The organism is Streptomyces sp. NPDC002130 (assembly GCF_040296465.1).
Classification (GTDB): Bacteria; Actinomycetota; Actinomycetes; order Streptomycetales; family Streptomycetaceae; genus Streptomyces.
In genome coordinates this window covers 1-54,227 of the sequence record NZ_JBEOXI010000007.1, presented here as the reverse complement: position 1 = coordinate 54,227, position 54,227 = coordinate 1, and the positions used below count along the sequence as shown (strand labels likewise).

The window sequence follows — 54,227 nt, the reverse complement described above, 5'->3', positions numbered from 1 at the left end:
GGCGCACGATCTCGGCGCGCTCGTCACGGTCGCCGCCGATCTGCTCGCGTTGACGCTGCTGAAGTCGCCCGGTGAGCTCGGGGCGGACATCGCCGTCGGGACGACGCAGCGCTTCGGCGTGCCCATGGGCTTCGGCGGACCGCACGCCGGCTACATGGCGGTCCAGGACAAGATGGCGCGCAGCCTGCCCGGGCGGCTCGTCGGCGTGTCCGTGGACGCCGACGGCAACAAGGCCTACCGGCTGGCGCTGCAGACGCGTGAGCAGCACATCCGCCGCGAGAAGGCGACCAGCAACATCTGCACCGCACAGGTGCTGCTCGCCGTCATGGCCGGCATGTACGCCGTCTACCACGGCCCGGACGGCCTGAAGGGCATCGCGCGGCGCACCCACCGGTACGCCACCGTTCTCGCCGCCGGGCTCGCGAACGGTGGGGTCGAGGTCGTGCACGGGGCCTACTTCGACACCCTGACCGTGCGCGTCCGGGGCCGGGCCGCCGACGTCGTGGCCGCCGCCCGTGACAACGGGGTCAACCTGCGTCTCGTCGACGCCGACCACGTCTCCATCGCCTGTGACGAGACCACGACGCGGGCCCAGCTGCGTGCCGTATGGGCCGCCTTCGGGGTCGAGGGCGTCGTGGAGGCGCTGGACGCGGCCACCGAGGACGGGCTGCCGGGCGCGCTGCTGCGCACCGACGACTACCTGACGCACCCCGTCTTCCACCAGCACCGCTCCGAGACCGCCATGCTGCGCTACCTGCGCAAGCTGGCCGACCGCGACTACGCGCTCGACCGGGGCATGATCCCGCTGGGCTCCTGCACGATGAAGCTCAACGCGACCACCGAGATGGAGCCGGTCACCTGGCCCGAGTTCGGGCAGCTGCACCCCTTCGCGCCCGCCGAGCAGGCTGGTGGCTACCTCTCCCTCATCCACGAGCTGGAGGACCGGCTCGCCGAGGTCACCGGCTACGACAAGGTGTCCCTCCAGCCGAACGCCGGGTCGCAGGGTGAGCTGGCCGGGCTGCTCGCCGTCCGCGGATACCACCGGGCCAACGGGGACGAGCAGCGCACCGTCTGCCTGATCCCGTCGTCTGCGCACGGCACCAACGCCGCCAGTGCGGTGATGGCCGGCATGAAGGTCGTCGTCGTGAAGACCGCCGAGGACGGCGAGATCGACGTCGAGGACCTGCGGGCGAAGATCGAGCAGTACCGCGACGAGCTGGCCGTGCTGATGATCACGTATCCGTCCACCCACGGCGTGTTCGAGGAGCACGTCGCCGACATCTGCGCCCAGGTGCACGAGGCCGGCGGGCAGGTCTACGTCGACGGGGCCAACCTCAACGCGCTCGTCGGGCTCGCCAAGCCGGGGCACTTCGGCGGGGACGTCTCGCACCTGAACCTGCACAAGACCTTCTGCATCCCGCACGGCGGCGGCGGCCCGGGTGTCGGCCCGGTGGCGGTGCGCGAGCACCTCGCGCCCTACCTGCCCAACCACCCGCTGCAGCCCGAGGCGGGCCCGCAGACGGGCGTCGGGCCCATCTCCGCCGCGCCGTGGGGCTCCGCCGGCATCCTGCCCATCTCGTGGGCGTACGTCCGGCTCATGGGCGGCGAGGGGCTGAAGCGGGCCACGCAGGTGGCCGTGCTCAGCGCCAACTACATCGCCAAGCGCCTGGAGCCGCACTACCCGGTGCTCTACACCGGCCCCGGCGGGCTCGTCGCGCACGAGTGCATCATCGACCTGCGGCCCCTGACCAAGGCGACCGGCGTGAGCGTCGACGATGTCGCCAAGCGGCTGATCGACTACGGCTTCCACGCGCCGACCATGTCGTTCCCGGTGGCCGGCACACTGATGATCGAGCCGACCGAGTCGGAGGACCTGGCCGAACTGGACCGGTTCTGCGAGGCGATGATCGCCATCCGAGCGGAGATCGAGAAGGTCGGCTCCGGCGAGTGGCCCGCCGACGACAACCCGCTGCGCGGCGCCCCGCACACCGCCAGTGCGCTCGCCGGGGCGTGGGAGCACGCCTACAGCCGCGAGGAGGCCGTCTTCCCGGCCGGGGTGTCGACCGCCGACAAGTACTGGCCGCCGGTGCGCCGCATCGACCAGGCCTTCGGCGACCGGAACCTGGTGTGCTCCTGCCCGCCGCTGGACGCGTACGAGGACTGATCCGCCGACCGGTCACAGGGAGGGGCTCCGCGGTGCGGGGCCTCTCTCGCCGTTCACCGCCGCGTCATGCGGTGGCCAATGACACCTCGGTCGCCTTGATCAGAGCGACGACCGGGATCCCGGGCGACAGGGCCAGCTCCTCCGCGGCGTCCCTGGTGATCGCGGAGGTCAGTTCGCCGCCCTCGACCGTGAGACGGACCGACACCATCGCCTCGCCGGCGACGAGGTCCGTGACCGTGCCGGGGAGCTGGTTGCGGATCGACAGGCCCTCGATGGGCGCGGTGGCCAAGGAGACCTCCGTGGACTTCAGCAGGGCGCGCACGGCGGTGCCCGGGGCGAGCCGGAGGTCTTCCGCTGCCTCGCGGGTGATCGCCGCGGTGAGGTCCTGGCCACCGGTGAGGCGGACCCTGACCGTCGCCATGGCCTCGCCGGGGGTGATGTCGGTGACGGTGCCGGGGAGCTGGTTGCGGATGCTCAGGCTCATGGGTGCACGGTAGCCGCGGTGAGCGGATCGGGACGGTATGTGCGTGTGTGCGTGCCTTCCCCGGCCCCGACTCAGACGCGGTCGATATGGACGTTCGTCGACTTCACGCGGGCCGTCGCCTCCATGCCGACCTCCAGGCCCAGTTCCTCCACCGCCTCGCGGGTGAGCAGGGAGACGAGCCGATGCGGGCCGGCCTGGATCTCGACCTGGGCGGCGACGTCGCCGAGTTTGATCGCGGTGACGATGCCGGGGAAGGCGTTGCGGGCCGAGGTGTACGGGGTGTCCTCCTCGGCGGTGCCGGAGCGGGCGAGTTCGACCGAGAAGGCGGCCAGGGCCCGCCCGTCGATGAGCCGTCGCCCGGTCTCGTCGCGATGGGTCGTGATGCGGCCCGCGTCGGCCCAGCGGCGGGCGGTGTCCGGGCTGACGCCGAGCAGCCGTGCTGCCTGGCCGATCGTGTAGGACTGCATGCCGGTCACGATAGGCGCGGGGGAAGGCGGCGGGGGACGGGGGGTTGACCCTCGGGTATGACGCGATATAGCGTGAGTCCGTCGGATGGTCGGCGGGTGTCGTGCTCGGGGGATCGGGGTGGAGTGATGGCGGCGGAGATCGTGCGGACCGGTGGATCGCCCGAGGTGCGGGCGTCGTACGCGGATCGGGATCGGACCGTGGACGTGCTGCGTCTCGCCGCGGGCGACGGCCGGCTCACGCTGGAGGAGCTCGACGAGCGGCTGGAGGTCGCGCTGTCGGCCCGTACTGTCGGCGAGCTCGCCGTGCTGACGGCGGATCTGCCCGCGGCGGCCGGTGCGAGGCAGGTCGAGGCCGAGGAGGTCGCCAGGATCCGGCAGGAGGGGGCCTCGACCCGGCGGGCTGACGGCTGGGTGGTGCCCCGGCGGCTGGAGATCCGTTCGGCGTGGGGCGAGGTGACGCTCGACTTCACCGACGCGTTGATCACACACGACACCCTGGACATCGTCCTGGACCTGCACGCCGGTGCGCTGAAGCTGATCACCCGGCCGGGTGTCGTGGTCGACACCGGCGGCCTGGTGATGAACTACTCCGCGATCAAGGAGCGTCGGCCGGCCGAGGCCCCGGTCCTGCTGCGGATACGGGTCATCGGCGAGATCCACTACGGGCAGCTCGTGGTGCGCCCGCGCAGGGGCTTCGGCAGGAGGGGCGCCACGGCCTGACTCACCCCACGTGCACCCTCGGCCGTCGCTTCCGGTCCGGCTCCGCCTCGCGCAGAACCTCGCGGGTCACCGGGGCGACCTCGCCCTGGCCGAACAGGAAGAAGCGCAGGAAGTTGGCGAAGGGCCCGCCCTCGGTCCACTCGAAGTAGATGTGCGGGGTCCGGCCGGTCGCGTCGCGGACGTGCAGCAGCAGCGCGGCCAGGGCGTTGGGGATGGAGGACGACTCCAGGGTCAGGACGCGGTAGCGGCCGTGCAGCACCTCGCCGCGTACGGTCAGCCCCGCCTCGAATTCCGACGGGTCGGTCACCGTCACCTCGACGAAGACGAAGTCCTCCTGGCCGTGCACGTCGTTGTCCTGCCGGATCTGCTCGATCTTGTCGCGGTACTCGGCGATGTCGCGCCGGTCGGGCTCGTTGGCGATGAACCGCATCCGGCGGCTGGCCATGTCCCGGACGAAGCGCTCCGCCATGTCGTCCAGCGTCACGCTGGTCACGCGCAGCTCGAACGCCCGGGCCAGGCGTGACAGCAGGGAGACCAGGATGATGCCGGCGATGAAGCAGGCGCCGATCTTCACACCGTCCGGGCGCTCGATGACGTTGAGCACGGTCGTGTAGAGGAACACCGCGGAGATCACCGCGAAGGCGATCGTCCAGTTCCGCTGGCGGGCCTTGCGGGCGGCGATGGTCACCGCGATCGCCGCCGAGCTGATCAGAACCAGCACACCGGTGGCGTAGGCGCCGCCCTGGGCGTTGACGTCCGCGTCGAAGATCCAGGTGACCAGGAAGGCGATCAGGGTGAAGACGATGACCATGGGCCGTACCGCACGGGCCCAGTGCGGGGCCATGCCGTAGCGGGGGAGGTAGCGCGGCATCAGGTTGAGCAGGCCGGCCATGGCGGACGCGCCGGCGAACCAGAGGATGGCGATCGTCGAGACGTCGTAGACGGTGCCGAAGGTGTTGCCGAGGTAGTCGTGCGCCAGGTAGGCGAGCGCACGGCCGTTGGCCTGGCCACCCGCCTCGAACTCCTTCTCGGGGATGAGAAGGGTGGTGATGAAGCTGGTGGTGATCAGGAAGACGCTCATGATCAGGGCGGCCGTGGTGAGCAGCTTCTTCGTGTCGCGGATGCGCCCGGCCGGCCGTGCCTCCGTGTCGTCCGCATCGCCCTTGACGTGCGGCATCACCGCGACGCCCGTCTCGAACCCGGAGAGGCCGAGGGCCAGTTTCGGGAAGACGAGCAGAGCGACGCCGATCATGGCGAAGACGTTGCTGTGCTGGGCGGTGAGGGCGCTCGACCAGTCGGTGACCACATGACCGGCCGTGATGACGTGGTAGAGGCCGACGACCACCACGACCGCGTTCAGCGCGAGATAGGCACCGACGAGGGCGACCGCGACACCGATGGCCTCCAGGAAGCCCTTGAGGAACACCGCGCCCAGCAGGGCCACCAGGATCAGGGTGATCAGCAGCTGCTTGTCGTGCAGTACACCCGTCAGATGCGGGTTCTCCACGAGGTGGGTGGAGGCGTCGGCGGCCGACAGGGTGATGGTGATGAGGAAGTCGGTGGCGGCGAAGCCCAGGAGGGTCAGGACGAACAGCTTGCCCTGCCAGAAGGAGAGCAGCCGCTCCAGCATCGCGATCGAGCCTTCGCCGTGGGGGCTCTCCTCGGCCACGCGGCGGTAGACGGGTAGGGCGCCCGCCAGCGTGACGACGACCAGGACGATGGTCGCGATCGGCGACAGCAGTCCTGCGGCGAGGGCCGCGATGCCCGGTTGGTATCCGAGGGTCGAGAAGTAGTCGACGCCGGTCAGGCACATCACCCGCCACCAGCGCTGACCCCGGTGCGGAGGCTCCGGTTCGGCATGCGGCCCGGTGTGGCCACCGCCCTTGCCCATGTCCGACAGGCCCTCCAGCATCCAGGCGCGCAGACGGCTGGGTGGGGAAGGCTCCGGACGGCTCGGTGCCGGGTGCTCGGTGGTGGCCATCGACGTGCTCCCGATCGTGCGGCTCAGCGTGGTTCCGGCCGTCACTGGACGGCCCGATCAGCGTAAGCGGAGCGTGACGCCATGGCCCATGAACGAAGGGGCTGAGCGCGTCAAGCTTCCGTTAAGACTGACGACCGGGGCGACAGCGGCTGCGAAAACACGAGCTGAGGGCGCGTCGGACGGTGTTGCCCGCGAAGTGGGCGATGCTCCCTCTCCGGCTCGCGGGTGGACACCCTGTGTGATCACGACGGAGTCGAGTTCGTAAGGTTCGTCCGGGGATTCGAATGTTTCGCCTCCTCTTCAGGTCCTGGTGTTGCCGAGAGATTCACCTTGTACAAGGGGTTGCCACCGTTTACCCGCTGTCTCTAGGGTGCGGCAGCAGCGAAGCTTTCTGGTTCTTAGTCGAAACTTTCGAGACTTTCGAGGAGCGCATGATGGGCGACCCGGCACTGTCCCGCCGCGGCTTCCTGGCGGCCTCCACCGCCGCCGGTGTGGGGATGACGGCACTGACCGCATGCGGCGGGGACTCGGACGGGGCGTCGTCCGGGACGACCACGATCGAATGGTGGAACATCTCCACCACCGAGCCGTCCAAGACCGTCTGGGCCGCTCTCGCGCGGAAGTTCGAGGCGCAGAACCCCAAGGTGAAGATAAAGATCGTCCAGCTGGAGAACGACGCCTACAAGTCGAAGATGACGGCCCTGACCGCCTCCGGGAAGCTGCCCGACATCTTCCACACCTGGGGCGGCGGCGTGCTGAAGCAGCAGGTCGACGCGGGGTTGGTGGAGAACCTCACGGACCGGACCAAGCCGTGGGGCGACGCCCTTCTGCCGGTCGCCCGGGAGCCGTACCTGTTCGACGACCAGGCCTACGGGATCCCGTTCGACATCGGCATGATCGGCTTCTGGTACAACAAGGCGCTCTTCGAGAAGGCCGGCATCGCCGAGCCGCCGACCACCTGGAACGGCTTCCTCGACGCCGTACGCAAGCTGAAGGCCGCCAAGGTCACCCCCCTGGCCCTGGCCGGCAAGGAGAAGTGGCCCGGCATGTACTACTGGGCCTACCTCGCCATGCGGGCCGCCGGGGCCGAGGCGCTGCAGAAGGCCTACGACGACAAGGACTTCACCGGCACCCCCTTCGTCGAGGCGGGCGAGCACCTGAAGGAACTCGTCGCCCTCCAGCCGTTCCAGAAGGGCTTCCTCGGCGCCGCCTACTCGTCGCCCACCGGCCAGGCCGCCGCCGTCGGCAACGGCAAGGCGGCCATGGAGCTCATGGGCCAGTGGGCGCCCACGGTGCAGGCCGACGCGGGCAAGGGTCTCGGCAAGGACCTGGGCTTCTTCCCGTTCCCCGCGGTCGAGGGCGGCAAGGGCGCCATCACCGAGGTGTTCGGCGGAGGCGGCGGGCACGCGCTGCGCAGGGGCGCCCCGCAGGAGGCCGTCGACTTCCTCAAGTTCTTCGCGTCCGAGGCCACCGACCTGGAACTGGTCAAGAAGACCGGTGTCCTGCCCGTGGTCCCGGCGGCCGAGAGCGCCATCGCCGACCCCAACATCAAGGCCGTACAAGCCCAGTTGAAGGCCGCCACCGGATTCCAGCTCTACCTCGACCAGGCCTACGCCCCCGCCGTCGGCCAGGAGGTCAACGACAGCGTGGCCGCGCTCATCGCGGGCTCCAAGTCGCCCGGGCAGGTCGCGCAGTCGATCACGAAGACCGCGAAGGAAGAGCAGTAGCCGGCGATGACCTCGACGTTCCTGCCGGACAAACGGACCGGCCCCGACGCCGGTTCCCCGCCCCCGGCCGCGGCCCGGCCCACGGGGCGGACCCGGCGACGCGCGCTGCACTGGCTCACCGCGGCCGGTTTCCAACTCCCGGCCCTGGTGCTGTTCATGGGGCTCGTGCTGCTGCCGATGCTGTTCGCCCTGTACGCCGCGTTCTTCCGCTGGGGCGGTTTCGGCATGCCCTCCGACTACGTCGGCGGCGAGAACTTCACGCGGCTCTTCCAGGACGACGTCTTCCTCGGCGACCTGTGGCGCTGCCTGGTCCTGGTGGTGCTGTCGCTCGCCCTCCAGCTGCCGTTCGCGCTCGCCATGGCCGTCCTGCTCAACCAGCGGATGCGCGGCCGGGCGGTCTACCGGATGCTGTTCTTCGCCCCGTACGTCCTGTCGGAGGCCATCACCGGAATCCTCTTCGGCATGATCTTCGCCCCGGACGACGGCTTCGCCGACCAGGTCCTCGGCAAGATCGGCCTCGACGGGCTGGGTGGGGAGTGGTTCGCGGATCCGTCCACCGTCATGGCGACCGTCTTCCTGGTCATGACCTGGAAGTACTTCGGCTTCCACATGATGCTGTACCTGGCCGGGCTCCAGGCCGTCCCGAGGGAACTCACCGAGGCGGCGCTCATCGACGGGGCCGGCGCCTGGCAGCGATTCCGCAACGTCACCCTGCCGCTGCTCGCGCCCACCCTGCGCATCAGCGTGTTCCTCGCGGTCATCGGGTCGATCCAGCTCTTCGACCTGGTGTGGGTGACCACCGCGGGCGGCCCCGACCACCACTCCGAAACCATGGCCGTGACCATGTTCCAGTACGGCTTCAAGCGCTACCAGGTCGGCTACGCCAGCGCGATCAGCGTGGTCATGTTCGGCATCAGCCTCGTCTTCGCCCTCGCCTACCAGCGGTTCGTCCTCCGGCGGGACCTGGAAGGGGCCACCACGACCATGCGGGGTGACGGAAAGTGACAACCAGTCAGAAGACCCGTGCGCGCGGGAAGGCCTGGAGCCTGCACCTCGTCCTGGTCGTCGTCGGGGCCGTCATGGCCGTCCCCCTGCTCTACGCGGCGCTCTCCGGCTTCAAGTCCACCGACGAGCTCTCCCGCAACCCGGTCGGACTGCCCGAGTCGTGGGTCACCTCCAACTACACCCAGATCCTCGGCTCGGGAGACTTCTGGCGGCTGATCGGCAACAGCACGCTGATCGCGATCGGCACGACAGTCCTGCTCGTCGCGGTCTCCGCCCTGTCGGCCTTCTCCTTCGCGCGATTCGCCTTCCGGGGCCGGGAGGCGCTGTTCACGCTCTTCACGATGGGTCTGATGTTCCCGTTCGCGGTGGCGGCCCTGCCGCTGTTCCTGCTGCTGCGCTCGCTGGACCTGCTGGACAACCCGCTCGGCGTGATTCTCCCGCAGGCCGCCTTCGGACTGCCGATGACGATCATCATCCTGCGGGGCTTCTTCCGGCAGATCCCCGGCGAGCTGGAGGAGGCCGCCACGCTCGACGGGTGCAGCTCGTTCGGCTTCTTCTGGCGGGTGCTGCTGCCCATGGCGCGGCCCGCGCTCGGCACGGTCTCCGTGCTGGCCGTCGTCACCAGCTGGAACAACTTCTTCCTGCCGCTGCTGGTCTTCACCGACGCGCAGTGGTGGACGCTGCCGATCGGGGTCCAGCAGTTCCAAGGGCAGTACTCCGCGGAGTACGCCAAGGTCTTCGCCTACCTGGTGCTGGCCATGGTCCCCGCCCTCGCCTTCTACTCCGTCGCCGAGCGTCAGCTCGTCGGCGGCCTCACCGCCGGCGCCACCAAGGGCTGACGCGCGCCGCGAACGTACGGCTCTACCCACCCACCCGTTGTGAGGAGTCGCACCATGCGCACCACCCGTCTCAGACTCGTCGGCGCCGTCGCCGCGCTCCTGGTCGCCGCCGGCATCGGTGCCGGCACGCCCGCCCAGGCGGGTCACCAGCAGCCCACCCTCGCCGACCTCGCGCAGCGGCACGGCCGCTACTTCGGCAGCGCCACCGACAACCCCGAGCTCGTGGACGGGCCCTACACGGCCCTGCTCGGCAGCGAGTTCGACCAGATCACGCCCGGCAACGGCATGAAGTGGTACGCGACCGAGCCCCAGCAGGGCGTGTTCGACTTCTCCCAGGGCGACGAGATCGTGAACCTCGCCCGGGCCAACCGGCAGAAGGTGCGCGGCCACACCCTGGTCTGGCACAGCCAGCTGCCCGAATGGCTCACGAGCAGGGAGTGGACGGCCCCCGAGCTGAGGGCCGTACTGAAGAAGCACATCCAGACGGAAGTGCGGCACTACCGGGGCAAGGTCTTCGCCTGGGACGTCGTCAACGAGGCGTTCAACGAGGACGGTACGTACCGGGAGTCGGTCTTCTACAAGACGCTCGGCCCCGGCTACATCGCCGACGCGCTGCGCTGGGCGCACCAGGCCGATCCGCGGGTCAAGCTGTACCTCAACGACTACAACATCGAGGCGACCGGCCCGAAGAGCGACGCCTACTACCGGCTGGCCAAGGAGCTCAAGGCCGCGGGTGTCCCGCTGCACGGCATCGGCCTCCAGGCCCATCTGGCCCTGCAGTACGGCTATCCGGCCACCCTGGAGGACAACCTCCGCCGCTTCTCCCGGCTCGGCCTCGACACCGCGCTCACCGAGGTCGACATACGGATGCAGCTGCCCGCGACCGAGGAGAAGCTGGCCCAGCAGGCCGAGTGGTACGCCGACCTGACCGAGGCGTGCCTGGCGGTCCGTCGCTGCGTGGGCATCACCCTGTGGGACTACACCGACAAGTACTCGTGGATCCCCGCGTTCTTCCCGGGCGAGGGCGCGGCCCTGCCGTGGGACGAGGAACTGCGGCGCAAGCCCGCGTACTTCGCCCTGCGTGAGGCGCTCGGGGGGAGGTAGCGGGGGCCGGGCGGCGCCCCACCGGACAGGGGGTGGTGGGGCGCCGTTCCTCGTACCGGCGGGTCAGGCCGAAGGCGCCGGGCTCTCCCGTACCACCAGGTCGGTTCCCAGCTCCACCGCGGTGAGTCCGGCTGCTCGTCACGGGTCAGACGGAGCAGCGTGCGCACGGCCAGTTTGCCCATGTCGGCCAGGGGCTGGCGTATTCGCGGGAAGGCGTACGGGCCGGGAACGCGACGTTGTGGGGTGTGACGTTCAGTGACGGCCGAAGGACATGCGTCGGGGCCGGTGCGCAGGGGGTCCTGCGGCCGGCCCCTCGTGTCGGGCGGCGGGCCTCAGCCCGCCGACGGCCTCAGGCGGCCGTCATCACCTGGCCGGCCAGCGGACGGTGCGGGGCGATGGCCCGGCCGTCCGGCAGGAGTTCGCCGGTGTCCTCGAAGAGCACCACGCCGTTGCACAGCAGGCTCCATCCCTGCTCCGGGTGGTGCGCCACGAGGCGGGCGGATTCCCGGTCGGCGGATTCTGCTGAGGGGCACTGGGTCTGGTGCTGGCACATGGGTGGGATCTTTCGCTGTGTCGAGACGGACGACGGGATTGACGTGTCCGAGTGGGCTGTCGTGTCTGTTCCGCGGCTAGAAGTGTCGTTCATGGCCGCCCCCCGTTGTGATAAGTCGTCGGAACCCAGTGTTGCCCCACGGGCGTCAATCCGCAGGGATTTCGCGGCACCTCTTCTCACAGGTTCAGGACGCGTCACCCGCGCGGACGGTTCATCCCAACTGGGCTGTCCCTTTGGGTGGTTCGCAGTGGCCGGATAGGGCTAGTCCGCTCGCGCCGACACCCGTCCCGGCTCGGACGAGCTATTCATCGCTCTTACGAGCGATCGTGTGAGCGATAAAGCGATCGTGCGAGCGGTCGGGGGCCGTCGACAGTAAAGGAACGACCCCGCCGCCGGAATTCGGCGACGGGGTGCGGGAGTCGTGTGGTGCTTCAGGCGGGTGATCCGAGAAGTCTGGTGGGAGTCACTCGATGGGTCAGCACCGGGAGGAGTTCGGAGACGCGATGCGGGCGGTGGGCCGCGATGCCGGGCGGCGCCGGCGCCAGCGGGACGAGCAGGTCGGTGGCGGCGGGGTGACCGGCGGCACCGTCCGCGGAGCAGTCCTCGTGCAGCCAGAGCGTCAGCATGTACAGGCCGGGCACCGACAGCAGACGGGGCTGGTACGGCTGCGGCATCGTCTCGGCCTGGCGCAGGGCGCGCTCGGTGGAGGTGATGTACGGGCCCTCGAAGAAGTGGGAGAAGGCCCAGCCGTCGGCCGTCAGCATGGTCTCCGCCGCGGCCACGGCGCGGTCGCCGCAGCGGATCAGGAAGCGCCACCCGGCCAGCCGGGTCGCGGAGGCGCCCTCGGCCGTGACGTGGTCGAGGACGTGCACCGGCAGGGGCAGCTCGGGTGTGGCGGGTCCCTGGGTGCCGAGCAGGGAGGGAGTTCGGGCTTCGCGGACCGCGGTGGGGGAGGAGAGGGCGGTGAGGACGGAGCGGAGTGCGGGCGCGGGAGCCGGAGGGACATGCAGCGGCATGGTGGGTCGCCTCTCATTCAAAGGCACGGTGGCACGAGGGCGGGGGCGGACGGCGCTGTCTGCTCACGGGGGTCAGAGCGGCAGGGGCCGGGGTCATGAGAACGAGAGGGGGGTGGGGTCCGCGTCGCCTCGACGGCAGGACCCATCGACCGTGGGCGCCAACCTTCTGCCTTGTTCGCGGAGTTTATACGACACGGGTTCAGACTGTGTTTCGTCTAGCCGTTTCCGGTGAGTAGAACAAGGGTACATTCGGTCGGCGATACGCGAGAATTATCCCGATTCCATGCGGGGGTGCACAACGGTGACCTCGGTGAATGTCCGCGAACCGGTCGGCCCATTCTCGTCGGCGTTTTTCACGAGTCCCCGAGGCCCGAAACCTGTCCTGTGCGTCATGCCGAGTGAATGTGCCACCGGTCACACCCGACCAGCGTAGCGGTCGCCGGGTCCGCCCGGGACGTTATCGATCGCTTTCGCTGGGCATCCTCCACCTGACCGGGACCCCGGCGGCCCTGGATCCTGGCCCGCAACACCGAGGAAGGACGTTCGATGGGGGAGAAGGTCGCGGCAGGCCGGTTCGACCTGGCCGATCGCCAGCGCTATCGCGACAAGCTGCGTCAGTGCCTGACGGGCTTGGAGCGACTCCTGGCGGAGAAGCGGTTCGATCGCCCCAGGAACCTCATGGGGCTGGAGATCGAATTGAATCTCGCGGGCGCCGACGGCATGCCGAAAATGTTGAACGGGCAAGTCTTGGAACGCATCGCGAGTCGCGATTTCCAAACAGAACTCGCCATGTTCAATCTGGAAGTGAACATTCCTCCACACCGTCTGGGGGGCCGGGTATTCGACCGCCTCGCGGAGGAACTCCGTACGTCGCTGGCATATGCCGACCGGAAAGCCGGCGAGGTCGACGCGGGGATCGTGATGATCGGTATTCTGCCGACTCTCGACCGTGACGACCTGGTGTCCTCGAACCTCTCCGACGTCGACCGGTACACCCTCCTCAACGACCAGATCGTGGCCGCCCGCGGCGAGGAGTTCACCCTCGACATCGACGGCGTGGAGCACCTGAGCTGCACCTCGAAGTCCATCGCGCCGGAAGCCGCCTGCACCTCCGTGCAGCTGCATCTCCAGGTCACCCCGGCCCGCTTCGCCGACGTGTGGAACGCGGCCCAGGCGGTCGCCGCCGCGCAGATCGCCGTCGGCGCCAACTCGCCCTTCCTCTTCGGCCGGGAGCTGTGGCGCGAGTCGCGGCCCCCGCTGTTCCAGCAGTCCACCGACACCCGCCCGCCCGAGCTCCAGGCCCAGGGCGTCCGGCCGCGCACGTGGTTCGGGGAGCGCTGGGTCACCTCGGCGTACGACCTCTTCGAGGAGAACCTGCGCTACTACCCGGCCCTGCTGCCGATCTGCGACGACGAGGACCCGCTGAAGGTGCTCGACCAGGGCGGCACGCCGTCGCTCGCGGAACTCGTGCTGCACAACGGCACGATCTACCGCTGGAACCGCCCGGTGTACGGCATCGCCGACGGTGTCCCGCACCTGCGCGTGGAGAACCGCGTCCTGCCGGCCGGGCCCACGGTCATCGACGTCGTCGCCAACGCGGCCTTCTTCTACGGGGTCGTCCGGGCCCTCGCCGAGGAGTCCCGGCCGGTCTGGACGCGGCTGCCGTTCGAGGCGGCCGCCGCCAACTTCGACGCCGCGTGCAAGGACGGCATCGACGCCCGCTTCACCTGGCCCCGGCGCGGCCGCTACAGCGGCACCACCCAGGTCGACGCGGTGAGCCTGATCCGCGACGAACTGCTGCCGCTCGCCGAGGCCGGCCTGGACGCCTGGGGTGTCGAGCCGGCCGACCGCGATCTGTACCTGGGCGTGATCGAGGAACGGTGCCGGCGTCGGGTGAACGGGGCGAGCTGGCAGGCGGCCACCTTCCACAAGGCGTTGGACGCGGGCCTCTCCCGGGAGGACGCGCTGGCCGCCACGACCCTGCGGTACCGCGAGCTGATGCACAAGGGCGAGCCGGTGCACAGCTGGCCGGTGGGGCTGCCGGAGCCGGTGTCGCTGGGCTGAAGCGGGCACCGGGTCGGAGGCCGCGAGGCGGTGCATAGCTGGCCGGTGGGGCTGCCGGAGCCGGTGTCGCTGGGCTGAAGCGGACACCGGGTCGGAGGCCGTGAGCCGGTGCACAGCTTGCCGGTGGGGCTGCCGGAGCCGGTGTCGCTGGGCTGAAGCGGGCACCGGGTCGGAGGCCGCGAGGCGGTGCTGCTGGGGCGGCGCCGCAAGCCGGGGGCTCACGTCGCGAGGCGGGAATTGCCTGGGTGGTGACGCAAGCCGGGGGCGGCGCCGCAAGCCCCGGGGTGGTGACGCAAGCCCGGGCCGACGCCGCGAGCCGGTGTCTTCGGGTGGACGCCGCGCGCCCCGCCACTGGGTGGACGCCGCGAGCCCCGCGTCACCGGGCCGATGCCGCCGCAGGTGTGGCACATCGCTGCAGCCATACTGATCCGACAGGTCGGTGAAGTGGAGGCGGGTGTGCAGGCGGAGGCGAGCCCGGTGGGCGATTCCATTCCCCAGCAGGGGCTCTCACGGCGGATGCTCCGCGACGAGACGCTGCTGGTCCTCGCGCTGTCGCTGGGCGCGAGCGGACTCTCGGCGCTGATCAGCTTCATCGGGTCGGTCACCAAGCCGGGCGGCCTCAAGGACCAGGCGGCCACGATGAACGCCTCTGCCGCGCCCGGCCGGCCCTGGCTCGACCTCGCCTGGCAGCTCTTCGGGATCACCACGGCGCTCGTGCCCGTCGCGCTCGTCGCGCACTTCCTGCTCCGCGAGGGAGCGAGCCTGCGCACGATCGGCTTCGACCGCACCCGCCCGTGGCCCGACCTCGGCCGCGGGGCGGCGATCGCGGCGGTCATCGGCAGCACCGGCATCGCCTTCTACCTGGCGGCCCGCGGCCTCGGCTTCAACCTCACCGTGGTGCCCGAAGCGCTGCCGGCGGTGTGGTGGAAGTACCCGGTGCTGATCCTCTCGGCGATCCAGAACGCCGTTCTGGAGGAAGTGATCGTGGTCGGCTACCTGCTGCGCCGCATGGGCCGGCTGGGCTGGACGCCGACGGCCGCGCTGGCCGGCAGCGCCGTTCTGCGCGGGTCGTACCACCTCTACCAGGGCATCGGCGGCTTCATCGGGAACATGGTGATGGGCGTCGTCTTCGTGTACCTCTACCGCCGCTGGGGGCGGGTCGGCCCGCTCGTGGTGGCCCACTCCCTGCTCGACATCGGGGCGTTCGTCGGGTACGCGCTGCTGGCGGGCAAGGTGGGCTGGCTGCCGACGGCGTGAAGCCGTGAGTAAGGGGCGTACGACACCGTCGTACGCCCCTTCGCTCGTCTCAGGCCAGCAGCTCGCCCTCGATGACGGTGACCGCCGTGCCCGTCAGCAGGGTGCGGTCGCCGCGCAGCTCGGTACGGACCCGGCCCGAGCGGGGCGAGGCCTGGAGACCGGTGAGGCGGGGGCGGCCCAGGCGCTCGGACCAGAACGGGGCGAGCGCCGTGTGGGCGCTGCCGGTCACCGGGTCCTCGTCGATGCCCACGTTCGGGAAGAAGCAGCGCGAGACGAAGTCGTAGCCTCCGGCGGGGTCCTCGGCGCAGGCCGTGGCGATGACACCGCGCTCGGAGTGGGCGGCGAGGGCCGTCAGGTCCGGGGCCAGGGTGTGCACCGTCTTCTCGTCGGCGACCTCGACGAGCAGATCGCCGACGTTCGGACCGGTGTCGAGGACCGTGAGCACCTCCGTGCCCAGCGCCTCGGCGAGACCCCCGGGCGGGTCGGTCCGGGTGAGCGGGGCCGTCGGGAAGTCCAGGGTGACGGAGCCGTCCGCTGCGGGTGTGGCGACGAGGACGCCGCTGCGGGTGGCGAACCGCACCGGCCCCACGTGGGCGCCGGTCGTGTGCAGGACGTGGGCGGTGGCGAGGGTGGCGTGGCCGCACATCGCGACCTCGGTGGCCGGAGTGAACCAGCGCAGCGCCCAGTCCGCCTCGGAGCCCTCGGGGAGCGGGTGGGCGAAGGCCGTCTCGGCGTGGTTGACCTCCAGGGCGACGTTCTGCAGCCAGGTGTCGTCCGGGAAGGCGTCCGCGCCGGGCAGGAGCAGGACCCCGGCCGGGTTGCCGGAGAAGGGGTGATCGGTGAAGGCGTCGACGATTCGGATCCGCATGCCCCGACGCTAGGGCGCCCACGAAGCAGCAGACCAAGGCCAATTCGCACCCGCTGGCCCGATTCCACCGGCGGGGAACCTCGGTGAGGGCCTTGTCGGGCGAGCGATACCGATATATCGTTGAAGCATCGCGACAGATCAACGATGGAATGGAGAGTGGTTGCGATGCGTACCCACGGATTCGAGCGTGGACATGGACACGGCGGCCCGCAGCACGGTCGGGGCGGCTTCGAAGGGCTGCGTGCGGCCTTCGGTCCCTTCGGGCCGGGTGGCCCGGGCGGCCCCGGCTGGGGCGGGCCCGGTGGGCCGGGCTTCGGTCCGGGCCCCTGGGGCGGTCGAGGGCGCGGAGGGCCCAGGGGAAGGGCGCGGCGCGGTGACGTACGCGCCTCGATCCTGGCCCTGCTGAAGGACCGGCCGATGCACGGCTACGAGATGATCCAGGAGATCGCCGAGCGCAGCGGCGGGGCGTGGAAGCCCAGCCCCGGCTCGGTGTACCCCACCCTTCAGTTGCTGGAGGACGAGGGGCTGATCGCCAGTGCCTCCGAGGGCGGCAAGAAGCTGTTCTCGCTCACCGAGGCGGGCCGCGAGGCCGCCGAGGAGGGGCCCGAGGCGCCCTGGGAGGAAGCTTCCCGCGGGGTCGACTGGGAGGCTCTCGGTGAGATCCGCCAGGCCGGCTTCGGTCTGATGGAGGCCTTCGGCCAGGTCTGGAAGACCGGTAGCAAGGAGCAGCGGGAGAAGGCCCTCGGTGTCATCAACGAGGCCCGTAAGAAGCTGTATCTCATCCTCGCCGACGAGGACGGAACCACGTAGGGCGAGAGGCGCCCCCGGAGTGGTCCGGGGGCGCTTCGGCGTGCCGGGGTGTCAGGCCACCAGCCCGTCCAGCTTGCGCAGTGACTCGTGCAGGGCGGCCGTCGCCGAATCCTTGAGCTTGCCCGCCATCAGGGACACCGTCGCGCCCGTGAACTCGCCGTCGATGCGGACCGTCGTGGCGTCGCCGTCGGGTGTGAGGGTGTAGCGCGTCGCGACGGTCACCGCCATCGGGCCCTTGCCGCGGATGGCGAGCACCCGCGCCGGTTCCAGCTCCTCCACGGTCCACGCCACCTCGGCCGGGAAGTTCATCAGCCGCATGTTCTCCTGGAACGTCGCGCCCACTTCGAGGGGCTCCGGACCGCCCGCCGGGAAGCTCGTGTGGGTCGCGTTCCACTCGCCGTACGCGGACCAGTCGGTGAGCTTCGCCCACACCGTGCCGGCCGGCGCCCCGATGCGGGCCTCCGCGCTGACTTCGGCCATGCGACCACCTCTTCGTATCGGGCTGGGTGTCGCGGACCGTAGCCGCGACAGTCGCAATGTTCAATACTGACGAACTGTCAGGCCGGTTGAGGTCTCCACCCGAAGCTGCCTGATCTCCTCCGCAAGGAGGAGATTCCGGTCGGCGGAGTCCACTTCCCGTGGGACGCGAACATGCTTCCCACCGAGGATGACGCGGGCCCGCGAGACTGGTGGGCTAGGGGATGTGCAACCCCTTACCCCCCGGCAGTCGGCCCATGAGCACGGCATTCAGCGCGTGGACAACGATGCCAGGCTCAGTGACGAGCTGGCGTCGGTGGTCGGTGGTGCCCGGCGCCGGGCCGTCCGGGACGGGGACCGGCAGATCGACACCGCCCATCTGCTCCACTCGCTGCTGGAGTCCGACCCCGAGGCGCGTGCCGCCTTCGTCGAGGGGCCGCAGATCGCGCGCCTGCTCGGCTATCTCGTCCAGCGCAGCATCGGGTACGGCTTGCGCTGGCAGAGCGGAGTGGAGGACTCCGGCGCCGTCCCCGTGGTGACGGAGACGGCTGGTTTCTCGCCGCTGGCCGCCGCCTGCATGGAGTACGCCTGCGAGCGGGCCGCCGAGCGCGGCGGACCGGCTCGTGGCACCGACCTGCTCGCGGCGATCGTCCTCGACCCGCAGGCGCGTGCGGTCGAGGTGCTCGGACGGGCCGGCATCGACCCGCGCGAGGTGCTCACCCGGCTCGACGGCCGGGTCGGCATGGCAGAGGAGTGCGGCGAAGCCGCCCACTGAGCGGCGCGGCGTGGGGCCGGTCGTCCCGTCCAGGCTGTGAGACAGGTGTCATAAGGGGTGACGCTCCTGTCGGGGCCTGTCATCATGTGCCGGTGCGTACCACTGACAGCAGCGTGAGCGGGCGCGGCAGGGGCATGGGGCTCGGACTTGCCCTCCTGTCCGCGGTGGCCTTCGGCGGATCCGGTGTCGCGGCCAAGCCGCTGATCGAGGCGGGTCTGGACCCGCTGCACGTGGTGTGGCTGCGGGTCGCCGGAGCTGCCCTGGTCATGCTGCCGCTCGCCGTGCGTCACCGTGCGCTGGTGCGCAGGCGCCCCAAACTGCTCGCCGGGTTCGGGCTGCTGGCCGTCGCCGGCGTCCAGGCCTGCTACTTCGCTGCGCTCTCCCGGATCCCCGTCGGGGTGGCGCTGCTCATCGAGTACCTGGCGCCCGCGCTGGTGCTGGGCTGGGTGCGGTTCGTGCAGAAGCGGCCCGTCACGCGCGCCGCGGCCGTCGGTGTCGTGCTCGCGGTCGGCGGACTCGCCTGCGTCGTGGAGGTGTGGTCGGGCCTCGGGTTCGACGTGCTGGGGCTGCTGCTCGCGCTCGGCGCGGCCTGCTGCCAGGTCGGCTACTTCGTCCTGTCCGACCAGGGCAGCGACGCCGGGGACGAGGCACCCGACCCGCTCGGCGTCATCGCCTACGGGCTGCTCGTCGGCGCGGCCGTGCTGACCGTCGTCGCCCGGCCCTGGAGCATGGACTGGTCGGTGCTCGGGGGCACCGCGAGCATGGACGGCAGGGCCGTACCCGCCGTCGTACTGCTGGTGTGGATCGTCCTGGTCGCCACGGTCGTCGCCTACGTCACCGGCGTGGTCTCCGTGCGCCGGCTCTCCCCGCAGGTCGCCGGGGTGGTGGCCTGCCTCGAGGCGGTCATCGCCACGGTCCTGGCCTGGGTCCTGCTCGGCGAGCACCTCTCGGCGCCGCAGATCGCCGGTGGGGCGATCGTGCTGGTGGGCGCGTTCATCGCGCAGTCCTCGACGCCCTCGAAGGGGTCCGGGCAGCCGGTGGCGAGCGGCGGCCCGGAAAAGGCATTGTCCAGGCGCGGGACCAGCGCCTAAGGTGTCGATCATGCCTTCGAACGCACTCGTTCTTCCGCCTCCGGCCGCCTGAGGCGGGCCCTCCGGAAACCGCGCCCGGCCATGCGCCGCCGCGCAGAACGGTGCTGCCCGCAGACGAAGTCCGCGGACCCCGCTGATCACGACTGATCCGGGGCCCTTCCCGAACTTCCGCGCACCCGGCCGCCGCCCGACACGGGCGCGGCATGCCGTGCGCGTCTGCGGAGAGAACACGTGTCGAACACCGCCTCCGGCCTGCCCATCGGGCGAGGCCTCCTCTATCTGATCGTCGCCGGTGTCTCCTGGGGCACCGCGGGCGCGGCCGCCTCCCTGGTCTACCGGGCCAGTGACATGGGGCCCGTCGCCCTCTCCTTCTGGCGCTGCGCCGCCGGCCTCGTGCTGCTGCTCGCCGTGCGCCTGTTTCGGCCGAGCACCCAGGGCCGAGTGCGGCAGCCGCTCGGCCGCCGGGTGTCGCGGGCCGGGGTCACCGGGCTCGGGCTCGCCGTCTTCCAGACCGCGTACTTCGCGGCCGTCTCCGCCACCGGCCTGGCCGTGGCCACCGTCGTCACGCTGGGCGCGGGGCCCGTCCTCATCGCGCTCGGCGCCCGGCTGACCCTGGCCGAGCGACTTGGCCGGGGCGGCGCCACAGCCGTCCTGGGCGCCCTCGCCGGGCTCGCGGTCCTCGTTCTCGGGGGCGGCGGCACGACCGTACGCCCGGCGGGTGTGCTGCTCGCCCTGCTGTCCGCGGCCGGATACTGCGCGATGACGCTGCTCACCCGCCGGTGGGGCCGCGACGGCGAAGGTGACGCCACCCGGACCACCGCCGGGGCCTTCGCCGTCACGAGCCTGTGCTTGTTGCCGTTCGCCCTGGCGGAGGGCCTGCTGCCGCACACCGAGGAGCCCGGCCGGCTCGTGCTCCTGCTGCTCTACGTCGCCGCCGTCCCCACGGCGCTCGCCTACGGCCTCTACTTCGCGGGCGCGGCCGTCGTACGGTCCGCCACCGTCTCGGTGATCATGCTGCTCGAACCGGTGAGCGCGGCGGTGCTCGCCGTCGTCCTGCTCGGCGAGCACCTCACGGCGCCGACGCTGGCCGGAATCCTGCTGATGCTGGGCTCGGTGGCGGGCCTGGCGGTGGGGGAGGCGCGGGACGCGCGGAGCAGGGAGGAGCCGGTGATGGCCGTGTGAGGCGGGGACCCGCGGCCTACGCCTCCTGTCTGCGCAGCAGGTGGTCGCGTGCCCTGGAGTCGCCCGGACCGCCGCGGGCCGCGAGACCCGCGGCGATCCGGTCCCGGACCTCGGTCGGCCTGTGGTTCGCGTACTTGAACTTCGCTCGTACGTCCGTCACTTCCAGGCGCAGGCCGCGGATGCCGGCGAGCATCCTGCCGTAGGGGGCCTCGCCCACCGCCGCCCGCGCCGAGCCGCCCCGCGGCTGGAAGTGGTCGACCTGGCGATTGAGCAGCGCGGCCTTCTGTGCCGGGTCGTCCACGACATGGGCGCGGCAGCGGAGCTGGACGGCCGCGTAGAAGCTCGTCGGGGTGCCGTGCTCGGGCGGGACCTCCGGGGCGGCCTGCCAGGGGCCGGGTACGAACACGTAGTCGTCGACCACGCTCAGCAGAACGTCAGGGGCGGCCTCCAGCGCGGTCCAGAGCGGGTTCGGGCGGGCGAGGTGGGTGACGACCTCGCGGCGCCCGGCGTCGTAGGCGAAGTGCAGTGGCTGGACGTGGGGCGGTTCGCCCGGCAGGCCGTTGACCGCGAGCTGGCCGAAGTCGTGGTCGGCCAGCCACCCTTGCCACTCGGTGTCGTCACGGGGCGCGTCCCAGGGGTGGATCAGCATCACAGGGCCGTGAGGTAGCCGGGCAGCTCGGTGCCGGGGGCCAGGCCGGGGTCGGAGAGCGGGGTGCCGTAGGTGCGCCGCACCGGGACGACGCCGGCCCAGTGGGGGAGGGCGAGGTCCTCCGGTTCGTCGTTCACACCGCCGGTGCGCAGCTTCGCGGACACCTCGTCCAGGTCCAGGCGGATCACGGCGGTGGCGGCCAGTTCCTTCTTGTCGGCGGGGCGCGAGTCCGCGGAGCGGCCGGGCACGACGTGGTCGACCAGCGCGTCCAGGGCCTGCCGCTTCTCCTGGGGGTCCGTCACGTCGTGGGCCACGCCGTGCACCACCACGGAGCGGTAGTTGATCGAGTGGTGGAAGGCCGAGCGGGCCAGGACCAGACCGTCGACGTGCGTGACCGTCAGGCAAACCTCGAGGCCGGGGTCTGCCTGACCGGCCGCCCGCAGCGGACGCGAGCCCGTCGAGCCGTGCACGTACAGCCGCTCGCCGACCCGGGCGTAGAGCGTGGGCAACACGACGGGCGCCCCGTCGCGGACGAACCCGAGGTGGCAGACGTAGGCCTCGTCGAGTATCGCGTGCACCAGTTCCTTGTCGTACGAGGCCCGGTCCGGGGAGCGGGTGGGGACGGTGCGGTCGGTCGGGGTGTAGGCGGTGTCGGGCTGCGACGGCGTCTGCGCGGTCCCCTGCATGGCGCTCTCCATTGCACTAGTGCATAATTGGCTTTGTGCTAGGAGAGTATCGGATCAGTGGGCGTCGCGCAGCGGACATTTCCGCGAGCATCGAGCGCGCGGTGGGAGCGGGCGAGCTGCAGCCGGGTCAACTGCTGCCTCCCATGCGGGAGTTGGCGGAGGGGTTGGGGGTGAATCCCAACACGGTCGCGGCCGCGTACCGGACCCTGCGCGAGCGTGGGGTCATCGAGACGGCGGGGCGGCGCGGCAGTCGGGTGCGGCCCGCACCGGCGACGACCGGGCGGGAGCACTTCCGGGTGGACGTCCCGGAGGGGGTGCGGGACCTCGCGCAGGGCAATCCGGACCCGGCGTTGCTGCCGTCGCTCGCGGGCGCGTTCGCGGCGGCCGCCGCCGAGGGTGACCGGGCGCCCGTGCTCTACGGCGACACCCCCGTCGAACCGGAGCTGGCCCGGATCGCACGGGCCGGTCTCGACGCCGACGGTGTGCCGGACGGGCCGCTCGCCGTGGTCTCCGGGGCCCTCGACGGTGTGGAACGGGTGCTGGCGGCCCATCTCAAGCCCGGTGACACCGTCGCCGTCGAGGACCCCGGCTGGGGCCGCACCCTCGACCTCGTGCCCGCGCTCGGGCTGCGGACCGTACCCGTCGGCGTCGACGACGAGGGGCCGTGCGCGGAGGACGTGCGCCGGGTGCTGGAGGCCGGGGCGCGGGCCCTGATCGTCACCGACCGGGCGCAGAACCCGACCGGCGCGGCGGTGAGCTCCGCACGTGCGCGTGCACTGCGAGCCGTGCTCCGGGCGTATCCGGAGACCCTGCTGATCGAGGACGACCACGGCCACGGCATCGTCGACGTGCCCCTCCACCCCCTGGCCGGAGTGACCCGGCACTGGGCGTTCGTGCGCTCGGCCGCCAAGGCGTACGGCCCCGATCTGCGGCTCGCCCTGCTCACCGGGGACGCCGTCACCGTCGACCGGGTCCGCGGGCGGCACCGGCTCGGACCGGGCTGGGTGAGCCGGCTGATGCAGCGGGCCCTGGTGCGGCTGTGGGCCGACGGCGCGGTGGACACGGCCGAGGTGGCGGCGTCGTACGGGAGGCGGCGGGACGCGCTGATCGGCGCGCTCGAACGGCGCGGTGTCGCGGCCTTCGGGCGCAGCGGCATGAACGTGTGGGTGCCGGTGCCGGACGAGACCGGCGCCGTCGCCCGGCTGCTGCACGCCGGTTGGGCCGTGGCTCCCGGTGCCCGCTTCCGGCTGAGCGCGCCGCCCGGTGTCCGGGTCACCGTCTCGACGCTCGCAGAGGGTGAGATCGAGACACTGGCCGACGCGATCACCTCGGCGGTCGGGCCCGCGCCCGCGCGGAGCTACGACTGAGACACGGCTTCCGGCCTTGGCTGAGGGGGGCTGGGGTTCGGGCCTCCCGGAGGCCAAGGCCGGCTGAGACGCGGCCTCGGCCCATCGGCCGAGGCAGTAGCTGCCCGGCCCCGGCCGGCCCTGGCCGGGCCCGTGTGCAGCTACGGGGGAGAGGATGGCCGGGTGTCGGGTCCCCGCGGAGCGACGGTCTGGACGCCGGCCGGGGCTTCGGGTCCGCGCGGGCAGGGCTGAGTCGCCGCCGAGAGCCTCGGGCCTCCGTGAGTTGGGACCGGGAGTCCGGCCGGGACTTCCGGACCCGTGAGGGCCGACGGCGACGCGCTGTCGGCCCTCGGCCCGTGCGCGGGTACGGCCGAGCCGACCGCCGGAGGGGCGCGCCCCTGTGGGCCGAGGCGTTGGGCCCCGCCAGAGCTACGGCCGAGATGTCGGGCGTAGCTTCGGCCGGACCTGTGTGAGCGCCGCCCCCGTCAGCACGATCACCGCCCCTACCGGCGTCGACCAGGTGAGCCCCTCGCCGAGGAGTGCGACGCCCGCGGCCGTGGCGATGACCGGGATGAAGTACGTGACCATCTGGGCGGTCGTCGGGCCGACCTCGGCGACCAGGCCGTACTGGAGGAGCACCGCGAGGCCCGTGCCCAGTGCGCCCAGGGCGGCGACCGCCAGCAGCGGCACGACGGACACGCGGGTCGGCAGGGTCGTGAACAGCGGGGTGACGACGGCCAACTGGGCTGTGGCGAGCAGCAGTTGCGCGCCGGTCATCGACAGGTGCGAGTGGCCGGTCCCCGCGAGGGTGCGGCGCACGTAGATCCAGCCGATCGGATAGCTGAGGGAGCCCAGCAGGGCCAGCGCCGTGCCGGTGGCGTCCAGGCCGTGGAAGCCCTGCCAGGCGCCCAGCACGGTGAGCACCCCGAGGAAGCCGAGACCGAGCCCCGCCACCCGCACCCGGGTCGGGCGGTCCTCCGACAGGGCGACCAGCGACAGCGCCATGCCCCACAGCGGCGAGGTCGCGTTGCAGATGCCCGCCAGGGTGGACGGGATGGTCAGCTCGGCGTACGCGAAGAGTGAGAACGGCAGGGCGTTGAGGAGGAGAGCGGCGACCGTCAGATGCCCCCAGACGCGCGCCCCGCGCGGCAGCCGCTCGCGTCGTACCGCCATCGCGGCGGCCAGCACCGCGGTGCCGAACGCCAGTCGGCCGAGCGTCACCTGGAACGGCGCGTACGTCTCGGTGCCCACCTTGATGAGGAGGAAGCTGAAGCCCCAGATCAGAGACAGGGCGGCGAAGCGGAGGCGCCAGTCGAGGAGACGGCGGGGCGGTGCGGGCGGGGCGGTGGCGGCCCGGCCGGCGGGGGTGGTGACGGTGCTCATGGCAGCCACGATGCGTCAATGCAACCTCGTAGCACAATCGAGATTTCGCACCCGGTACTGCGTAGCATTGCTTACATGTTGAACTTGGAGCGCCTTCGCACCCTCGACGCCCTCGCCCGGCACGGCACGGTGAGCGCGGCGGCCGAGAGCATGCACATCACGACGTCCGCCGTCTCGCAGCAGCTGTCCAAGCTGGAACGGGAGATCGGTCAGCAGCTCCTCGCCAAGAACGGCCGGGGCGTGCGGCTCACCGACGCCGGCCGGCTGCTCGCCGAGCACGCCGCGCGCATCCTGTCCCAGGTGGAACTCGCCCAGTCCGATCTGGAGGCGCAGCGCGGGCAGGTCGTCGGCGAGCTACGGCTGTCGGCGTTCCCGACGGCCGCGCGGGGCCTGTTCCCGCACGCGCTGGCCGCACTGCGCGAGCAGCACCCCGCGCTCCGGCTGCGCTCCTGCGAGCTGGAGCCGGAGCACGGCATCGCCGGAGTCGTGCGCGGCGACCTCGACCTCGCCGTCGTGCTCGACTGGTACAACAAGCCGATGGCGCTGCCCGAGGGCCTGGTCAAGGCGTCCATCCTGGACGACCCGGCCGAGGTCGCCCTGCGGGCGGACCACCGGCTCGCCGGGCGCGAGGAGGTCGACCTCGGCGACTTCGCCGACGACGAGTGGATCACCTGGGGCGACGGCGAGTTCTGCCACGAGTGGCTTATGTTCACGCTCCGCTCGAAGGGCATCGAACCGATCGTCGGCCATCGCGCCGCCGAGACCCACACGCAGCTCGCCCTGGTCGCCGCGGGCCTCGGGGTGTGCATCGCCCCGCTGCTCGGCCGCCACCCCGTGCCCGCCGGTGTCGTGACCGTCCCCCTCCGGCAGCCGGTCCGACGGCACGTGTACGTCGTCTGGCGCGCGGACGCGGACCGCCGTCCGTCGATCCGTGCGGCGGTGAAGGCCCTGCGGGCGGCGGGGGAGAGGGTCGGCTGACGTTCCGGGGAGGGGCTACCGCCCGGACAGTTTGCGGAAGTCCCAGGAGACGATCTTCTCGGGAGTCAGACGGATCCAGGCGTGCCGGCCGTCGTGCGGCATCTCCTCCAGGCGGAAGTTCTTCCGCGCGAACAGCATCTCGGGGACGTCGAGTTCGGCGCGCAGCTCGCCCGTGCGAGGTATCTCACCCACGAACTCGACGGTGCCCGACAGCTCGGCGCCGCGCAGCTCGTCGTACTCCTCGCCGGTGTCGACGACGATCGCCACCCGCGGATCGCGGCGCAGGTCGGTCCACCGCTTGCTGCGTACGACCGAGTACAGCCACATCGAGGTGCCGTCCCAGGCGAACCACAGCGTGCTCACGTGCGGCGCGCCGCCGGACGACACCGTGGCGACCCGGCAGGTGCGCTGGGTGGTCAGGAATTCATCCAGCTCGCCCGGCGTCATCATGATCTTCCGGCCCCTGCGCTGCTGCGTGACGGTCATGCTCCCCCTCTTTCTCCCACGTCGTGCCAGAGGAGATCCTCTGACATCACGTCAGAAAAGGATGAGTGCTCTTCCGTCCGTGCGCAATGGTGGCTACGCTCGCCCGCCCGGCCGCCGGTGACAGGGGAAAACCGTGCCCTCGTACGCAGCGCTCAGTGAACTCCTCGAACCGCGCACCACCGTGCTGCTCACCGTCGAGTGCCAGGAAGGCGTCGTCGGGGCGGACAGCGCACTGCCCGCACTCGCCGAACAGGCACGCGCCGGCGGCGCCCTCACCAACGTCGCCCGCCTGGTGGCGGCCGCCCACGACGGTGGCGTCCAGGTCGTCCACGCCATCGCCGAGCGCCGCCCCGACGGCCGCGGCGCCAGCCACAACGCCCGCCTCTTCCGCGCCGCCGCCCGGCTGCCCGTCCAGCAGCTGACCGGCACGCCGGCGGTGCGGGTGGCCGCCCCGATCGAAGTCGCCGAGGAGGACCTCGTCGTGCGGCGCCTGCACGGGCTGTCACCCCTGCAGGGCACCGACGTCGATCCACTGCTGCGCAACCTCGGCTGCCGCACGCTGATCGTCACCGGCGTCTCGGCCAACGTGGCCGTGCCCAATGCCGTGTTCGACGCAGTGAACCGCGGCTACACCGTCGTCGTCCCGGCGGACGCCATCGCGGGAGTGCCCGCCGACTACACCCCCGCGATGATCCGCCACACCCTCGCGTTGGTCGCCACGGTCGCGACCACGGACGAGGTGCTGGCGTGCCTGGAGCGTGCGCGTGGCGTCAGGCCAGCGTGATGGAGTCGCCGTTCACGGTGATCTTCTTCTCCTCCAGCGGTTTGACCGCGGGGGCCTTCTTCACACTGCCGTCGAGGACGGAGAACTGACTGCCGTGGCAGTTGCAGGAGATGATGTCGTCCTTGAGGTCGACCATCGGACAGTTCTGGTGGGTGCAGATCGTCGAGAACGCCTTGTACTCGCCCGCGCTCGGTTGTGAGACCACGACCTTCTCGTCCTTGAAGATCTTGCCGCCGCCCTCGGGGATGTCGGCGGTCTTCGCGAGCGCCGCACCGCCGGCTCCCGCTCCCGCTGACGAGCCGCCCCCTTCGTTCGTCGCGCCGCCACCCTGTTCGGTGGACGGGTCGGACGCCTTGTCCTCCGAACCGCACGCCGTCAGCGCCACGGTGAGCCCCGCCGCGCCGACCGCCGCCACGACGGTGCGGCGGCTCGGTCCCGACATCGGCTGAACTGATTCGCTGGTCATGCTGACGTTCCTTCCGGGGGAATTCGTGATCTGCCGAGAGGTACGGCCCCTGGGGACCGGCTGTTCAGACCCTGCCGAAATCCTGGCCCGTTCGGGGAGAGACACGGGTAAAGCGGAGCTGTCGGCTTGCTGTCGGATTCCGGCCCGCCACCGCGAGGCCGTCGCCGCGGTCGCCGGGTACGTCAGTAACCTGGGGCGATGCTCAAGGAAGTGATCGCGACCCGTTTCATCGCGCCGCTGCGCGAGGGCGGTTCGCTGCCGGGTCTGGTCGAGGCGGACGACTTCGGCACCTACGTCCTGAAGTTCACCGGCGCGGGACAGGGCCGCAAGACACTCGTCGCCGAAGTGGTCTGCGGGGAACTCGCCCGGCGGCTGGGGCTGCGGATGCCGCGTCTCGTCACCGTCGAGCTCGACCCCGAGCTGGGGCTGGGTGAACCGGAGGAGCAGGTGCAGAGCCTGCTCCGGTCCAGCGGCGGCACCAACCTCGGCATGGACTTCCTCTCCGGCGCGCTCGGCTTCGACCCGCTCGCGTTCCCGGTGAGCCCCGAGGAGGCCGGCCGCGTGGTCTGGTTCGACGCGCTGATCAACAACGTCGACCGGTCCTGGCGCAACCCCAACCTGCTGAGGTGGCGCGGCGAGCTGTGGCTCGTCGACCACGGCGCGACGATGATCTGGCACCACAACTGGCCCGGCGTGGAGGCCTCCGCCGCCCGCCCGTACGACGCCTCCGACCACGCGCTGGCGTCCTTCGCGCCCGATGTCGCCTCCGCCGCCGCCGAGTTGGCGCCCCTGGTCACCGAGGAACTGCTCGCCGACGTCACCGCGCAGATCCCGGACACCTGGCTCACGGACGAACCGGGCTTCGCCGCGCCGGACGATCTGAGGCAGGCCTACGCGCGCCCGCTGCTGGCACGGGCCGCCGTCATCCACGACCGCATCCAGGGGCTGAAGTGAACGACCGGCACATCATCAGGGGCGGGCCCCGGGACCGTCACGTCTACGAGTACGCCGTCCTGCGCGTCGTCCCGCGCGTGGAACGCGGCGAATGCATCAACGCCGGGGTCCTGGTCTACTGCCGCGCCGAGTCCTACGTCGGTGCCCGCACCCACCTCGACGAGGCCCGCCTGCTGGCCCTCGACCCCCTGGCCGACGTGGCCGGGGTCCGAGCCGCCCTGGGGGCCGTGGAGGGCCTGTGCGCGGGCGGGAGCGCGGCCGGGCAGGCGGCCTCCGACGACCCGGGCCGCCGCTTCCGCTGGCTCGTCGCCCCCCGCTCCACGATCGTCCAGCCCGGCCCGGTGCACACCGGCCTGACCACGGACCCGGCGGCGGAGACCGAGCGGTTGCTCGACCTGCTCGTGAGGTGACCCGTTCGTCAGCGCCGGCGGCGCCTCACCACGTGACCGGCGGCGAGAGCGGCGCCCACCGCGAAGGTCAGGCCGATCCCGAGCTCCCAGCCGTTCGGCCCCGAGGCCAGCGCGCCCCCGGCGCCGCCCCGCACGCCCCGGGACGGGGCGGTGGCGGGCGCCGTGGCGCCGGGAGCCGACGGGCTCGCGGGCCGGGACGGACCGACGGAGGCGGATGGGCTCGCGGAGGCGGACGGGCGGACCGGGGAGATGACACCCGATCCGACGCGGGGCAGCGCCTCACACGCGATGCCGTCGTCCGGTCCCTGGTCCTCGTCGAGTCTGTTGGGATCGCTTCGATCCGCGTCGAAGACGGCCTGCGCGTCCTCCTGGAAGGCGAAGTCGCGGCAGTCCAGGTCCTGCCGGGCGTGAGCGGGGTCGGCCATGGGCACGATCGCGACGATCGCGAACAGCGCGCCCATGACACCGGTGCGACGGCGCATGGAGCGCCTCCCTTCCGGCCGGGGGTGGCTCGCGCTCCGACGCTAGGCGCCGAGGGGTGCGGCGGCCCGCCGCCATGGGCCGATCGGGTGTCCCCGGGGACGCCGCCGGGCCAGGTGGGCCCGGGTGATGGATCACATGCCGCCCCCGGCCGTTGACACCGCGTGCCAGGGCTTCTAGCGTCACACCCACTGAAGGTACTAAGCGGTCGCTCACCTGAGGAGTAGCAGTCATGTCCACCACTGAGCAGCGGGTAGCCGTCGTGACCGGTGCCGCGCGCGGCATCGGTGCCGCCACCGCCGTACGACTGGCCGCCGAGGGCCGCGCGGTCGCCGTGCTCGACCTCGACGAGGCGGCCTGCAAGGACACCGTCGAGAAGATCACCGCCGCCGGTGGCAAGGCCATCGCCGTCGGCTGCGACGTCTCCGACGAGGCACAGGTCGAGGCGGCCGTCGCGCGGATCGCCGAGGAGCTCGGCGCGCCGACGATCCTGGTCAACAACGCGGGCGTGCTGCGCGACAACCTGCTGTTCAAGATGAGCGTCTCCGACTGGGACACCGTCATGAACGTGCACCTGCGCGGCGCCTTCCTGATGTCCAAGGCCTGCCAGAAGCACATGGTGGACGCGGGCTTCGGCCGGATCGTCAACCTGTCGTCGTCGTCCGCGCTCGGCAACCGCGGCCAGGTGAACTACTCGGCCGCCAAGGCGGGCCTGCAGGGCTTCACCAAGACCCTCGCCAAGGAGCTCGGCAAGTTCGGCGTCACCGCCAACTCCGTCGCCCCCGGCTTCATCGCCACCGAGATGACCAAGGCCACCGCCGACCGCGTCGGCATGGGCTTCGAGGACTTCAAGGCCGCCGCCGCGACCCAGATCCCGGTGGCCCGGGTGGGTGAGCCGGAGGACATCGCCAACGCCATCGCCTTCTTCACCGGCGAGGCGGCCGGATTCGTGTCCGGCCAGGTGCTGTACGTGGCCGGCGGACCGCTCGACTAGAGGACGAAGAACATGACTTCCGTGGAACTCTCCGGCAAGGTCGCCCTCGTCACGGGCGCCAGCCGCGGCATCGGCTACGGCGTGGCCGAGGCCCTCGTCGCGCGCGGCGACCGTGTGTGCATCACCGGCCGCAACGAGGACGCCCTCAAGGAGGCCGTCGAGCAGCTCGGCGCCGACCGCGCGGTCTACGTGGCCGGCAAGGCGCACGACGAGGCCCACCAGGCCGTCGCCGTCGAGCGCACGATGGAGGCCTTCGGCCGGGTCGACTACCTGGTCAACAACGCGGGCACGAACCCCGTGTTCGGGCCGATCGCCGACCTGGACCTGAACGTCGCCCGCAAGGTGTTCGAGACCAATGTCGTCTCGGCGCTCGGCTTCGCCCAGCGGACCTGGCACGCCTGGCAGAAGGACAACGGCGGCGCGATCGTCAACATCGCCTCCGTCGCGGGCCTCTCGCCCTCGCCGTTCATCGGCGCCTATGGCGTCAGCAAGGCCGCGATGATCAACCTGACCGTGCAGCTCGCGCACGAGTTCGCGCCCAAGGTGCGGGTCAACGCGATCGCCCCGGCCGTCGTGAAGACCAAGTTCGCCCAGGCGCTGTACGAGGGCCGCGAGGAGGAGGCCGCGGCGGCCTACCCGCTCGGCCGGCTCGGTGTGCCCTCCGACATCGGGGGCGCGGCCGCGTTCCTCACCTCCGAGCAGTCCGACTGGGTCACCGGCCAGACGCTCGTCGTCGACGGCGGCATCTTCCTCAACGCCGGAACCGGCTGACGAGGACCGCGCACGCGGCTCGGCACGGGCGCCCGTCGACACGAACGGCGCCCGTGCCGGCGTAAAGAAACCGCAAAGTGCGATGACAACGTCGTCAAAGGTTTATCGATCAAGAGGTCATGGACGGGGAGGGTCAGGGGGCGCGGCACTGCGGTATGGTCTGCCGACCCTTGGTATGGCAGATCGAGGAGCGTGCGCGTGTTCAAGCGGAACCGATGCCTGCGGCGGGTGGCGGCCATCGCGTCCATATCGGCCCTGCTCGCCGGGTGCGGCGTGCTGTCGTCCGACACCCCGGAGGACGAAGGGCCGATCGTCGTGGGCACCACCAGTGCGCCCAGCACGCTCGACCCTGCCGCGTCGTGGGACAGCTCCTGGGAGCTGTTCCGCAACATCTACCAGACGCTCCTGAGCTATCCGACGGGTGCGAGCACGCCTCAGCCGGACGCCGCCGAGAAGTGCGGCTTCAGCGACTCGTCGAACCAGGTCTACCGCTGTGAGCTGCGCGAGGGCCTGACGTTCTCCAACGGCGACACGCTCGACGCCCAGGCGGTGAAGTACTCGTTCGACCGGATCCGCAAGATCAACGTCAACGGCGGCCCCGCCGGTCTCCTGGGCAGCCTCGAGAGGGTCCAGGCGCCGAACGAGCGTGAGGTGATCTTCCACCTCAACAAGTCCGACTCGACCTTCCCGTTCGTGCTCGCCACCCCCGCCATGTCGATCGTGTCCCCGGACGCCTACCCGGACGACAGCCTGCGCAAGGGCGACGACGTGGTCGGGTCCGGGCCGTACACCCTCGACTCGTACTCCGACGGCAAAGAGGCCGTCCTCGTCCGCAACGACTCCTACAAGGGCTACGCGGAGCGCCGGAACGACGCGGTGACCGTCCGCTACTTCCAGGACTCCGACACCATGGTGACGGCGCTGCGGGACAAGAAGATCGACGTGACCTACCGGGGTCTGGCGGCCGGTGACGTCGTCGAGCTCCAGAGCAAGTCCTCCAAGGACGAGGAGATCCAGCTCGTCGAGGGCACCGGAACCGACATCAACTACCTGGTGTTCAACCCGAAGGACTCCTGGGCGAACAAGAAGGCCGTGCGCCAGGCCATCGCGCAGGTCGTCGACCGGGCGGCGATCGCCCACAAGGTCTACAAGGACACCGTCGACCCGCTGTACTCCATGGTCCCCAAGGGCCTCACGGGTCACACCACGGGCTTCTTCGACGACTACGGCGACCCCGACGTCGCCAAGGCCCGCAAGATCCTCACCGAAGCGGGCATCAACCAGCGCGTCCCGCTCACCTTCTGGTACACCAGCGACCGCTACGGCTCCGAGACCGCCGGGGAGTTCAAGGAGCTGGAGCGCCAGCTCGAGGCCTCCGGACTGTTCACGATCAGCCTGAAGAGCCGGCCGTGGAAGACGTACGTCGAGGGCTACCAGAAGGGCGAGTACCCGGTCTTCGGGCGCGGCTGGTTCCCCGACTTCCCGGACGCCGAGAACTTCATCGCGCCGTTCGTCGGCGACCAGAACGCCCTCGGCACGCCGTACCCGGCGCCCGAGATCACCGGCGACCTGCTGCCCCGTTCGCGCCGGGAGAGCGACCGCGGGAAGGTGGTGAAGGAGTTCGAGGAGGCCCAGCAGATCCTCGTGGACGACGCGCGGCTGCTGCCGCTGTGGCAGGGCCGGCAGTACGTGGCGGCCAGCCGGGACGTCTCGGGCGCGGAGCGGGCCATGGACCCCTCGACGATCATGATGATGTGGGAGCTGCACCGCAAGACCGCCTGGTAGGCGGTCCGGCACCGGGCTTCCCCGGGCGCGTTGTCAGTGGTCGCCTGTAGGTTCTGGAGCCTGGAAGTGACCGCACATCGTGAGGACGTTGACGTGACCGACACCGCCATGCTGCCCGAGTCCTGGCGCGGGGTTCTGGGCGACGAACTGCAGCAGCCCTGGTTCAAGGAGCTGACGGAGTTCGTCGAGGAGGAGCGGGCGAAGGGTCCCGTCTACCCGCCGCGCGAAGAGGTCTTCGCGGCGCTGGACGCCACGCCGTACGAGGGGGTCAAGGTCCTGATCCTCGGTCAGGACCCCTACCACGGCGAGGGTCAGGGGCACGGTCTGTGCTTCTCGGTCCGGCCGGGCGTGCGGATCCCGCCGTCCCTGCGCAACATCTACAAGGAGATGCACCAGGAGCTGGGCACGCCGATCCCGGACAACGGCTATCTGATGCCGTGGGCCGAGCAGGGCGTGCTGCTGCTCAACGCGGTCCTCACCGTCCGCGGCGGCGAGGCCAACTCGCACAAGGGGCGGGGCTGGGAGAAGTTCACCGACGCCGTGATCCGGGCCGTGGCCGGGCGTCCGGACCCGGCGGTCTTCGTGCTGTGGGGCAACTACGCGCAGAAGAAGCTCCCGCTGATCGACGAGTCCCGGCACATCGTGGTCAAGGGCGCGCATCCCTCGCCCCTGTCGGCGAAGAAGTTCTTCGGCTCGCGTCCCTTCACGCAGATCAACGAGGCGGTGGCGGCGCAGGGGCACACGCCGATCGACTGGACGATCCCGAATCTCGGCTGATGCCTGCCGCTCGTACGGCCGGGCCGTGACGGGCCCGGTGGTGTCCGGAGCCGCCTGAGCCGGATCGCCCCCGCCTGCGGTTAGCGTCGGCGGGAACAGCCGGCGAGTGCGCGGAGGGCGTCGTGGCGGAGCGACAGGAACAGACGGCGCCGGATGCCGTGCTGACCCGGATCGGGCAGGTGGTCATGCTGCACCACGCGGGGGACCGGGAGGAGGCGCGGCACCGGTTCCTCGGCCTGTGGGCGGAGATCGGCGAGCACGGCGACCCGCTGCACCGCTGCACCCTCGCCCACTACCTCGCCGACACCCAGGACGACCCGGCGGACGAACTGGCGTGGGACCTGCGCGCGTTGACGGCCGCCGAGGAGGCCAGGGAGGAGGCCCTCGCGGTGACCGCGGTGACCGCGCTCTCCCCCTCCCTGCACCTGAACCTGGCCGACGACTACGCCAGACTGGGACGTGGCGACGCCGCCCGCACACACCTGCGGTGGGCCCGGGAAGCCGCCACCGCCCTCACCGACGACGGCTACGCCGAGGGCGTGTGGGCGGCCATCGGACGGCTGGAGTCCCGGCTGGGAGAGGGCGGCCCGGGGACGTGGACGCCGCCTCGTCAGCGGCCCTGAGCGGCAGGTCAACGCCGGTACGTGTCGCGGCAGATCGTCGCCTCCGGGCTGTCCGCCCGCCATCCCCCGTAGCGCCTGCCCAGCGCGCACACGTCCGCTTTGCTGCTGGGGACGCTCTTCTCGATGTCCCGGCGTACCGACTCCGACACGTCGGGGATGTCGGCGTGCGACCGCTGGGGACGCCGCGGTGCGGGCTCGGGGCGTTCGGGACGGGCGGGGCCCGGACGGACGTCGCGGTGCCCGGGCTGCGGCGCCCCGGGTTGCCGCGAGGCCGCGGGGGGAGTGGCCGGGCGGGTCGCCGACGCGGCCGGCTCCGGGGGGCGGGACGCCTCTTCGATGAGCAGCAGGGCCTCGCGGGCCGGTGCCTGCACGATCGGAGTCTCCGCCGCAACCTCCGGCGCCGACGGCCGGGACGGTGCCGCCGAGGGCCCCGGCGCGGGATGCGGAACCGTCGTACAGCCGGAGAGGGCCGAGACCGCCACGGTCACCAGGAGCGTCGCTGTGGTCGTCGTTCGATGCACCCGCGCAACTCTGGTGCGTCCGGCCCGCGTTGGGGCGGCGGACAGGCGGAGGTTGCCCCGCACGGGTGATCTCGCGCCCCGTACGGAGGGCGCAGGCGTGATGGGGGTGACGTGTAGTGGTCTGTGTGACGGGGGTGGCGTCAGTCGCCGGTCGCGCCGTCGATGCGCTCGCGGATCAGGTCGGCGTGGCCGTTGTGCCGCGCGTACTCCTCGATCATGTGGGTGTAGAGCCACCGCAGGTTGAACCGCTCGCCGGTGCGCCGGTGCTTGCCCTCCGTGATGTCGTCCAGGCCGAAGCGGGAGCAGTTGCGCCGGGCCGTGTCGATCTCGGCCTGCCAGGTGGCGTACGCCTCCTGCCAGGTGTCCGCCTCGGTGAGGTGGAACTCGCCGTCGGGGTCCTCGTCGCTCCAGTGGATCGGCCGCACGTCCTCGCCCGTCAGCACCCGGCGGAACCAGCTCCGTTCCACGTCCGCCATGTGCCGGACCAGCCCCATCAGGGACAGGTCGGACGGCTCGACGGCCGCGGACCTGAGCTGTTCGTCGCTCAGACCCTCGCACTTCCAGGCAAGGGTCTGCCGGTGGAAGTCCAGCCAGCCCTCCAGCATGGTGCGTTCATCGGCCGTGGTGGCGGGCATGCCGCGCTCGTTCGTCATGGACGCATCCTGTCCGAGCAGCTCCTGCCGCACCACAAGATTTTCAGTCGCCGAGCATCCCCTCCAGCAGTTCCCGCAGCCCCGCCCGCACCTCCTCCAGGCTCGGTACGTCGGCACCGAACGACCCCGCCACGCAGCTGAACATCAGCCCGTCCGCCCAGGCGATCAGCGAGAGGGTGTGCCGGGCCGGATCCGTCGAGCCCATTCCGGTGACCAGGGTGGTGAGCTGGTCCCGGAAGCGGGCGCCCGTGGCGTCGAAGAAGGCCCGCAGCTCGGGGCGGCGCGTCGCCTCCAGGGCCAGTTCGTAGCGGGCGAGGGTGAGCGCGCGGTGCTGCGTCAGGGCCCGGTGGGCCGCCAGGGCCAGCGCGTCCGCCAGGGAGCCGGCGCCGGCCTCGGGGCCCGGCATCTCGTGCAGGGCCAGCACCCGGGCCTCACGGTCGGCAAGGCGCCGAACCGCCAGCTCCAGCAGGGCCTGCCGGGTCCGCGCGAGGTTCGACGTGGAGCCCTGGGGGAGCCCGGCCAGCTCGTCGACCGCCCGGTGCGTGAGGCCGCGCATCCCGCGCTCGGCGAGCAGGGCGAGGGCGGTGTCGGCGACGAGGTCGGAGCGGGCGGGACCTTCGGTGCGTACGGACATGGGTTCACGCTACCCCTCCGACTACACCTGTAGTAACGTCGAAGGCGTCACTACAGGTGTAGTCACATGAGGAGGAGCCATGGGACAGTCCGGGCATGCCGTCGTGATCGGCGGCGGGATCGGCGGCCTGACGGCAGCGGTCGCCCTGCATCAGCGGGGCGTGCGGGTCACCGTGCTGGAGCGGGCCCGCTCGCTGGAACCGGTCGGCGCGGCGATCTCCCTCGCGCCCAACTCCCTGCGCGCGCTGGACGTCATCGGCCTCGGCGACGAGATCCGCGACCTCGCCGCCTGGTCCGGGGACGGCGGGCTGCGGACACCGTCCGGACGGTGGCTCTCGCGGTCCTCCGCCGACGCCGCCGCCGAGCGCTTCGGCGGCCCGCTCGTGCTGCTGCACCGCGCCACCCTGATCGCGAGCCTGGCTACCCGGCTCCCGCCGGGCACCATCCGCACGGACGCCGCCGCGACCCTCGCCGACAGCGGGGGCGCCGGCCGGCCCGCCCGCGTCAGCACGGCCGGCGGGGTTCTGGAGGCCGACCTGGTGGTCGGTGCGGACGGCATCCGGTCCGCCGTGCGCGGGACGCTCTTCCCGCACCACCCGGGCGCCGTCTACTCCGGCTGGACGACCTGGCGGGTCGTGATCCCCGTCCCCGGCGTCCGGTTCGCCGCGCACGAGACCTGGGGCCGGGGCCGCATCTGGGGCACACACCCGCTGAAGGACGGTCGCGTCTACGCCTACGCGGGCGCCGTGACCCCCGCCGGCGGCCGGGCGCCCGACGACGAGAAGTCAGAGCTGCTGCGTCGCTTCGGCGACTGGCACGACCCGATCCCCGCCGTGCTCGCCGCCCTGCGCCCCGAGGACGTCCTGCGCCACGACGTCCACCACATCGCCGAGCCTCTGCCCGCCTACCACCACGGCCGGGTCGCGCTGCTCGGCGACGCCGCGCACGCCATGCCGCCGAGCCTCGGCCAGGGCGGCAACCAGGCCATCGAGGACGCGGTCGTGCTGGCCCACCACTGCGACGACCTCGCCGCCTACACCGCCGTCCGGCAGCCCCGTACGACCGCCATCGCGCGCCAGGCCGTGAAGGTGGCCCGCCTCAGCCTGATGAGCAGCCGGACCGGTGTCGCCGTCCGCGACACGGCCATGACCCTGCTGTCGCCTGCCGGTCCCGCCCTGTTCGTGCGCAGCTTCGACGGCATCGCCGACTGGCGGCCCCCGCAGACGGACGCCGTATGCTCCGAGCAGACACCGGCAGGCAACGGCTAGAGGAGATCACCCCGTGAAGGTCGGCTGCATCGGACTCGGCGACATCGCGCAGAAGGCCTACCTCCCGGTCCTCGCCCTCCAGCCCGGCGTCGAACTGCACCTGCAGACCCGTACGCCCGCCACGCTCGACCGGGTCGCCGAGAGCCTGCACATCCCGCAGGATCGACGGCACGCCACCCTCGACTCGCTGCTCGCCGCGGGCCTCGACGCGGCCTTCGTGCACGCCCCCACGCTCGTGCACCCGGAGATCGTGACGCGGCTTCTCCAGGCGGGCGTACCGACCTACGTCGACAAGCCGCTCGCCTATGAACTCGAGGACTCCGCGCGGCTGGTGGCGCTCGCCGAGGAGCGGGACCTGAGCCTCGCCGTCGGCTTCAACCGGCGCCACGCCCCCGGCTACACCCAGTGCGCGGACCATCCGCGTGAGCTGATCCTCATGCAGAAGAACCGCATCGGGCTGCCGGAAGAGCCTCGCGCGATGATCCTCGACGACTTCATCCACGTCGTCGACACCCTGCGCTTCCTGGTGCCCGGCGAGATCGACGACGTGACCGTGCGCGCCCGCGTCCGGGACGGGCTGCTGCACCACCTGGTGCTCCAGCTCGCCGGGGACGGCTTCACCGCGCTCGGCGTGATGAACCGGCTCAGCGGTTCCGCCGAGGAGATCCTCGAGGTGTCCGGGCAGGACACCAAACGGCAGGTGGTCAACCTCGCCGAGGTGATCGACCACAAGGGGCAGCCGACCGTGCGGCGACGCGGTGACTGGGTGCCGGTCGCCCGGCAGCGCGGGATCGAGCAGGCGGTGCTCGCGTTCCTCGACGCGGTCCGGGCGGGCAAGGTGCTCAGCGCCCGGGACGCGCTGGAGACCCATGAACTGTGCGAGCGGGTGGTACGGGCGGTTCAGGAGCGGACCGCCGCCTGATCCGCAGGGTCCGTGCGCCCTCGCCGGCGGCCCACAGGGCGAGGATCAGCATCGCCGCGTGCACCGTCCAGTCGCCGTGGCGGACGTAGGGCGTGGTGCCGTGGGCGAGGGGGAGGTCGTAGACCCGCGCGGCGGAGGCGTCCGTGCCGAGCCATGATCCGACGCGCTGTCCGCCCGGGCCGTAGACGGCGGAGACGCCCGTCAGGGTCGCGTGCACCATGGGGCGGCCGGTCTCCGCGGCCCGCAGCGCGGCCAGCGACGCGTGCTGCTCGGGTGCCCAGCTGTGCTGGAACGTGGAGGTCGACGACTGGCCGATCAGCACGTCGACGCCCTCCCGGGTGAGGTGGCGGGTCATGTCCGGGAAGGCGGTCTCGAAGCACACCAGCGGGCCGACGCGCAGATCGTCGCCGACGTTCATCACGATCGGCTGCGAGCCGCGCCTGCGGTCCTCGCCCGCGGCCTTGCCGACCGAGGTGGCCCAGCCGAGCAGGGAGCGGGCCGGGATGTACTCGCCGAACGGCACGAGCCGCATCTTGTCGTAGCGCTCGCCGGTCAGGCCGTCTGGCCCGACGAGGACCGAACTCTTGTAGATGCCGGGCTCGTCGGAGCGCCGGGCGTCCACGTTGACCAGGATGTCGGCGCCCGTCGCACGGGAGAGGTCCGCGAGCCGCCGGGCGAGGTCGGGCCGGTCCCCGAGGTCGAAACCGACGCTGCTCTCGCCCCAGACGATCAGGTCCACGTCCTGCCCGGCGAGGCGGCGGGTGAGCTGCTCCTCGCGGTCGAACCGGCCGTCGGGGCCGGCGATGACACCCGGCTGCACGACCGCGATCCTGACGTGGCCGTCGACGGCGGGACGGGGCGAGAACGCCCAGGCGGCGGAGGTGGCCGCGGCCGTGGCGACCAGACCGGCCACGGCGGGCACCCGGGCCCGGCGGACCGCGACGAGAACGGCGACCGCCACATTGACCGCCACGAGCAGGTAACTGAGCAGCCACACCCCGCCGACCGAGGCGAGCCGCAGCGCTGGCTCGGCCTGCCACTGGCTGCTGCCGAGCATGCCCCACGGGCCGCCGAGCCCCTGCCAGGAGCGGACCAGCTCGACGGCCAGCCAGCCCGAGGGCAGCACCAGCAGTGCCACCGCGACCTGACTCCCGGAGGGGAGACCGCCCAGGAGACGGCGCACCAGCCAGCCCCACGGGGCCCACAGGGCACCGAGGAGGGCGGCGATGAGGAAGGTGAACACGTTCAGACTCGGCAGCAGCCAGTGGTGCATGGCCAGCATGAAGCCGAAGCCACCGCACCAGCCGTCGTAAGCGGCCCGCTTCCCGGTCGGCGCGGTGCGCAGCAACAGGAGCCAGGGCACCAGGGCGACGTAGGCGCACCACCACAGGGACGGCGCGGGGAAGGCGAGGACGGGGAGGGCGCCCGCGACCGCAGCGGCGGCCGAGCGGCGCCAGGGGGAGGCGAGCCAATGGCCGAGCGTCTTCATAGGCGCCTCCTACCCGCGGGTGCCTCCAGTGTGCGCCTCGTGGACGATCTAGGACACCGGGCGCCGGGTCAGTGGACCACAGGTGTGGTCCGCGGCTCAGGAAGGCGCCGCCACTTCTCCCGTACCACCACCTCGCTCAGTCGCCAGCCGTCGGCCGTGCGCAGCACCGCGAAGGCGTACCGGCCGCCGCAGACGAAGTCGGGACCGGGTCCGGCGGTGGCCATGGGATTGACGTAGTCGGCCTGGACCTCGGCCGTGTCGCCGGTGTCCTGTTCCCAGGTCCCGAAGCGCACCCGCCGGTTGACGATCAGGTGCTGGCGCATCGGGAACAGCCCCAGGCTCTCCGCGAGCCAGGCCGCGACCGCCCGGGCCTCTCCCTCGATGCCGCCGGCCGAGCGGTAGTCCGCCCGCCCGCGAGGGGCGAACAGCCCTCGGTACGCCTCCCAGTCACCGTCGTCGACCGCCACCGCGTAGTCGGTGATCAGTCCGTCGACGGCCAGCCGGTCTCTCACGGTGGCGAGTTCCACGCGCTGCGTCATCGGCTCAGTGTTGGGCATGACGGGGACCGGGCCAAGAGCCGTGCGCGCGGGAAATTCGATGGCCGCCGAGGGGTGCCGGGGCCCAGCCTGTCCCCCGTGAACGATCGACACGAACCGAAGTACCAGGTGAGGGCCCGCCACACCGCGTCCACGATCACCGTCTACCAGGCCTACCGCCCGGAGATCGGCGGCCCCGCCGCCCGCCATGGCCGCTTCCCGGCCTCCTGGAAGCGGGAACGCATGACCTGGATCAAGCCCTCGTTCCTGTGGATGATGTACCGCTGCGGCTGGGGCACCAAGGAGGGCCAGGAGACCGTCCTGGCGATCGATATCGACCGCGAGGGCTTCCTCTGGGCGCTGCGCAACGCCTGCCTGTCCCACCACGTCCCCGCTCTGCACGGCGACCAGGCCTCCTGGAAGCGGCAGTTGCGGCAGGCACCCGCGCGGGTGCAGTGGGATCCGGAACGGGATCTGCACCTCAGTCCGCTGCCGCACCGCTCGCTTCAGCTGGGGCTCGCGGGGGAGGCGGCCGCGCGCTACGCGGACGAATGGATCAGGGGGATCGAGGACGTCACGCCGCTCGCCACAAAGATCCACGGGCTGGTACGGGCGGGGCAACTGGAGTCGGCCGCGGGGCTGTTGCCGGAGGAGCGGCCCTTCGCCGTCGACGACGAGGTGCTGGCGCGGCTGCGCGCCTAGGTGTTGAGGAGGCCGGGGCGCGGTACGCGTCGGAAAGGTGTGCGGTACGCGCCGGAAAGGGGACTGCGGGAGCCGCTCAGGCCGCCTTGACGACGCCGCCTCGGAGCGCGGCGGCCCATTCGACGACGAGAAGCTCGTACTCCGCACGCTCCTCGGCCGACAGGGTGCCGCCCGTGCGCTGCCACAGCGCACGGATCTCCTCGTTGACCTCGGCAGCGGACCGCACGGAACCAGGGGTCACGTAATCGGGGGACATGCGGACAAGCCTAGGGGCAGCCACTGACAGCCCGCTACCGGACGGCTACCCGATGGCTATGCGGTTGGTCACGAGACCGGGGTCACAGGCCCCCGGCTCAGCCCGCCGACTCGGCGGCGTGGGGGCTCAGGGCACCCATGCTGACCAGGGCGATGATGACGATGCCGAGCGCGATGCGGTAGTAGACGAACGGCATGAAGCTCTTGGTCGAGATGAACTTCATGAACCATGCGATCACCGCGTATCCGACACCGAAGGCGATGATCGTCGCGAAGATCGTGGGACCCCACGAGACGTGTCCGCCCTCCGTGGCGTCCTTCAGCTCGAACACGCCGGAGGCGAGCACGGCGGGAATGGCGAGCAGGAAGGAGTAGCGGGCCGCGGCCTCGCGCTTGTAGCCCATGAACAGACCGCCGCTGATGGTGGCGCCGGAGCGGGAGACGCCCGGGATGAGCGCCATGGCCTGGCAGATGCCGTAGATCAGGCCGTCCCGGACGCCCAGGTCCTCAAGGGCCTTGCGCTGCTTGGGAGCGCGGTGTTTGCCGCCGCTCTCGTCACGGGCCGCCAGCCGGTCGGCGATGCCCAGGACGATGCCCATGCCGATCAGCATCGTCGCGGTGATCCGCAGGTCGCGGAACGGTCCCTCGATCTGGTCCTTCAACGTCACGCCCAGCACACCGATCGGGATCGAGCCGACGATGACCAGCCACCCCATCCGGGCGTCGGGGTCGCTGCGCAGCGCCTTGTCGGTGAGCGAGCGCGTCCACGCCGAGATGATCCGCCCGATGTCCTTGCGGAAGTAGATCAGCACGGCCGCCTCGGTGCCGATCTGCGTGATCGCCGTGAAGGCCGCGCCCGGGTCCTCCCAGCCCGCGAAGGCCGCCGTCAGCCGCAGGTGGGCGCTGGAGGAGACGGGGAGGAACTCGGTCAGCCCCTGGACGAGTCCGAGGATGAGTGATTCGAACCAAGACATGAGGTAGCGGAGTCCAAGTGCCGATCGTGGGACGGACGACGGGCGCACCGGGCCGCCGTTGCGATGAACGGGGGATCATGTGTGCCGAGGGGGAAGCGTAGCGCCCCCGGAAGGCCCACCGGACACAGGGGTTTGATAGCCGCTCCCGACCAGCGGCGATCAGGCCGCGGCCGGTCCGGTCACCGTCCAGCCCGGAGTCTGGGGGCGGGCCGTGAGGTCCTCGTGGCGCACCTCGTCGCCGCAGGTGCGGCAGGTGACAGCCGGGGCGAGGGGACGCCCGCAGGAGTGCTCCAGGACCATCGGGCGGTCGCCGCCCGGCCGGAGGTGGCGGTCGCCCCACGCCATGAGGGTCATCAGCACCGGCTCCAGCTCCAGTCCCGCCGGCGTCGGCCGGTACTCGAAGCGCTGCGGGCGCTCGCTGTAGAGGTGCTTGGCCAGGATCCCGGCGTCGACGAGCCGGCGCAGCCGGGTGGCCAGGATGTCGCGCGGGGCGCCGATGTTGCGCACCAGCTGGTCGAACCGGCCGTTGCCCAGACACACCTCGCGCAGCACGAGCAGGGAGTACTTCTCGCCGACGAGCGCGAGGGTGTCGGCGATGGAGCAGGGGCGCGGGTCTTTGCGGTCGGCCATGAGCGACAGTCTAAGAGAGGGTTGGATTTTCCAACCCAGCGGGCTACGGTGAGTTCGGATTTCCTACTCACCGGTAGCCGTGGAGGCCCGCACATGCGTGACGCAGTGATCGTCGAAGCCGTACGCACCCCGATCGGCAAGGGCAAACCGAACGGTGCCCTGGCACACGTCCACCCCGTGGAGCTCCTCGCCCACACCCTGCGCACCCTCGTCGAGCGGTCCGGGATCGACCCGGCGCTGATCGACGACGTCATCGGCGGCACCGTCGACCAGGTCGGCGAGCAGGCCATGAACACCACCCGCTACGCCGTGCTCTCCGCAGGGTTCCCCGAGTCGGTGCCCGCGACCACCGTGGACCGCCAGTGCGGCTCTTCGCAGCAGGCCGTGCACTTCGCGGCGCAGGGTGTGCTCTCGGGTGCGTACGACATGGTCGTGGCCTGCGGCGTGGAGTCGATGAGCCGGGTGCCGATGTGGTCGAACGTGCCCGAGGGCAAGGACCCCTTCGGTCCCGGAGTCGCCGAACGCTACCCGGAGGGGCTCGTCCCGCAGGGCATCAGCGCCGAACTGATCGCCGCCAAGTGGTCGATCGGCCGCGAACAGATGGACGCCTTTGCCGTCTCCTCGCACCACAGGGCCGCCGCGGCCTGGGAGAGCGGACTCTTCGACGCCGAGGTCGCACCTCTGGAGGGGGTCACGCGCGACGAGTGCGTACGCCCCGGCAGCACCACCGAGACCCTCTCCGGACTCAAGCCCGCCTACCACGACCCCGGCTTGGCCGAGCGCTTCCCGCAGATCGAGTGGAACGTCACGGCGGGCAACGCCAGCCCGATCAACGACGGGGCCTCGGCGGTGCTCATCACGTCGAGCGAGACGGCGGCCCGGCTCGGCCTGCGTCCGCTGGCCCGCCTGCACAGCTTCGCCGTCACCGGCTCCGACCCGCTGCTGATGCTCACGGGCGTGATCCCGGCGACCGAGAAGGTGCTGCGCAGGGCCTCCCTGACCCTCGACGACATCGACCTGTTCGAGGTCAACGAGGCGTTCTCCAGCGTCGTGCTGGCCTGGCAGCAGGAGACCGGCGCCGACCTCGCCCGGGTCAACGTGCACGGCGGAGCCATCGCGCTCGGGCATCCCCTCGGCGCGAGCGGCACCCGGCTGACGACGACACTGGTGCACGCGATGCGGGAGCGCGGCGCCCGGTACGCGCTCCAGACCATGTGCGAGGCGGGCGGACTCGCCAACGCCATGGTGCTGGAACGGGTCTGAGCCGGGCGTGACGGGGGGTCAGAGGCGACGCAGCTGGTGCCGCTTGCGCCAGGCGACCACCACGCCCGCCAGCGCGGGCAGGGCGATGCACGCCATGGCGATCAGGAAGGCGGGAGAGGTCGGGGTGGAGGCGCGGGCCCCCGCGACGGCGTAGGCGGCCGTGTTCGGGATCGAGCCGAGCCCCGTGGCCAGCAGGAACGGCAGCAGGCCCATGCGGGAGACGGAGGCGCAGTAGTTCGCGGCCCAGAACGGCACACCCGGGAACAGCCGGACCGCCAGCATCGAACGGAAGCCGTGCCGGCTGAGCTGGCCGTCCGCGGCCTTCAGCCAGCGCCCCCGCAGCAACGGCCGCAGGGCGTCCTGGCCCAGCGCCCGGCCCAGACAGAAGGCGATGCCGGCACCGAGCACCGTGCCCGCCAGAGCCGCACCGAGGCCCAGCTGCGAACCGAACAGGGCGCCCGCCGCGAGGTTCAGCAGCGGCCTCGGCACGAACGCCACGGTGCACGCGCCGTACGCCACCGTGAACACCGCCGCCGCCGCGGCACCTGAGAGCTGCGGCGGCCAGCCCTCCGTCAGCAGCCGCTGCGGCTCGAACAGGAGCACCCCGCACGCGCCGGCGGCGAGCAGCACGACGAGCAGGGACAGTCGCGAATACGGAGAGAGCAGAACTCTCGTGCAGCGAGCGGCGAAACGGGTCGGTACGGCGGGCGAGACGGTCGTTGCCGGGGGAACGGCGACGGCGAGCTCCGCGGCGGTGGCCCGGGGAGAGGCCGTGGCGGTGCCCCCAGAGCGGGTGGTGGCATCGAGCATCCGGTGACACTAACCGACAAATGTGTGTGATCGCCGTATGGTTCGTCTCACGAGCGTCACAGCCCCCGGCTCGCGCGCCCGTGCGCAGGGCCGACGAAAACCATTCGACGTGCGGTAAAGCGTCGGCAATGATCGACGCATGTTCCGGCACGCCTTCCCCCTCGCAGCATCCGTGGTCACGGATGCCCCGAAGGCTGCCGTCCTCGATCTCACGGCCGTCATGGACGGCGCCCGAAGCTGACCCTCTCCGGTTCGTCCGGCGGACCCCGCAAGGGGAGGGTCGGGCAGGTCCTCGGGGTCCCACATCTTCTTCGCCGATCACATGCTTCGAGGTACAGCCATGTCCAAAACGGCTTATGTCCGCACGAAACCGCATCTCAACATCGGCACGATGGGTCATGTCGACCACGGCAAGACCACGTTGACGGCCGCCATCACCAAGGTCCTCGCCGACCGCGGCAGTGGCGCGTTCGTGCCGTTCGACCGGATCGACCGGGCGCCCGAGGAGGCGGCGCGCGGCATCACCATCAACATCGCGCACGTGGAGTACGAGACCGACACCCGGCACTACGCGCACGTCGACATGCCGGGCCACGCCGACTACGTCAAGAACATGGTCACCGGCGCCGCCCAGCTCGACGGGGCGATCCTCGTCGTCTCCGCGCTCGACGGGATCATGCCGCAGACCGCCGAACACGTCCTGCTCGCCCGGCAGGTGGGCGTCGACCACATCGTGGTCGCCCTCAACAAGGCCGACGCGGGGGACGAGGAGCTGACCGACCTGGTCGAGCTGGAGGTCCGCGACCTGCTCACCGCGCACGGCTACGGCGGTGACTCCGTGCCCGTCGTACGCGTCTCGGGGCTGAAGGCGCTGGAGGGGGACCCGCGCTGGACGGCGTCGATCGAGGCGCTGCTCGACGCGGTGGACACCTATGTGCCGATGCCGGAGCGGTATCTGGACGCGCCGTTCCTGCTGTCGGTGGAGAACGTGCTGACCATCACCGGGCGGGGCACCGTGGTGACCGGGGCGGTCGAGCGGGGCGTGGTGCGCGTCGGCGACCGGGTCGAGGTGCTCGGGGCGTCCGTCGAGACGGTGGTCACGGGCCTGGAGACCTTCGGCAAACCGATGGAGGAGGCGCAGGCCGGGGACAACGTGGCGTTGCTGTTGCGGGGAGTACCGCGGGATGCCGTGCGGCGGGGGCATGTGGTCGCGGCGCCGGGGAGTGTGAAGCCGCGGCGGCGTTTCTCGGCGCAGGTGTACGTCCTGTCGGCCCGGGAGGGCGGGCGGACCACGCCTGTCTCCTCCGGGTACCGGCCGCAGTTCTACATCCGGACAGCGGATGTGGTGGGCGTTGTCGACCTCGGCGAGGTGGCCGTGGCCCGGCCCGGCGACACGGTTGCCATGACCGTGGAGCTGGGGAGGGACATGCCGTTGGAGCCGGGGCTCGGGTTCGCCATCCGTGAGGGTGGCAGGACTGTGGGAGCGGGGACCGTGACCGTGGTGGGTTGAGGTCGTGGGGGACTGCGGGACCGTTGTGGCTGGTCGCGCAGTTCCCCGCGCCCCCGGCTGCGTTGCCCCACCGCACAATGGAGGGGTGAACGACGCCATTCCCGTGACCCGGACCACCGATCACGGCACCGCCAAGCTGATGCCCGACGTCGACCGGGAGCGGGCCTGGCTGCTGACCGTGGACGGGGCGCCGCAGTCCTACGTCGATCTCGACGAACCCGCGCATCTGGAGTTCGAGTACACCCGGCGGCTCGGGCACGTGCTGGATGTCGTGGCCGAGCCGGGGCGGGCGCTGGACGTGGTGCATCTCGGGGGCGGTGCGCTCACGTTGCCGCGGTACGTGGCCGTGACCAGGCCCGGCTCGCGGCAGGACGTCGTCGAGGCCGATCGGGGCCTGCTGGAGCTGGTGGCGGAGCATCTGCCGTTGCCGGAAGGCGCGTCCGTCGCCCTGCACACGGCGGACGCCCGGGCCTGGCTGGAGAACGCCCCCGCAAACTCGGCGGACGTTCTCCTGGCGGACGTCTTCAGCGGGTCACGGGTGCCGGCACACCTCACCTCTGTCTCCTATGTCCGCGAGGCCGCGCGGGTGCTGCGGGGGAGCGGGGTGTACCTCGCCAACCTCCCCGACGCCGCGCCCTTCGCCTTCCTGCGGTCGCAACTCGCCACGCTGTCGGACGCCTTCGAGGAGCTCGTGCTGATCGCCGAGCCGGGTGTGCTGCGGGGGCGGCGGTTCGGGAACGCCGTGCTCGTCGCCGGGCACCGGGCGATCGACGTCGCCGCCCTGGCCAGGCTCACCGCTGCCGACGCCTTCCCGGCCCGGGTCGAACACGGTGCCGCCCTGCGGGAGTTCATCGGCGGTGCGCGAGCCGTCCGGGACGAGGACGCCGTGCCGTCACCCGAGCCCCCCGACGGGGCGTTCGGCATCGGCTGACGCGGGCTCCGTGCCGCCGTGGGCCACCGGTGTGGTCCGGCGGCGCAGATCGCGGACGTCCGGTACGCACAGCACGGCCGCCGTGACCAGGACGACCAGGCCGGCGCAGCCCCACAGGGCCGCAGTACGGCCGAAGGCGTCCTCCGCCGGTCCGGCCGCAGCTGTGGCGAGGGGGACCAGCGCGACGGAGCCGAGCCAGTCGTACGCCGCGACGCGGGACAGCTTGTGCTCGGGGATCTCCTGGTGCAGTGCCGTCATCCAGGAGACGCCGAACACCTCCACCGTCGCGCCGGCGAGGAACATCACCCCGTACAGGACGCCGATCGGCACCGGGACGGCCAGGGCGGCCGAGGGCAGGGCCAGCGGGAAGACGCAGAGGGTGCCGGCGAGGAGCAGGCGGCGGGGTTTCCAGCGGGTCATCAGCAGGGCCCCGGCCACCGTGCCCGCGCCGAAGGCGCCCAGGGCGAGCCCCCAGGGGCCGGCGCCGCCCAGGTGGTCGCGGGCGACGAGTGGTCCGTAGACCGCGTCCGCTGCGGCGACGACCGCGTTGGCGATGGAGAACTGGACGACGATGCCCCACAGCCAGGGGCGGCCGGCGAACTCGCGCCAGCCGTCCCGCAGATCGGCGAGCAGGCCGCCGCCCGGGGCACGGGGCGGGATGTGGCCGACGTCGAGGAAGGCCCGCAGTGCCCCGGCGAGTGCGAAGGCCGCCGCGTCCGCCGCGAGCACCCAGCCGGGCCCGATCGCCGCGACCATGGCACCGCCGAGCGCGGCACCGCCGAGGGCCGCGCCCTGCATCGCCATCCGGAACACGGCGAAGGCACGGCCCGCGTTCTCGCCGTCGACCGAGGACATCAGCATGCCCTCGGCGGCCGGGCCGAAGAAGGCCTGACCGGTGCCGCCGAGCGCGGCCAGCAGCATCATGTGCCACAGGCGGGGCTCCCCGGTCAGCACGAGGAAAGCGAACGCTGCCTGCGAGAGGCAGTTCAGGACGTTGGCCGCGACCATCACGTGGTGCCGGGGCAGCCGGTCCGCGAGCGCACCGCCGAGGAGCAGGAACAGCACCAGCGGCAGGGTCCTGGCCGCCGCCACCAGGCCGACGTCACCGCCGTCGCCGCCCGCTTCGAGGACGGCGAACGCCGACGCCACCAGGGCGCCGTGGCTGCCCAGGCCGGTGACGACCGCGGCCGCGGTCAGCAGGGAGTAGTTGCGGCCCGCCCAAGCGGGTCTGCGGGGGCTGGGGGAGGAGGCGGTGGGGGACGTCACCGGCCGACTATCGCCGCCCGGGACCCCTCCTGCCAAACCGTTTGCGCGGCGTGACGGCTCATCGATAAGTTGATCTTGATTTGACCTTGAAACGGGGAAGGAAACACATGCACAAGCGTTCTGCGACGCTGCTGGCCACGGCGGCACTCATCGGCGCCGCACTGCCCGTCATGGGCGCGGGGTCCGCCTCGGCGGCCGGTGCCTTCAAGTGCCAGCCCACGTCCCACGACTACGTGGTCGTCAAGGAGAAGGCCGCGGTCCACGCCAGTTTCTCGGCGAACGCCAGGGTGGTCGACTACGTCTACAAGAACAACGAGGTGCACGCCTACTGGGACTGCACCAACTCCTCGGGCAACCCTTGGGTCTGCATCGGCAGCTGCCGCGTCGACGAGGACTCCATCTCGGGACGCTGGGTCTACCGCGGGTACCTGAGGGGCTGACCCTCACATGATGTTCCGGTGAGCCGGGCCCGTCCCTGTCGCAGGGGGCGGGCCCGTTCCGTTTCCGGGTCAGCCGCCGGTCGGCTCGCCGTGCAGGCGGACCGTGCTGAGGATCTTCATGATGGTCTTCTCGGGCACCTCGCCCTTGACGCCCTTGGCACCGAAGAAGCTCCACGCGACGAAGTCACCGGCGGAGTTCTTGAACCCGAACGTCACCGCCTTGCCGTCGCTCGCGCACTTGCCCTTGTCGGGCGTGTCCTCCGAGTGCGCCCAGGCGACGCTGCCCTTCACGCCCGAGGCGGTGGTGTAGGGCTTGGCCTTGTCATCCGCCTTGACGCTCTTCTTGTCCGGCTGCGTATAGCCGCCGTACACCCACCAGGCCACCTGGTTGACCGCGACCTCGTCCGTGTTCTTGGCGCCGTCCGCGCCCTTGGTGCCCGCCCCGGCCAGGGACTCGGTCTCGGTCCGGCCGTCCTTGTTGTCGTCGCTCGTGCACCACTTGGACTTGTAGAACGCCGGTGCCGACATGATGATCAGCGGCTTGCCGTCGTCGGACTTCTCGTCCTCGAAGAAGACGGACGAGGTCGGGGAAGCCACCTCCCAGTCCGCGGGGACGTCGAAGGCGGTGCCCCACTTGGGGTTGATGACGACCTTCCAGCCCTTGACGGTGGGCTGCGCCGCCTCGCCGCCGCGTGGGTTGTCGTCCGAGGCGGAGGCGCTCGGCTCCTCGGCCGACGGGCTCGTCGCGACCTTGTCGTCCTTGCCGTTCTTGCCGCCGTCGGCCGTGTCGTCCTTGTCGCCGCCCAGCACCAGGAAGCCGGTGACACCGGCCGCCACGACCACCGCCGTGGCCGCGATGATCGCGACCAGCTTCGTCCGGCTGCCGCCGCCTCCGCCCTGCGGCGGCTGCGGGGGCTGCGGCACGCCGGCCGGCCCGGGGGCACCCCACTGCGGCTGCTGCCCATAGGGGTTGGGCTGCTGCTGGTATCCCGGCTGCTGGTAGGGATTCGGCTGCTGGTACCCCGGCTGCTGGTACGGGTTGTTCGCTTGCGGGTTCTGCTCGCCCCCGGGCGGCTGCTGTCCTGGCCACATGGGCAGCCACCCTAGCCGCGCCCCGGACACGATTCGGTCACCGCCCGTGGACATGGACGTAGCAACCCGGAGACAGCCCGGTGTGGATGTCGCGCGCCGGGATGCGGCGGTCGTCACACCGGCCTGGCCAGGCGTCTCTACTCGTGAGTAACATGCGGCCATGAGCGCAGACCAGATGTCCATCGGCGAGATGCTCGCCGCCACGGTGCCCATGGCACGCACCCTGAACCTCGAGTTCCTGGAGACCTCGCCGGACCGGGCGGTGGTGTCGCTGCCGGACCAGGGCGAGTACCACAACCACGTGGGCGGCCCGCACGCCGGTGCGATGTTCACGCTCGGCGAGTCCGCCAGCGGGGCGATCGTGCTGGCCGCGTTCGGGGACCAGCTCTCGCGCGCCGTGCCGCTCGCCGTCAGCGCCGAGATCTCCTACAAGAAGCTGGCGATGGGCGCCGTCACGGCCACGGCCACCCTGGGCCGCCCGGCCGCCGAGGTCGTCGCGCAGCTGGACGCCGGTGAACGCCCCGAGTTCCCGGTGGCCATCGCCATCCAGCGCGCCGACGGTGCCGTCACCGGCGAGATGACCGTGGTGTGGACCCTGCGGCCCAACGGCTGATCAGGCGGTCGCGTGCGCGTCGGCCCCGGCCGGGCGCCGGCGCCATCGCGGGGCAGGCCGCCGCGTCCCGGTGCCTCGGGAGCACGCCGTCCAGCTCCCCGAGGAAGACCCGGAGTCACGCCACGAACTCCGGCCCCAGGTCGGGTCGTTCGCAGGCCGTCCTGACCATCGTGCGCAGACAGTCGGCCATGTCGCCGGTGTCGTGGCGCAGGCCCTTGAAGACCACTCCGTGCACCGTGCCGTCCGCGGCCATCTCCTGCAGGGCGTCGATCGGCTGGATCTCGCCGCCCCGGCCCGGCGGGGTGCGCTCCAGGACGGGGAAGACGGCCGGGTCGAGGACGTAGCGGCCGATGACGGCGTAGAGACTGGGCGCCTGACGCCGGGCCGGCTTCTCGAGCAGACCCCGTGACGCGGACGAGGTCCTCCTGGCCGGTCGGCTCGACGGCGGCGCAGCCGTAACGGTGGATCCGGTCGGGCGGGACCTCCATCAGGGCGACCACGCTGCCGAGCCGGCGGTCGCGGACGTCGAGCATCCGGCTCGGCAGCGCCTCGCGCGGGTCGATCAGGTCGTCGCCGAGGAGGACCGCGAAGGGCTGATCGCCGACATGACGGCGGGCGCACACCACGGCGTGGCCGAGGCCGAGCGGGTCGCCCTGGCGGAGGTGGTGGACGCCCGCCGGCCGCGCCGGATCGCGCACCCTTGGGCGTCGCCTTCGTGGCGGGCAGGAAGCGGGTGCCGAGACCGGCGGTCTGCGCGACCGCCTTGCGGACGGTGCGGGCGGGGGCTGCGGGGGCTGCGGGGGCGGAAGGGTGGGGGGCGATCATGCGGCTCATGCCGGCGCGGGGAGCTGAGAGCGCGCCGAGAGCCACATGGGAGCGCGCTGTGGAGTTGGAGATTGTGTGGACCATTCGCCTTTGAGTGCGCACAACTTGTGGTCCCCGGCACCCGCGTTTTCGAAAGCCGGTGCGGATACCGCCGGTAACATATCTGAATTTCCCGCTTTTTGAACTTGGGTCATCCGAACTCCTTGTTACCTGTCAGTCGTATGTGCGAAAGTGAGCCGGCTCACAGTCAAGTCCGCAGTTGACGCGGCATAGGTATGCACCAATCACGCACCTGCTTTCCGACGGACGCGCAATTCGCCTGCCGTTCTGCGGCTGGAAGGAAATGGTTCCGTGCAATCCCCCACCCCCCCACGCCCGCCGTACGCGCCACGACCCGGATCGGGACCCGCGGAGTCCGACCGCAATCTCCTCGCCCGGGTCGGTGAACCCGCCGAAGGGCCACGCGCCGTCGCGCTGTTGCTGGCCCGGCACTGGCGCGCGGTCTACGAATACGCCGTGATCTGCCTGGCGTCCTCCGAGGATTCCGCGTCGATGGCGGCGGCCGCCGCCTTCCGCAGGGAACTCGCCCGGCCGGGCGGCGGAGCCCTGCGTCCGCGGCTGCTCACCGCCGTCCGGGACACGGTCGGGGAGTGGGCCGCCGATGACGGCATTTCCGGAGTACTGCCGGAACTGCGCAAAACCGTCGGCGCCCGCGGCCTGCGCGCCGCCCGGCCCGGGACACCCGAAAGGCGACGCCTCGCCGAGCGCGCTTTCCGCAGCCTTCCGGGGGCTTCCCAATGCCTGCTCTGGCACACGGACGTCGAGGCCGAACCCATATCCGTACCGGCCGGTCTGCTGGGAGTGGACGCCGGTACCGCGTCGGCCGCCCTGGAACAGGCGCGCGAGCAATTCAGGTCTGGGTGCGTACGTGCCCACCGCGAACTCGCACCGACGCAGGAATGCCGCTACTACAACCGCCTGCTGGACGTTCCCATGCGTCGTGGCGGGGCGCTGCTCCCGGACGTGCAGCGGCATCTCATGGCATGCCGCTACTGCCGTCACGCCGCCGAACAACTCAGCCATTTCGAGGACGGTCTGGAAGACCTGCTCACCGAGACGGTGCTCGGCTGGGGCGGCCGCCGCTACCTGGAATCGCGGCCGGGCCGCGTCGAGGGCCAGGGCGCCCTGCCCGCCGGTGGACGCCACCGCCTCCGGCCCCGAGCCCTGCCGGTGGCCGGGCGGCCCGGGGCGCCGAGGAGGCACGCCAAGGCGCTGGCCGCCGCCGTCGGGGTGACCTCCCTCGTGCTGCTCGCGACCCTGCTCGCCGCCCGGGGCTGGACCGAGGAGGGCGGCACCGCCGGCCCGCAGGCCACCTGGGGCGCGGTAAGCGGCCACTCCGTCGACCCCGACGGCGCGGGACCCTCGTCCGTCGGACCGGACTCCGTGGCACCCTCGGCCGCCGCTTCCCCGTCGGCCGCCTCCGCCGGTACCGCCGCCGAAGTGGCCCGGGGGCGGCTGCGCAACCTCGACGAACACCTGTGCGTCGACGTCCTGGGCGGCCGCGCCCGGGCCGATGCCCGCATCGTGCTGACCGCCTGCTCCACGGGTGGGTCCCAGCAGTGGTCGTACCAGCACGACGGCGTCCTGCGCAGCGCCGCCGACCCCACTCTGTGCCTCGGCTCCGACGCGGCCAAGGGCTCGGTCGCCCTGGTCGGCTGCCTCGTGCACGCGGGAGTCGTCCGCTACGACCTGACCGTCCGCGGTGAACTCCTGCCGCGCGGCGGGAAGGGGCTGGCTGTCGCCCCCGGGAAGGGCCGGGACGTGATCGTCACCGGCCGCGACGGATCCGAGGCGCAGCGCTGGGCGCTGGAACCGGCCGCCGCCCCCCGAGGGCCGGGGGAGTCCCCGCAGAAGCGGGCAGAGGACGCTCCGCGGGAGAGCCGCCGGGAGCGCGAGCAGCGGCCGTACGACGCCCCGCCCGGGCAGCGGCCCGTACCGCCGCGCACCGAGCCCGGGCAACTGCCGCAGGAGCGGTACGGGACGCGGTTCGCGCAGGTGGGCTGCTGCGGGGCGGCCGAGTCAGGGGCCGGCGGGGCCGGCGAGGCGGACGGGGCCGGGGCTGATGGGGCCGGTGGGTCCGCGCCGCAGGCCCGATCCGGCGTCCTCGGGCGAGCACCGGCCACCGTCGCCGACGCCGTGACGACGCTGCACTCCGCGGTGCGCTTGCCGTAGACGCGGTACGGGGTGGTCGCCCGGGGGGCGAGCGGGGCCTCCCCGCCCAGGCCGCCTGCGCGGGCGCCGGGAGGGCCGGATGGCCGACAGGCGCCTGGCATCGAACCGGAACAAACTGGTACTCCTCCTGAGTCCGCCCGCAGAACCCAGGGAGTCACCCATGCCCGAGGCCCCGCGCCAGGACAGCAGGACCGCGCCGACCGACGAGGAACTGCGCACGCTGGACGCCCACTGGCGGGCCGCCAACTACCTGGCGGCCGGTCAGATCTACCTGCTGGCGAACCCCCTGCTCACCGAGCCGTTGCGACCCGAACACATCAAGCCGCGGCTGCTGGGCCACTGGGGCACCTCACCCGGGCTGAACCTCGTCCACACCCACCTCAACCGCGTGATCAAGAACCGGGGGCTCGACGCCCTGTGCGTCTGGGGCCCGGGGCACGGCGGGCCGTCGGTCCTCGCCAACTCATGGCTGGAGGGCAGCTACAGCGAGAAGTACCCGGACGCGT

56 protein-coding genes and 2 pseudogenes (1 of these 58 running past the window's edge) are annotated in these 54,227 nt (G+C 71.7%); 32 read left to right on the top strand and 26 right to left on the bottom strand.

All coding sequences use genetic code 11. The features are described from left to right. Nucleotides 1-2,164 carry the 3' portion of an aminomethyl-transferring glycine dehydrogenase gene (gene gcvP / locus ABT116_RS02600; protein ID WP_351626734.1) on the top strand. It extends 722 nt beyond the left edge of the window, so 2,164 of the gene's 2,886 nt are visible here — the last part of the coding sequence; its start codon lies off the left edge, out of view; it ends in the stop codon at nt 2,162-2,164. Nucleotides 2,165-2,228: 64 nt separating this feature from the next. Here gcvP and ABT116_RS02595 read toward each other — a convergent pair whose 3' ends face one another. Together ABT116_RS02595 and ABT116_RS02590 are read right to left on the bottom strand one after the other, a co-directional pair. Continuing rightward, the gene (locus ABT116_RS02595) at nt 2,229-2,648 is read right to left on the bottom strand and encodes a TOBE domain-containing protein (RefSeq protein ID WP_351626731.1); all 420 of its coding nucleotides are present in this window, start codon (nt 2,646-2,648) and stop codon (nt 2,229-2,231) included. A 71-nt stretch (nt 2,649-2,719) separates the two neighbouring features. Further along, on the bottom strand, nt 2,720-3,115 hold the full coding sequence (locus tag ABT116_RS02590) for a TOBE domain-containing protein (RefSeq protein ID WP_351626728.1): 396 nt from the start codon (nt 3,113-3,115) through the stop codon (nt 2,720-2,722). A 126-nt stretch (nt 3,116-3,241) separates the two neighbouring features. Between ABT116_RS02590 and ABT116_RS02585 the strand changes: the two genes are divergently transcribed. Continuing rightward, complete coding sequence (locus ABT116_RS02585; RefSeq protein WP_351626726.1) at nt 3,242-3,835, top strand: DUF1707 SHOCT-like domain-containing protein; 594 nt, start codon at nt 3,242-3,244, stop codon at nt 3,833-3,835. A gap of 1 nt (nt 3,836) precedes the next feature. Here the strand turns inward: ABT116_RS02585 and ABT116_RS02580 are convergent, their stop codons facing one another. Further along, nucleotides 3,837-5,816: an APC family permease gene (locus tag ABT116_RS02580; RefSeq protein ID WP_351626723.1), complete on the bottom strand. Its 1,980-nt coding sequence runs from the start codon at nt 5,814-5,816 to the stop codon at nt 3,837-3,839. Nucleotides 5,817-6,250: 434 nt separating this feature from the next. On the opposite strand from ABT116_RS02580, the gene ABT116_RS02575 reads away from it, so the two are divergent. The 4 genes from ABT116_RS02575 to ABT116_RS02560 all read left to right on the top strand — a co-directional run bounded on the left by ABT116_RS02575 (nt 6,251) and on the right by ABT116_RS02560 (nt 10,491). Next, nucleotides 6,251-7,543, top strand: coding sequence for an extracellular solute-binding protein (locus ABT116_RS02575; protein WP_351626763.1), 1,293 nt, complete (start codon nt 6,251-6,253; stop codon nt 7,541-7,543). Between the two features lie 6 nt (nt 7,544-7,549). Next, on the top strand, nt 7,550-8,548 hold the full coding sequence (locus tag ABT116_RS02570) for a carbohydrate ABC transporter permease (protein ID WP_351626720.1): 999 nt from the start codon (nt 7,550-7,552) through the stop codon (nt 8,546-8,548). A gap of 74 nt (nt 8,549-8,622) precedes the next feature. After that, complete coding sequence (locus ABT116_RS02565) at nt 8,623-9,387, top strand: carbohydrate ABC transporter permease (RefSeq protein ID WP_351626760.1); 765 nt, start codon at nt 8,623-8,625, stop codon at nt 9,385-9,387. 54 nt (nt 9,388-9,441) lie between these two features. Then, the gene (locus ABT116_RS02560; RefSeq protein ID WP_351626717.1) at nt 9,442-10,491 is read left to right on the top strand and encodes an endo-1,4-beta-xylanase; all 1,050 of its coding nucleotides are present in this window, start codon (nt 9,442-9,444) and stop codon (nt 10,489-10,491) included. Between the two features lie 63 nt (nt 10,492-10,554). Here ABT116_RS02560 and ABT116_RS02555 read toward each other — a convergent pair. The 3 genes and pseudogenes from ABT116_RS02555 to ABT116_RS02545 all read right to left on the bottom strand — a co-directional run. Further along, nucleotides 10,555-10,694, bottom strand: a pseudogene (locus ABT116_RS02555) (LacI family transcriptional regulator); the annotation flags it as partial. 146 nt (nt 10,695-10,840) lie between these two features. Then, nucleotides 10,841-11,044 (bottom strand): DUF5999 family protein, encoded by a 204-nt coding sequence (locus ABT116_RS02550; RefSeq protein WP_033307435.1) that lies wholly within the window; start codon nt 11,042-11,044, stop codon nt 10,841-10,843. 431 nt (nt 11,045-11,475) lie between these two features. Further along, on the bottom strand, nt 11,476-12,060 hold the full coding sequence (locus ABT116_RS02545) for a hypothetical protein (RefSeq protein ID WP_351626715.1): 585 nt from the start codon (nt 12,058-12,060) through the stop codon (nt 11,476-11,478). Nucleotides 12,061-12,606: 546 nt separating this feature from the next. Here ABT116_RS02545 and ABT116_RS02540 point away from each other — a divergent pair. Both ABT116_RS02540 and ABT116_RS02535 read left to right on the top strand, forming a co-directional pair. Then, entirely contained in the window at nt 12,607-14,124 is a 1,518-nt protein-coding gene (locus tag ABT116_RS02540) for a glutamate-cysteine ligase family protein (RefSeq protein WP_351626712.1), read from the top strand. Between the two features lie 456 nt (nt 14,125-14,580). Next, nucleotides 14,581-15,381, top strand: a complete 801-nt coding sequence (locus tag ABT116_RS02535) for a CPBP family intramembrane glutamic endopeptidase (protein ID WP_351626710.1) — start codon at nt 14,581-14,583, stop codon at nt 15,379-15,381. 49 nt (nt 15,382-15,430) lie between these two features. On the opposite strand, the gene ABT116_RS02530 is transcribed toward ABT116_RS02535, so the two are convergent. Continuing rightward, entirely contained in the window at nt 15,431-16,249 is an 819-nt protein-coding gene (locus tag ABT116_RS02530; protein ID WP_351626708.1) for a PhzF family phenazine biosynthesis protein, read from the bottom strand. Between the two features lie 165 nt (nt 16,250-16,414). On the opposite strand from ABT116_RS02530, the gene ABT116_RS02525 reads away from it, so the two are divergent. Further along, entirely contained in the window at nt 16,415-17,059 is a 645-nt protein-coding gene (locus ABT116_RS02525; RefSeq protein ID WP_351626706.1) for a PadR family transcriptional regulator, read from the top strand. 51 nt (nt 17,060-17,110) lie between these two features. On the opposite strand, the gene ABT116_RS02520 is transcribed toward ABT116_RS02525, so the two are convergent. Then, nucleotides 17,111-17,539, bottom strand: coding sequence for a type II toxin-antitoxin system Rv0910 family toxin (locus ABT116_RS02520; RefSeq protein WP_351626703.1), 429 nt, complete (start codon nt 17,537-17,539; stop codon nt 17,111-17,113). Between the two features lie 223 nt (nt 17,540-17,762). Between ABT116_RS02520 and ABT116_RS02515 the strand changes: the two genes are divergently transcribed. From ABT116_RS02515 to ABT116_RS02505, 3 genes are all read left to right on the top strand, one after another. Then, a complete protein-coding gene (locus ABT116_RS02515; protein WP_502983808.1) occupies nt 17,763-18,311 on the top strand; it encodes a Clp protease N-terminal domain-containing protein in 549 nt (182 codons plus the stop codon). A gap of 86 nt (nt 18,312-18,397) precedes the next feature. After that, nucleotides 18,398-19,402 (top strand): EamA family transporter, encoded by a 1,005-nt coding sequence (locus ABT116_RS02510; protein ID WP_351626698.1) that lies wholly within the window; start codon nt 18,398-18,400, stop codon nt 19,400-19,402. A 231-nt stretch (nt 19,403-19,633) separates the two neighbouring features. Next, nucleotides 19,634-20,584, top strand: a complete 951-nt coding sequence (locus tag ABT116_RS02505) for a DMT family transporter (protein WP_351626695.1) — start codon at nt 19,634-19,636, stop codon at nt 20,582-20,584. Between the two features lie 16 nt (nt 20,585-20,600). Here the strand turns inward: ABT116_RS02505 and ABT116_RS02500 are convergent, their stop codons facing one another. Both ABT116_RS02500 and ABT116_RS02495 read right to left on the bottom strand, forming a co-directional pair. Continuing rightward, entirely contained in the window at nt 20,601-21,233 is a 633-nt protein-coding gene (locus ABT116_RS02500) for an FMN-binding negative transcriptional regulator (protein WP_351626692.1), read from the bottom strand. Then, nucleotides 21,233-21,919 (bottom strand): pyridoxamine 5'-phosphate oxidase family protein, encoded by a 687-nt coding sequence (locus tag ABT116_RS02495; RefSeq protein WP_351626689.1) that lies wholly within the window; start codon nt 21,917-21,919, stop codon nt 21,233-21,235. Before ABT116_RS02495 ends, ABT116_RS02500 begins: the two co-directional genes overlap by 1 nt. Before the next feature lie 35 nt (nt 21,920-21,954). Between ABT116_RS02495 and ABT116_RS02490 the strand changes: the two genes are divergently transcribed. Beyond that, nucleotides 21,955-23,286: an aminotransferase class I/II-fold pyridoxal phosphate-dependent enzyme gene (locus ABT116_RS02490; RefSeq protein ID WP_351626687.1), complete on the top strand. Its 1,332-nt coding sequence runs from the start codon at nt 21,955-21,957 to the stop codon at nt 23,284-23,286. Between the two features lie 408 nt (nt 23,287-23,694). Here the strand turns inward: ABT116_RS02490 and ABT116_RS02485 are convergent, their stop codons facing one another. Continuing rightward, entirely contained in the window at nt 23,695-24,648 is a 954-nt protein-coding gene (locus tag ABT116_RS02485) for a DMT family transporter (protein ID WP_351626685.1), read from the bottom strand. A 75-nt stretch (nt 24,649-24,723) separates the two neighbouring features. On the opposite strand from ABT116_RS02485, the gene ABT116_RS02480 reads away from it, so the two are divergent. Beyond that, the gene (locus ABT116_RS02480) at nt 24,724-25,626 is read left to right on the top strand and encodes a LysR family transcriptional regulator (RefSeq protein ID WP_351626683.1); all 903 of its coding nucleotides are present in this window, start codon (nt 24,724-24,726) and stop codon (nt 25,624-25,626) included. A gap of 15 nt (nt 25,627-25,641) precedes the next feature. Here ABT116_RS02480 and ABT116_RS02475 read toward each other — a convergent pair whose 3' ends face one another. After that, nucleotides 25,642-26,112, bottom strand: a complete 471-nt coding sequence (locus ABT116_RS02475) for a pyridoxamine 5'-phosphate oxidase family protein (RefSeq protein ID WP_351626681.1) — start codon at nt 26,110-26,112, stop codon at nt 25,642-25,644. A gap of 133 nt (nt 26,113-26,245) precedes the next feature. Between ABT116_RS02475 and ABT116_RS02470 the strand changes: the two genes are divergently transcribed. Continuing rightward, entirely contained in the window at nt 26,246-26,896 is a 651-nt protein-coding gene (locus tag ABT116_RS02470) for a cysteine hydrolase family protein (protein WP_351626678.1), read from the top strand. Here the strand turns inward: ABT116_RS02470 and ABT116_RS02465 are convergent. Then, on the bottom strand, nt 26,883-27,362 hold the full coding sequence (locus ABT116_RS02465) for a Rieske (2Fe-2S) protein (protein WP_351626676.1): 480 nt from the start codon (nt 27,360-27,362) through the stop codon (nt 26,883-26,885). The two genes, ABT116_RS02470 and ABT116_RS02465, sit on opposite strands and share 14 nt — an antisense overlap. A 198-nt stretch (nt 27,363-27,560) precedes the next feature. Here ABT116_RS02465 and ABT116_RS02460 point away from each other — a divergent pair, with 198 nt between their 5' ends. Both ABT116_RS02460 and ABT116_RS02455 read left to right on the top strand, forming a co-directional pair. Then, entirely contained in the window at nt 27,561-28,316 is a 756-nt protein-coding gene (locus ABT116_RS02460; protein ID WP_351626673.1) for a HipA family kinase, read from the top strand. Beyond that, complete coding sequence (locus ABT116_RS02455) at nt 28,313-28,726, top strand: DUF3037 domain-containing protein (protein ID WP_351626670.1); 414 nt, start codon at nt 28,313-28,315, stop codon at nt 28,724-28,726. Before ABT116_RS02460 ends, ABT116_RS02455 begins: the two co-directional genes overlap by 4 nt. A gap of 8 nt (nt 28,727-28,734) precedes the next feature. On the opposite strand, the gene ABT116_RS02450 is transcribed toward ABT116_RS02455, so the two are convergent. Next, nucleotides 28,735-29,208 (bottom strand): excalibur calcium-binding protein, encoded by a 474-nt coding sequence (locus ABT116_RS02450; protein WP_351626667.1) that lies wholly within the window; start codon nt 29,206-29,208, stop codon nt 28,735-28,737. Nucleotides 29,209-29,438: 230 nt separating this feature from the next. Here ABT116_RS02450 and fabG point away from each other — a divergent pair, with 230 nt between their 5' ends. The 5 genes from fabG (at nt 29,439) to ABT116_RS02425 (ending at nt 34,156) form a co-directional block, all read left to right on the top strand. Next, nucleotides 29,439-30,200, top strand: coding sequence for a 3-oxoacyl-ACP reductase FabG (gene fabG, locus ABT116_RS02445; protein ID WP_020270157.1), 762 nt, complete (start codon nt 29,439-29,441; stop codon nt 30,198-30,200). A 12-nt stretch (nt 30,201-30,212) separates the two neighbouring features. Continuing rightward, entirely contained in the window at nt 30,213-30,971 is a 759-nt protein-coding gene (locus ABT116_RS02440) for an SDR family oxidoreductase (RefSeq protein ID WP_033307414.1), read from the top strand. A gap of 198 nt (nt 30,972-31,169) precedes the next feature. After that, nucleotides 31,170-32,756, top strand: a complete 1,587-nt coding sequence (locus ABT116_RS02435) for an ABC transporter substrate-binding protein (protein ID WP_351626664.1) — start codon at nt 31,170-31,172, stop codon at nt 32,754-32,756. A 93-nt stretch (nt 32,757-32,849) separates the two neighbouring features. Continuing rightward, nucleotides 32,850-33,533 carry a uracil-DNA glycosylase gene (locus ABT116_RS02430; RefSeq protein WP_351626661.1) on the top strand — a complete coding sequence of 228 codons (684 nt, stop codon included), beginning with the start codon at nt 32,850-32,852 and terminating at the stop codon, nt 33,531-33,533. A gap of 122 nt (nt 33,534-33,655) precedes the next feature. Beyond that, nucleotides 33,656-34,156 carry a hypothetical protein gene (locus ABT116_RS02425; protein WP_351626659.1) on the top strand — a complete coding sequence of 167 codons (501 nt, stop codon included), beginning with the start codon at nt 33,656-33,658 and terminating at the stop codon, nt 34,154-34,156. 8 nt (nt 34,157-34,164) lie between these two features. Here ABT116_RS02425 and ABT116_RS02420 read toward each other — a convergent pair whose 3' ends face one another. The 3 genes from ABT116_RS02420 to ABT116_RS02410 form a co-directional block, all read right to left on the bottom strand. Further along, a complete protein-coding gene (locus tag ABT116_RS02420; protein WP_351626656.1) occupies nt 34,165-34,677 on the bottom strand; it encodes a flagellar biosynthesis protein FlhF in 513 nt (170 codons plus the stop codon). A gap of 140 nt (nt 34,678-34,817) precedes the next feature. After that, entirely contained in the window at nt 34,818-35,330 is a 513-nt protein-coding gene (locus tag ABT116_RS02415; protein WP_351626647.1) for a DinB family protein, read from the bottom strand. A gap of 43 nt (nt 35,331-35,373) precedes the next feature. Continuing rightward, entirely contained in the window at nt 35,374-35,964 is a 591-nt protein-coding gene (locus tag ABT116_RS02410) for a TetR/AcrR family transcriptional regulator (RefSeq protein WP_351626644.1), read from the bottom strand. A 79-nt stretch (nt 35,965-36,043) separates the two neighbouring features. Between ABT116_RS02410 and ABT116_RS02405 the strand changes: the two genes are divergently transcribed. Together ABT116_RS02405 and ABT116_RS02400 are read left to right on the top strand one after the other, a co-directional pair. Then, nucleotides 36,044-37,231 carry an FAD-dependent monooxygenase gene (locus tag ABT116_RS02405; protein WP_351626642.1) on the top strand — a complete coding sequence of 396 codons (1,188 nt, stop codon included), beginning with the start codon at nt 36,044-36,046 and terminating at the stop codon, nt 37,229-37,231. A 13-nt stretch (nt 37,232-37,244) separates the two neighbouring features. Beyond that, a complete protein-coding gene (locus tag ABT116_RS02400) occupies nt 37,245-38,153 on the top strand; it encodes a Gfo/Idh/MocA family protein (RefSeq protein ID WP_351626640.1) in 909 nt (302 codons plus the stop codon). On the opposite strand, the gene lnt is transcribed toward ABT116_RS02400, so the two are convergent. Both lnt and ABT116_RS02390 read right to left on the bottom strand, forming a co-directional pair. Beyond that, complete coding sequence (lnt, locus tag ABT116_RS02395) at nt 38,074-39,642, bottom strand: apolipoprotein N-acyltransferase (protein ID WP_351626638.1); 1,569 nt, start codon at nt 39,640-39,642, stop codon at nt 38,074-38,076. The two genes, ABT116_RS02400 and lnt, sit on opposite strands and share 80 nt — an antisense overlap. A 68-nt stretch (nt 39,643-39,710) precedes the next feature. After that, complete coding sequence (locus ABT116_RS02390; protein ID WP_351626635.1) at nt 39,711-40,181, bottom strand: nuclear transport factor 2 family protein; 471 nt, start codon at nt 40,179-40,181, stop codon at nt 39,711-39,713. A 96-nt stretch (nt 40,182-40,277) separates the two neighbouring features. On the opposite strand from ABT116_RS02390, the gene ABT116_RS02385 reads away from it, so the two are divergent. Continuing rightward, a complete protein-coding gene (locus ABT116_RS02385; RefSeq protein WP_351626632.1) occupies nt 40,278-40,880 on the top strand; it encodes a DUF4291 domain-containing protein in 603 nt (200 codons plus the stop codon). 76 nt (nt 40,881-40,956) lie between these two features. Here ABT116_RS02385 and ABT116_RS02380 read toward each other — a convergent pair whose 3' ends face one another. The 3 genes from ABT116_RS02380 to ABT116_RS02370 form a co-directional block, all read right to left on the bottom strand. After that, nucleotides 40,957-41,136 carry a hypothetical protein gene (locus ABT116_RS02380; protein WP_351626625.1) on the bottom strand — a complete coding sequence of 60 codons (180 nt, stop codon included), beginning with the start codon at nt 41,134-41,136 and terminating at the stop codon, nt 40,957-40,959. Between the two features lie 97 nt (nt 41,137-41,233). Then, a complete protein-coding gene (locus ABT116_RS02375; RefSeq protein ID WP_351626622.1) occupies nt 41,234-42,109 on the bottom strand; it encodes an undecaprenyl-diphosphate phosphatase in 876 nt (291 codons plus the stop codon). Nucleotides 42,110-42,268: 159 nt separating this feature from the next. Further along, nucleotides 42,269-42,739 carry a winged helix-turn-helix transcriptional regulator gene (locus ABT116_RS02370; RefSeq protein WP_351626619.1) on the bottom strand — a complete coding sequence of 157 codons (471 nt, stop codon included), beginning with the start codon at nt 42,737-42,739 and terminating at the stop codon, nt 42,269-42,271. Nucleotides 42,740-42,832: 93 nt separating this feature from the next. On the opposite strand from ABT116_RS02370, the gene ABT116_RS02365 reads away from it, so the two are divergent. Beyond that, nucleotides 42,833-44,002, top strand: coding sequence for a thiolase family protein (locus tag ABT116_RS02365; RefSeq protein WP_351626616.1), 1,170 nt, complete (start codon nt 42,833-42,835; stop codon nt 44,000-44,002). Nucleotides 44,003-44,020: 18 nt separating this feature from the next. Here the strand turns inward: ABT116_RS02365 and ABT116_RS02360 are convergent, their stop codons facing one another. Next, complete coding sequence (locus tag ABT116_RS02360; protein WP_351626613.1) at nt 44,021-44,812, bottom strand: TVP38/TMEM64 family protein; 792 nt, start codon at nt 44,810-44,812, stop codon at nt 44,021-44,023. A 340-nt stretch (nt 44,813-45,152) separates the two neighbouring features. Here ABT116_RS02360 and tuf point away from each other — a divergent pair, with 340 nt between their 5' ends. Together tuf and ABT116_RS02350 are read left to right on the top strand one after the other, a co-directional pair. Further along, nucleotides 45,153-46,322: an elongation factor Tu gene (gene tuf / locus ABT116_RS02355; RefSeq protein ID WP_351626610.1), complete on the top strand. Its 1,170-nt coding sequence runs from the start codon at nt 45,153-45,155 to the stop codon at nt 46,320-46,322. Nucleotides 46,323-46,407: 85 nt separating this feature from the next. Continuing rightward, nucleotides 46,408-47,253 carry a spermidine synthase gene (locus ABT116_RS02350; protein ID WP_351626608.1) on the top strand — a complete coding sequence of 282 codons (846 nt, stop codon included), beginning with the start codon at nt 46,408-46,410 and terminating at the stop codon, nt 47,251-47,253. Here ABT116_RS02350 and ABT116_RS02345 read toward each other — a convergent pair. Beyond that, nucleotides 47,215-48,519, bottom strand: coding sequence for an MFS transporter (locus tag ABT116_RS02345; protein ID WP_351626607.1), 1,305 nt, complete (start codon nt 48,517-48,519; stop codon nt 47,215-47,217). The two genes, ABT116_RS02350 and ABT116_RS02345, sit on opposite strands and share 39 nt — an antisense overlap. Nucleotides 48,520-48,626: 107 nt before the next feature. Between ABT116_RS02345 and ABT116_RS02340 the strand changes: the two genes are divergently transcribed. Further along, nucleotides 48,627-48,959 (top strand): hypothetical protein, encoded by a 333-nt coding sequence (locus ABT116_RS02340; protein WP_351626604.1) that lies wholly within the window; start codon nt 48,627-48,629, stop codon nt 48,957-48,959. Between the two features lie 69 nt (nt 48,960-49,028). On the opposite strand, the gene ABT116_RS02335 is transcribed toward ABT116_RS02340, so the two are convergent. Next, complete coding sequence (locus tag ABT116_RS02335) at nt 49,029-50,051, bottom strand: DUF8017 domain-containing protein (RefSeq protein ID WP_351626601.1); 1,023 nt, start codon at nt 50,049-50,051, stop codon at nt 49,029-49,031. Between the two features lie 175 nt (nt 50,052-50,226). On the opposite strand from ABT116_RS02335, the gene ABT116_RS02330 reads away from it, so the two are divergent. Next, nucleotides 50,227-50,664: a DUF4442 domain-containing protein gene (locus ABT116_RS02330; protein WP_104781909.1), complete on the top strand. Its 438-nt coding sequence runs from the start codon at nt 50,227-50,229 to the stop codon at nt 50,662-50,664. Between the two features lie 115 nt (nt 50,665-50,779). On the opposite strand, the pseudogene ABT116_RS02325 reads toward ABT116_RS02330, so the two are convergent. Beyond that, a pseudogene (locus tag ABT116_RS02325) lies at nt 50,780-51,489 on the bottom strand (UTP--glucose-1-phosphate uridylyltransferase). 351 nt (nt 51,490-51,840) lie between these two features. On the opposite strand from ABT116_RS02325, the gene ABT116_RS02320 reads away from it, so the two are divergent. Further along, nucleotides 51,841-53,721: an RICIN domain-containing protein gene (locus tag ABT116_RS02320; RefSeq protein ID WP_351626598.1), complete on the top strand. Its 1,881-nt coding sequence runs from the start codon at nt 51,841-51,843 to the stop codon at nt 53,719-53,721. A 160-nt stretch (nt 53,722-53,881) separates the two neighbouring features. Then, nucleotides 53,882-54,227, top strand: a 346-nt coding sequence (locus ABT116_RS02315) for a phosphoketolase family protein (protein WP_502983807.1), incomplete at its 3' end; no start/stop codon positions are given.

Bases quoted from the DNA above. Each gene is read 5' to 3' on its own strand.
- ABT116_RS02550 (WP_033307435.1), bottom strand. From the start codon at position 11,044: ATGTGCCAGCACCAGACCCAGTGCCCCTCAGCAGAATCCGCCGACCGG.
- ABT116_RS02545 (WP_351626715.1), bottom strand. From the start codon at position 12,060: ATGCCGCTGCATGTCCCTCCGGCTCCCGCGCCCGCACTCCGCTCCGTC.
- ABT116_RS02410 (WP_351626644.1), bottom strand. From the start codon at position 35,964: ATGTCCGTACGCACCGAAGGTCCCGCCCGCTCCGACCTCGTCGCCGAC.
- ABT116_RS02495 (WP_351626689.1), bottom strand. From the start codon at position 21,919: ATGCAGGGGACCGCGCAGACGCCGTCGCAGCCCGACACCGCCTACACC.
- ABT116_RS02460 (WP_351626673.1), top strand. From the start codon at position 27,561: ATGCTCAAGGAAGTGATCGCGACCCGTTTCATCGCGCCGCTGCGCGAG.
- lnt (WP_351626638.1), bottom strand. From the start codon at position 39,642: ATGAAGACGCTCGGCCATTGGCTCGCCTCCCCCTGGCGCCGCTCGGCC.
- ABT116_RS02415 (WP_351626647.1), bottom strand. From the start codon at position 35,330: ATGACGAACGAGCGCGGCATGCCCGCCACCACGGCCGATGAACGCACC.
- ABT116_RS02585 (WP_351626726.1), top strand. From the start codon at position 3,242: ATGGCGGCGGAGATCGTGCGGACCGGTGGATCGCCCGAGGTGCGGGCG.
- ABT116_RS02530 (WP_351626708.1), bottom strand. From the start codon at position 16,249: ATGCGGATCCGAATCGTCGACGCCTTCACCGATCACCCCTTCTCCGGC.
- ABT116_RS02450 (WP_351626667.1), bottom strand. From the start codon at position 29,208: ATGCGCCGTCGCACCGGTGTCATGGGCGCGCTGTTCGCGATCGTCGCG.
- ABT116_RS02595 (WP_351626731.1), bottom strand. From the start codon at position 2,648: ATGAGCCTGAGCATCCGCAACCAGCTCCCCGGCACCGTCACCGACATC.
- ABT116_RS02380 (WP_351626625.1), bottom strand. From the start codon at position 41,136: ATGTCCCCCGATTACGTGACCCCTGGTTCCGTGCGGTCCGCTGCCGAG.
- ABT116_RS02330 (WP_104781909.1), top strand. From the start codon at position 50,227: ATGTCCATCGGCGAGATGCTCGCCGCCACGGTGCCCATGGCACGCACC.
- tuf (WP_351626610.1), top strand. From the start codon at position 45,153: ATGTCCAAAACGGCTTATGTCCGCACGAAACCGCATCTCAACATCGGC.
- ABT116_RS02485 (WP_351626685.1), bottom strand. From the start codon at position 24,648: ATGAGCACCGTCACCACCCCCGCCGGCCGGGCCGCCACCGCCCCGCCC.
- ABT116_RS02565 (WP_351626760.1), top strand. From the start codon at position 8,623: ATGGCCGTCCCCCTGCTCTACGCGGCGCTCTCCGGCTTCAAGTCCACC.
- ABT116_RS02360 (WP_351626613.1), bottom strand. From the start codon at position 44,812: ATGCTCGATGCCACCACCCGCTCTGGGGGCACCGCCACGGCCTCTCCC.
- ABT116_RS02340 (WP_351626604.1), top strand. From the start codon at position 48,627: ATGCACAAGCGTTCTGCGACGCTGCTGGCCACGGCGGCACTCATCGGC.
- ABT116_RS02540 (WP_351626712.1), top strand. From the start codon at position 12,607: ATGGGGGAGAAGGTCGCGGCAGGCCGGTTCGACCTGGCCGATCGCCAG.
- ABT116_RS02335 (WP_351626601.1), bottom strand. From the start codon at position 50,051: ATGTGGCCAGGACAGCAGCCGCCCGGGGGCGAGCAGAACCCGCAAGCG.
- ABT116_RS02465 (WP_351626676.1), bottom strand. From the start codon at position 27,362: ATGACCAGCGAATCAGTTCAGCCGATGTCGGGACCGAGCCGCCGCACC.
- ABT116_RS02480 (WP_351626683.1), top strand. From the start codon at position 24,724: ATGTTGAACTTGGAGCGCCTTCGCACCCTCGACGCCCTCGCCCGGCAC.
- ABT116_RS02525 (WP_351626706.1), top strand. From the start codon at position 16,415: ATGCGTACCCACGGATTCGAGCGTGGACATGGACACGGCGGCCCGCAG.
- ABT116_RS02570 (WP_351626720.1), top strand. From the start codon at position 7,550: ATGACCTCGACGTTCCTGCCGGACAAACGGACCGGCCCCGACGCCGGT.
- ABT116_RS02520 (WP_351626703.1), bottom strand. From the start codon at position 17,539: ATGGCCGAAGTCAGCGCGGAGGCCCGCATCGGGGCGCCGGCCGGCACG.
- ABT116_RS02475 (WP_351626681.1), bottom strand. From the start codon at position 26,112: ATGACCGTCACGCAGCAGCGCAGGGGCCGGAAGATCATGATGACGCCG.
- ABT116_RS02580 (WP_351626723.1), bottom strand. From the start codon at position 5,816: ATGGCCACCACCGAGCACCCGGCACCGAGCCGTCCGGAGCCTTCCCCA.
- ABT116_RS02575 (WP_351626763.1), top strand. From the start codon at position 6,251: ATGGGCGACCCGGCACTGTCCCGCCGCGGCTTCCTGGCGGCCTCCACC.
- ABT116_RS02365 (WP_351626616.1), top strand. From the start codon at position 42,833: ATGCGTGACGCAGTGATCGTCGAAGCCGTACGCACCCCGATCGGCAAG.
- ABT116_RS02590 (WP_351626728.1), bottom strand. From the start codon at position 3,115: ATGCAGTCCTACACGATCGGCCAGGCAGCACGGCTGCTCGGCGTCAGC.
- fabG (WP_020270157.1), top strand. From the start codon at position 29,439: ATGTCCACCACTGAGCAGCGGGTAGCCGTCGTGACCGGTGCCGCGCGC.
- ABT116_RS02560 (WP_351626717.1), top strand. From the start codon at position 9,442: ATGCGCACCACCCGTCTCAGACTCGTCGGCGCCGTCGCCGCGCTCCTG.
- ABT116_RS02390 (WP_351626635.1), bottom strand. From the start codon at position 40,181: ATGACGCAGCGCGTGGAACTCGCCACCGTGAGAGACCGGCTGGCCGTC.
- ABT116_RS02440 (WP_033307414.1), top strand. From the start codon at position 30,213: ATGACTTCCGTGGAACTCTCCGGCAAGGTCGCCCTCGTCACGGGCGCC.
- ABT116_RS02500 (WP_351626692.1), bottom strand. From the start codon at position 21,233: ATGCTGATCCACCCCTGGGACGCGCCCCGTGACGACACCGAGTGGCAA.
- ABT116_RS02370 (WP_351626619.1), bottom strand. From the start codon at position 42,739: ATGGCCGACCGCAAAGACCCGCGCCCCTGCTCCATCGCCGACACCCTC.
- ABT116_RS02405 (WP_351626642.1), top strand. From the start codon at position 36,044: ATGGGACAGTCCGGGCATGCCGTCGTGATCGGCGGCGGGATCGGCGGC.
- ABT116_RS02375 (WP_351626622.1), bottom strand. From the start codon at position 42,109: ATGTCTTGGTTCGAATCACTCATCCTCGGACTCGTCCAGGGGCTGACC.